At 56.9% G+C, this 57,671-nt stretch carries 37 protein-coding genes, 1 tRNA gene and 1 pseudogene (1 of these 39 running past the window's edge); 27 read left to right on the top strand and 12 right to left on the bottom strand.

Annotated features, from left to right (window positions below; genetic code table 11):
• Positions 1-427, bottom strand: the 5' portion of a protein-coding gene (locus tag BISA_RS08295) for a GNAT family N-acetyltransferase (protein ID WP_033891361.1). Its footprint begins 53 nt before the window's first position; the window shows 427 of its 480 coding nt (coding positions 1-427); it begins with the start codon at positions 425-427; its stop codon lies beyond the left edge, outside the window.
• A 21-nt stretch (positions 428-448) separates the two neighbouring features.
• A complete protein-coding gene (locus BISA_RS08290; RefSeq protein ID WP_033891359.1) occupies positions 449-1,501 on the bottom strand; it encodes a Gfo/Idh/MocA family protein in 1,053 nt (350 codons plus the stop codon).
• A gap of 81 nt (positions 1,502-1,582) precedes the next feature.
• Here BISA_RS08290 and BISA_RS08285 point away from each other — a divergent pair, with 81 nt between their 5' ends.
• Together BISA_RS08285 and BISA_RS08280 are read left to right on the top strand one after the other, a co-directional pair.
• Complete coding sequence (locus BISA_RS08285; RefSeq protein WP_033891358.1) at positions 1,583-2,794, top strand: aminotransferase class I/II-fold pyridoxal phosphate-dependent enzyme; 1,212 nt, start codon at positions 1,583-1,585, stop codon at positions 2,792-2,794.
• A gap of 150 nt (positions 2,795-2,944) precedes the next feature.
• Entirely contained in the window at positions 2,945-3,913 is a 969-nt protein-coding gene (locus tag BISA_RS08280; RefSeq protein ID WP_033891357.1) for a Ppx/GppA phosphatase family protein, read from the top strand.
• Here the strand turns inward: BISA_RS08280 and BISA_RS08275 are convergent.
• Positions 3,910-5,022 (bottom strand): endonuclease/exonuclease/phosphatase family protein, encoded by a 1,113-nt coding sequence (locus BISA_RS08275; RefSeq protein ID WP_033891356.1) that lies wholly within the window; start codon positions 5,020-5,022, stop codon positions 3,910-3,912. The two genes, BISA_RS08280 and BISA_RS08275, sit on opposite strands and share 4 nt — an antisense overlap.
• A 159-nt stretch (positions 5,023-5,181) precedes the next feature.
• Here BISA_RS08275 and BISA_RS08270 point away from each other — a divergent pair.
• The 5 genes from BISA_RS08270 to BISA_RS08250 all read left to right on the top strand — a co-directional run bounded on the left by BISA_RS08270 (position 5,182) and on the right by BISA_RS08250 (position 9,243).
• A tRNA-Arg gene (locus BISA_RS08270) sits at positions 5,182-5,254 on the top strand.
• A 65-nt stretch (positions 5,255-5,319) separates the two neighbouring features.
• Positions 5,320-5,724, top strand: coding sequence for a GNAT family N-acetyltransferase (locus BISA_RS08265; protein ID WP_033891355.1), 405 nt, complete (start codon positions 5,320-5,322; stop codon positions 5,722-5,724).
• 122 nt (positions 5,725-5,846) lie between these two features.
• Entirely contained in the window at positions 5,847-6,272 is a 426-nt protein-coding gene (locus BISA_RS08260; RefSeq protein ID WP_033891354.1) for a nucleoside 2-deoxyribosyltransferase, read from the top strand.
• A gap of 266 nt (positions 6,273-6,538) precedes the next feature.
• Positions 6,539-7,282 carry a carboxymuconolactone decarboxylase family protein gene (locus BISA_RS08255; protein ID WP_081890077.1) on the top strand — a complete coding sequence of 248 codons (744 nt, stop codon included), beginning with the start codon at positions 6,539-6,541 and terminating at the stop codon, positions 7,280-7,282.
• Positions 7,283-7,386: 104 nt separating this feature from the next.
• Positions 7,387-9,243 carry an AMP-dependent synthetase/ligase gene (locus BISA_RS08250; RefSeq protein ID WP_033891353.1) on the top strand — a complete coding sequence of 619 codons (1,857 nt, stop codon included), beginning with the start codon at positions 7,387-7,389 and terminating at the stop codon, positions 9,241-9,243.
• 67 nt (positions 9,244-9,310) lie between these two features.
• Here BISA_RS08250 and BISA_RS08245 read toward each other — a convergent pair whose 3' ends face one another.
• Both BISA_RS08245 and xseA read right to left on the bottom strand, forming a co-directional pair.
• Positions 9,311-9,598: an exodeoxyribonuclease VII small subunit gene (locus BISA_RS08245; protein ID WP_033891352.1), complete on the bottom strand. Its 288-nt coding sequence runs from the start codon at positions 9,596-9,598 to the stop codon at positions 9,311-9,313.
• A 43-nt stretch (positions 9,599-9,641) separates the two neighbouring features.
• Positions 9,642-11,015 carry an exodeoxyribonuclease VII large subunit gene (xseA, locus tag BISA_RS08240; protein ID WP_051917425.1) on the bottom strand — a complete coding sequence of 458 codons (1,374 nt, stop codon included), beginning with the start codon at positions 11,013-11,015 and terminating at the stop codon, positions 9,642-9,644.
• 371 nt (positions 11,016-11,386) lie between these two features.
• Here xseA and nrdD point away from each other — a divergent pair, with 371 nt between their 5' ends.
• From nrdD to BISA_RS08225, 3 genes are all read left to right on the top strand, one after another.
• Positions 11,387-13,795 (top strand): anaerobic ribonucleoside-triphosphate reductase, encoded by a 2,409-nt coding sequence (nrdD, locus tag BISA_RS08235; RefSeq protein ID WP_033891351.1) that lies wholly within the window; start codon positions 11,387-11,389, stop codon positions 13,793-13,795.
• A gap of 161 nt (positions 13,796-13,956) precedes the next feature.
• The gene (gene nrdG / locus BISA_RS08230; protein WP_081890075.1) at positions 13,957-14,688 is read left to right on the top strand and encodes an anaerobic ribonucleoside-triphosphate reductase activating protein; all 732 of its coding nucleotides are present in this window, start codon (positions 13,957-13,959) and stop codon (positions 14,686-14,688) included.
• A 237-nt stretch (positions 14,689-14,925) separates the two neighbouring features.
• A complete protein-coding gene (locus BISA_RS08225; RefSeq protein WP_033891350.1) occupies positions 14,926-20,058 on the top strand; it encodes an acyl-CoA dehydratase activase-related protein in 5,133 nt (1,710 codons plus the stop codon).
• Positions 20,059-20,122: 64 nt separating this feature from the next.
• Here the strand turns inward: BISA_RS08225 and lnbY are convergent, their stop codons facing one another.
• Positions 20,123-20,929, bottom strand: coding sequence for a lacto-N-biosidase chaperone LnbY (lnbY, locus tag BISA_RS08220; RefSeq protein WP_051917424.1), 807 nt, complete (start codon positions 20,927-20,929; stop codon positions 20,123-20,125).
• A gap of 143 nt (positions 20,930-21,072) precedes the next feature.
• Positions 21,073-26,073, bottom strand: coding sequence for a lacto-N-biosidase (gene lnbX, locus BISA_RS12285; protein ID WP_081890074.1), 5,001 nt, complete (start codon positions 26,071-26,073; stop codon positions 21,073-21,075).
• Positions 26,074-26,404: 331 nt separating this feature from the next.
• Here lnbX and BISA_RS08210 point away from each other — a divergent pair, with 331 nt between their 5' ends.
• Entirely contained in the window at positions 26,405-27,682 is a 1,278-nt protein-coding gene (locus BISA_RS08210) for a glutamate-cysteine ligase family protein (protein ID WP_033891349.1), read from the top strand.
• 9 nt (positions 27,683-27,691) lie between these two features.
• Here BISA_RS08210 and BISA_RS08205 read toward each other — a convergent pair whose 3' ends face one another.
• Positions 27,692-28,603, bottom strand: a complete 912-nt coding sequence (locus BISA_RS08205; RefSeq protein WP_033891348.1) for a MerR family transcriptional regulator — start codon at positions 28,601-28,603, stop codon at positions 27,692-27,694.
• Between the two features lie 167 nt (positions 28,604-28,770).
• Here BISA_RS08205 and BISA_RS08200 point away from each other — a divergent pair, with 167 nt between their 5' ends.
• The 10 genes from BISA_RS08200 to BISA_RS08155 all read left to right on the top strand — a co-directional run bounded on the left by BISA_RS08200 (position 28,771) and on the right by BISA_RS08155 (position 44,415).
• Entirely contained in the window at positions 28,771-29,625 is an 855-nt protein-coding gene (locus BISA_RS08200) for an SDR family NAD(P)-dependent oxidoreductase (protein WP_033891347.1), read from the top strand.
• 62 nt (positions 29,626-29,687) lie between these two features.
• The gene (locus BISA_RS08195) at positions 29,688-30,995 is read left to right on the top strand and encodes an L-lactate MFS transporter (RefSeq protein ID WP_033891346.1); all 1,308 of its coding nucleotides are present in this window, start codon (positions 29,688-29,690) and stop codon (positions 30,993-30,995) included.
• 21 nt (positions 30,996-31,016) lie between these two features.
• The gene (locus tag BISA_RS08190) at positions 31,017-32,057 is read left to right on the top strand and encodes a Gfo/Idh/MocA family protein (protein ID WP_237746122.1); all 1,041 of its coding nucleotides are present in this window, start codon (positions 31,017-31,019) and stop codon (positions 32,055-32,057) included.
• A 105-nt stretch (positions 32,058-32,162) separates the two neighbouring features.
• Positions 32,163-32,795 (top strand): TetR/AcrR family transcriptional regulator, encoded by a 633-nt coding sequence (locus BISA_RS08185; protein ID WP_033891387.1) that lies wholly within the window; start codon positions 32,163-32,165, stop codon positions 32,793-32,795.
• A 280-nt stretch (positions 32,796-33,075) separates the two neighbouring features.
• Entirely contained in the window at positions 33,076-34,404 is a 1,329-nt protein-coding gene (locus BISA_RS08180; RefSeq protein WP_033891341.1) for an MFS transporter, read from the top strand.
• A gap of 156 nt (positions 34,405-34,560) precedes the next feature.
• Positions 34,561-36,696 (top strand): beta-galactosidase, encoded by a 2,136-nt coding sequence (locus tag BISA_RS08175; protein ID WP_033891339.1) that lies wholly within the window; start codon positions 34,561-34,563, stop codon positions 36,694-36,696.
• A gap of 285 nt (positions 36,697-36,981) precedes the next feature.
• On the top strand, positions 36,982-38,328 hold the full coding sequence (locus BISA_RS08170; protein ID WP_033891337.1) for a glycoside hydrolase family 30 protein: 1,347 nt from the start codon (positions 36,982-36,984) through the stop codon (positions 38,326-38,328).
• A gap of 206 nt (positions 38,329-38,534) precedes the next feature.
• On the top strand, positions 38,535-41,039 hold the full coding sequence (locus BISA_RS08165; RefSeq protein ID WP_033891336.1) for a glycoside hydrolase family 31 protein: 2,505 nt from the start codon (positions 38,535-38,537) through the stop codon (positions 41,037-41,039).
• 106 nt (positions 41,040-41,145) lie between these two features.
• Positions 41,146-41,784, top strand: a complete 639-nt coding sequence (locus BISA_RS08160) for a TetR/AcrR family transcriptional regulator (RefSeq protein WP_033891335.1) — start codon at positions 41,146-41,148, stop codon at positions 41,782-41,784.
• 276 nt (positions 41,785-42,060) lie between these two features.
• Positions 42,061-44,415 (top strand): glycoside hydrolase family 3 N-terminal domain-containing protein, encoded by a 2,355-nt coding sequence (locus BISA_RS08155; protein WP_033891386.1) that lies wholly within the window; start codon positions 42,061-42,063, stop codon positions 44,413-44,415.
• A gap of 93 nt (positions 44,416-44,508) precedes the next feature.
• Here BISA_RS08155 and BISA_RS08150 read toward each other — a convergent pair whose 3' ends face one another.
• The 3 genes from BISA_RS08150 to BISA_RS08140 all read right to left on the bottom strand — a co-directional run bounded on the left by BISA_RS08150 (position 44,509) and on the right by BISA_RS08140 (position 47,761).
• Complete coding sequence (locus BISA_RS08150; RefSeq protein WP_033891332.1) at positions 44,509-45,495, bottom strand: TDT family transporter; 987 nt, start codon at positions 45,493-45,495, stop codon at positions 44,509-44,511.
• The gene (locus BISA_RS08145; RefSeq protein ID WP_051917423.1) at positions 45,492-46,421 is read right to left on the bottom strand and encodes an alpha/beta hydrolase; all 930 of its coding nucleotides are present in this window, start codon (positions 46,419-46,421) and stop codon (positions 45,492-45,494) included. Before BISA_RS08145 ends, BISA_RS08150 begins: the two co-directional genes overlap by 4 nt.
• A 68-nt stretch (positions 46,422-46,489) precedes the next feature.
• On the bottom strand, positions 46,490-47,761 hold the full coding sequence (locus BISA_RS08140; RefSeq protein ID WP_051917422.1) for an MFS transporter: 1,272 nt from the start codon (positions 47,759-47,761) through the stop codon (positions 46,490-46,492).
• Positions 47,762-47,958: 197 nt separating this feature from the next.
• Here BISA_RS08140 and BISA_RS08135 point away from each other — a divergent pair, with 197 nt between their 5' ends.
• The gene (locus tag BISA_RS08135) at positions 47,959-48,609 is read left to right on the top strand and encodes a TetR/AcrR family transcriptional regulator (RefSeq protein WP_051917421.1); all 651 of its coding nucleotides are present in this window, start codon (positions 47,959-47,961) and stop codon (positions 48,607-48,609) included.
• A gap of 11 nt (positions 48,610-48,620) precedes the next feature.
• Here BISA_RS08135 and BISA_RS08130 read toward each other — a convergent pair whose 3' ends face one another.
• Entirely contained in the window at positions 48,621-49,214 is a 594-nt protein-coding gene (locus BISA_RS08130) for a TetR/AcrR family transcriptional regulator (RefSeq protein WP_033891330.1), read from the bottom strand.
• Between the two features lie 214 nt (positions 49,215-49,428).
• Here BISA_RS08130 and BISA_RS08125 point away from each other — a divergent pair, with 214 nt between their 5' ends.
• The 5 genes and pseudogenes from BISA_RS08125 (at position 49,429) to BISA_RS08105 (ending at position 57,481) form a co-directional block, all read left to right on the top strand.
• Positions 49,429-51,681 carry an exo-alpha-(1->6)-L-arabinopyranosidase gene (locus BISA_RS08125; protein ID WP_033891329.1) on the top strand — a complete coding sequence of 751 codons (2,253 nt, stop codon included), beginning with the start codon at positions 49,429-49,431 and terminating at the stop codon, positions 51,679-51,681.
• A gap of 210 nt (positions 51,682-51,891) precedes the next feature.
• A pseudogene (locus tag BISA_RS08120) lies at positions 51,892-52,359 on the top strand (MarR family winged helix-turn-helix transcriptional regulator); the annotation flags it as partial.
• 152 nt (positions 52,360-52,511) lie between these two features.
• Entirely contained in the window at positions 52,512-54,311 is a 1,800-nt protein-coding gene (locus BISA_RS08115; RefSeq protein ID WP_237746123.1) for an ABC transporter ATP-binding protein, read from the top strand.
• Positions 54,308-56,323, top strand: a complete 2,016-nt coding sequence (locus tag BISA_RS08110; RefSeq protein ID WP_033891327.1) for an ABC transporter ATP-binding protein — start codon at positions 54,308-54,310, stop codon at positions 56,321-56,323. Before BISA_RS08115 ends, BISA_RS08110 begins: the two co-directional genes overlap by 4 nt.
• Positions 56,324-56,536: 213 nt before the next feature.
• The gene (locus tag BISA_RS08105; RefSeq protein ID WP_033891326.1) at positions 56,537-57,481 is read left to right on the top strand and encodes a nucleoside hydrolase; all 945 of its coding nucleotides are present in this window, start codon (positions 56,537-56,539) and stop codon (positions 57,479-57,481) included.
• Positions 57,482-57,671 lie beyond the last annotated feature (190 nt).

Raw genomic sequence — 57,671 nt, 5'->3', positions numbered from 1 at the left:
AGAATCGCTTGGCACTGGGGTTGCATGACCACACGTTGAGCGTCACGTTATAGCAGCCTGATTCGCGGGCGAAATCCAGCACATAACGGTAGAGCGTGGAACCCACATGCTCGCCGCGTGCCTGCTCATCCACGCACAGGTCATCGATATATAAGGTTTTCACATCCGTTAGCACATGATTGTTTGGATGCTGCTGGAATACGCAGAACGCATAGCCCAGCACCGTGCCTTCGGCGTTGGCGGCCACGAACACCGGAGTAGTGTCGTCGGCAAGGATGGCGGCAAGTTCCTCGTCCGTGTACTTCTTAGCGTTGCCTTTGAACAGGTCAGGGCGGCCTCGATGATGCACCTCAGCCACCTGGAACAACAGGTCGTTGATGCGTGGCATATCGGCCGCCGTGGCCCTGCGAATCGTAAGATTTCCCATAATTGGTCAGTCTACTCAAACTTACTCAAACGGGAACTTCAGACCCCATTCGCCGCGAATCTGATCCATCAATTCCATGATGCGAATCGTATCCGCATGAGGCATTGCCTCACACTCGATCTTGCCGTCCAGTAGTGCGTTCGCCGCATCAGCCACCTCATATTCGTAGCCGGTCAACTGCGGCGGTACCGCAATGCTGCGCACGGGCTTATGGTCGTTGTCATAGATATCAATGGCTTCAGGATTATTGATATTGGTAACTTCCAGATAGCCTTCAGTGCCCCACACATAGCCGCCGCGGTCCGAGGAAACCAGCATCGAGCTGCTTGCCACGCCCATAGCACCATCGTTGTAATACAACGTGGCGGAATTCTGAGCATCCACACCGGTCTCATACGGCACCATCGACGTGGCTATACGCTCAACCGTACGGCCATGATCAGCGCCGATAGCCATATCAAGGAAGTTCAACGGGTATACGCCAACATCCAGCAGAGCGCCGCCAGCACATGCGGGATCGGTCATACGCGGCACCTTCCACACGGGGTAGCAGAGGTTCGCGCTCGCGGACTTCACCTCACCGATCTCACCGGACTCAATGACCTCGTTGATCAACGCGCGGCTGGGCATATAGCGCGTCCAAATAGCCTCCGTGCACAGCATGCCGGTTTCCTTGGCCACATCAAGAGTCTGACGAGCCTGCTCGGTGTTCGCGGTGAACGACTTTTCCACCAGCACATTCTTGCCGGCCTTCATACACAGAATCGCATGCTCGGCGTGCAGACTGTGCGGGGTGGCGATATACACCAAGTCCACATTCGGATCCTCGGCAAGCTCCTCGTAGGAGCCGTACGCCTTATCCAGATGCCATTGATCTGCAAATGCCTGGGCACGGTCCAAGCTGCGGGCGGCCACAGCATACGGGTGAATCCATGAGGAATACATCGGGGTTTCAGCCATTTGCGTCAGCGTATCGGCCATAGTATGCGCAATATTGCCGGCACCGAGAATAGCCACATTGATTTTCGCTCCGCTCGCCTCAAACTCGGCGCGCTTGCCATTCCATTGGCTCATTATTCCTCCTTGAATATGGGGTTAGCTCAAGCACATTATAGAAGAGGGTGGCTTGTCCCAACAGGCGGATAGAACCTAAATATGGTTAATGAAGCAGTGCAGCAGTCCATCACGCCGGTTATGTCTCGTCGCGCGCGTGAAGCGAATCCATTCCGAGCTATGGTGTTCGGTGAAAAAGCCGACAAGATGATCGCCTCCGGTATCAGCGTCATCAAGCTCAGCCTTGGAGAGCCGGATTTTGGTGCACCGCCTGCCGTGCGTGATGCCATGCGCGAACAATACGATGGTCGCGCACTCCCGTACACCGCTGCAATGGGCTTGCCGGAACTGCGTCAAGCCATTGCCGATTTCTATCGCGAACGCCATAATCTTGAAATCGACCCCAAGCGTATTTGCGTGACGGCTGGAGGCTCGGCGGCATTGTTGCTGGCCACGGCGCTCACCGTGGACCCCGGTGACGATGTGATGGTCGCTGACCCTTCATACCCGTGCAACCGCGAGCTCGTGCGCTCGTTCGAAGGCAATGTGATTGACGTGCCGACTTCGGCCGCAACCCGGTTCCATTTGAACGCCGAACTGTGCGCTCAATACTGGACTGAGCGCACCAAGGCAGTAATGATTACCTCGCCGTCCAACCCCACAGGCACCACCATTGACTTCAACGTGTTGAACGATGTATGCCAGCTGGCGGCTGCGCGTGGCGCGTGGCGCATTGTGGATGAAACTTACCTTGACTTGGCCGACCGCGAGCCGGATGACACTGAAGTAAAGTCCGTGCTGGCTTGCGATCCTGGTGCTATCGTGTGCAACAGTTTCTCCAAGTTCTTCGGCATGACCGGATGGCGTTTGGGCTGGGCCATTCTGCCGGACGACCCCACTGTGTTGGAAGCCGTGGATGATTTGGCCACCAACTATTACCTGTGTGCGCACACTCCCACCCAGCATGCGGCGCTCGCGTGCTTCACGCCGGAAAGCCTTGCCGAATGCGAGGCCCGCCGCCAAGAATTGTTGGCCCGTCGCCGCATTGTGATCGATGGCCTGCAACGCATCGGCTTGCCGGTGGAAGTGGAGCCGAATGGTGCATTCTATGCCTACTTCAATATTTCCCGTACCGGTTTGGACGCGTGGACGTTCTGCGAGCGTGCATTGGATGAGGCTCATGTGGCATTGACGCCGGGGCGTGATTTCGGTGCAGCCACCGCTGATACGCATGTGAGGCTGAGTTATGCCGCTTCGCGCGAAGCGCTGAGCGAGGGTCTTGAGCGTTTGGGCAAGTTCGTGGAATCACTGTGATACGCCGAATTGGTGTACAGTAATCACGTTTGCGCTGCCGGCGTATTCGGTATGCGGTGAAGGAACCGAATACGCGCGGCAGCGGAGAGGTTTGCTGCGATGGCCGGCTCATGATGCCGGCATGTCACAGTGTGAGTGAGAGCAGGAATCATGGTTAATCTTCGTGCACATACCACCCGACTTGGTGTGCTTGATATCGGTTCGAACACCATCCACATGCTGATTGTGGATGCGGCGCCTGGCGCTCGCCCTGAGCCTGAGGCCAGCACCAAGTCCACCGTGCGCCTGATGAAATACCTCAAGGAAGATGGTTCGATTAAGAAGTCCGGTATTGAGGCGATTCTCGAGGCTGTTTCCGAGTGCATGAAACTTGCCGAAGAGTATGACATTACGCAGCTGCTGGTTATGGCCACGTCCGCGCTGCGTGAAGCACCCAATGGCAACAAGGTGATTCACAAGATTGAGGAAATGATCGGCCAGGGCGTCACCGTGCTGTCTGGCACGGACGAAGCTCGACTTACCTTCCTCGCCGCACGCCGTTGGTATGGCTGGGATGCAGGACGACTGCTGGTGCTGGATATCGGCGGCGGCTCATTGGAAGTGGCTATGGGCTCCGACGAGGAGCCGACTGTGGCACTGTCCGTTCCTGCAGGTGCAGGCCGCGTGACCACGGAATTTCTCCCCTCCGGCATGGCCACTCCTGAAGAGTTGGAGGACGTGCGCAAGAACGTGCGTAAGATTCTGGAGCCGATGGTCAAGGTGTTCCCGCAGTCCAAGCATCCGAATCATGCAGTGGGCACCTCGAAGACCTTCCGTTCGTTGGCTCGCTTGTGTGGTGCTGTGGTTCGCCAGCCCGGCCGCGAGGATACGTCGATTATGACGCGCGAGCAGTTGGAGGATTGGATTCCTCGTTTGGCTGCGATCGCCCCGGAGCAACGTGTGGCCTTGCCGGGTATTACGCCGGAGCGCACGATGCAGATCGTGGGCGGTGCCGTGGTGGCCGATGAGATTATGAAGGCACTCAACATTCAAGAAGTTGAGATTTGCCCCTGGGCATTGCGCGAAGGTGCCATTCTGCGCTGGCTCGACCAGTTCGGCCGCACCCGCTTGGGCTTCTAACGCATCACATCCACGGTGACCAGCAGCGCCGCATGATCTGAGCCTGCAATTTTTACCACCTTGCACTGGCCTGCCGTCATACCCTGATCGAGCACTACATGGTCGATGCCGGCGAACATCGGTAGTCCCGGTCGGTTCGTCGGCCAGGAGAACGTGAAGCCATGCCCGGAGATTCGTGCGGCATCGCTGAATCGGTTGCCGAGAAATTCACGGAATGATGTGTGATCATAGGTGGCATTGAAGTCACCCATGAAAATGTAGCGATTATCCGTATGCGATCGCATAAGGCCGAGCTCATCCAGTGAACGTTTCCATTGCCGCCAATAACCGGGCACTGGGGCAGTGGTGTGCACGGAAACGAATCGAATCGAATTGCCGCCCATATCTACCGTGCCGGCCGGCATGAACGAGGCGCTGGAGTTCACTTCATCATCAACCGGTTGAGCAAGTGGCGTTGCAGACCATAGGCCATTGCCGTAAATGCCATCGGAAGATGAAATATTCGAATACGGCAGATAGTGTTCGATTCCGGCGTCCTTGAGCTTTTTGACGAATTCGTCGGTGGTTTCCTGCAAGGCCAGCACTTCGACGCGTTGATCACGCACCGTATCCACAATGGATTGTGCGTCGGCCTGGCCCTTGTAGACGTTGAACGTCATCACGCGGGCGAAAGCATCCGAAGTATTTGCTTCGCTGTATGCCACCGCATTATGCGCGGCTTGGGGGAGAGGATTCGTTGAATAAAAGAATGGATATTGCCAGTAAATATTGAGCGCTACTGCGGCAACGGCAATCAGCGCGGCCAATATTTTGCGCGACATGATGGCAAGCAGCAGTGCAAGCAATCCCAACAGCATGAACCAAGGTGTGGCTGAAATGACAATGGGTATGTACGGAAGTTCCTGCAAATCGGCTGGCAAAGCTCGGGTCGCTGTGGCGAGCAGCGTCAATATGGCGAATACGCCGGAAAGAAATCCAAGGAAGCGATGCTTCTTATGCGGTTTGAGCTGTTCTTTCGTATAAGGTTTTGCCGATGAACGCGATAGGGCGTTAGCCGCTGTACGTTTGCGTGCAGTGCTGCGTTTGCCGGTGGACGCACCTCGTGCCATTGTGCCCTCCTCAAAGTCATGTTTGCGAGTTGCCACTGTAGCGGGTGATGCTGTGCTGTTTGGTGAATTTGGAGAATACTGGCTCTGGTTCGCACCAAACCGGCACGATTTGTACGAATTGCCGACTGGGCTTGAGTCCGTGTACAATGAAACGTCGTTGCCCGAGTAGCTCAGTGGATAGAGCACCGCTCTCCTAAAGCGGGTGTCGTCGGTTCGAATCCGATCTCGGGCACTTCGTTTGCCAATATGCGAAATCATGGCTGGATGGCTGGAATGTGAAGGCTAACATAAGCGGCCATGACTATCGAATACACGGAAGAGAAGCGTTTTACTCAAGATCAGGTGCAGGCGCTGTTCCGCTCGGTTGGTTGGGAGTCGGCGAATTATCCTGAGCGCCTGTTCAAGGCATTGCAGCATTCCGATACGGTGATTAGCGCATGGGATGGCGATCATCTGGCGGGCTTGGTTCGTGTGCTGGATGATACCGAGATGGTGGCATACATGCATTGGGTGCTGGTTGATCCTGCTTATCACGGTCACGGTATTGGCGGTCATCTGGTTGAGCTGGTCAAGGCAAAATATCACGATTATCTGTTCCTTGAGGTGATGCCTGAGGAAAGCAAAAACGCGCCGTTCTACCAGAAGCATGGGTTCCATCTGATGGAAGACGGTCGCGCCATGCAGATCGTGAACCGTGGTTGAATAGGAGTGCATTATGCGAGTGCGTTGGACGAAACGCCCATGTGCGTTCGCATAATGAAATTATGTCCATACATTGAGCTATCGATATGGAAGTCTGTGCGCCTGCGCTATGACTGTGAACCATGAGCGAAAAGGAATATGACTTTTACGTGGCGGGCCCGTTCTTTGACCCTGAGCAGACCGCAAGCATGGAGCGTCTGGAAAAGGTGCTGGAGGACCACGGCAAGAAGCTGTTCAAGCCACGATTCGTCAGTCAGATTGAAGAAGTTGGCCCAGAAGGTTGCTTCAACGACGATATTCATGGCATCAACTCCGCCAAAGCGGTTGTCGCCAACCTCATGGACGAGGATGCGGGGACCATGTTCGAAATCGGTTACGCGCATGCATTGGGTATTCCGGTGTATGGCTATTTCGAAGGGCTGACCCCGATGGATCGAGTGAATCTGATGGTGGCGCAGGCGGTGAACATGGTCTTTGCCGGTCCGGAAGATGTGGCCAAGTATTTGGAAACTGGTGAGCATACGGAAGTCGACTACATTCAATTCTGATTGATATGCTGCCGTGCTTTGGGCGGCGGTGTAGCTGCGTATACTGCCTCGATTCGGCTTGAGCTCCGAATCGAGGCAGTTTGCGTTGTAGTCATGCACGTTGCGCATGGAGCGTTACAGGTAAAAGGTATTTGATTGCTGTGCTATTGCGCGGTTCTATGGAAGGGATTTCATGGAAAGGACTTCCGATGACTGTGCAAACAACCGAAACAGACAACGCTTATGAGCCACGATTGAGCGATGCCGCTCGCGAATATTTGACTCGCATGTTCCCTAATAATGATGCCCCCTCTCTGCCGCAAACCGATCCTGAATTCACCGAACGATTTGATAACTTCGCGTTCGATGAGGTGATTAACGGCGGTGCACCTGAAGGTGAGGAGCCGCTAGACGATCGCACACGGTTCATTGCAATTCTCGCCACTTTGTTGGGATGCCAAGGTGTTGATCAATTTCGTGTGATGCTGGGCGCTGCTCTGGATATGGGCGTGACACCTACCGAGGCTAAGGAAATCGTGTATCAGTCGGTTGCTTATCTTGGTATCGGCCGCGTATTCCCGTTCTTCAGCGTGGCCAATGAGGTGTTGGTGCAGCGCGGTGTTGCATTGCCGCTCAAACCCCAGGCGACCACTGAGCCGGACTTTGCGAACCGTGTTGCTGCCGGTGAGCAGGCTCAGGTTGATATCTTCGGTGAAGGCATGAAGGGTTTTGCTGTTTCCGGTAATCCGGAATATCCGCAAACCAACCGTTGGCTGGCCGCCAATTGTTTCGGTGATTACTACACGCGTGGTGGGCTCGATTTACGTGAACGCGAAATGATTACCTACTGCTATCTGGCGGCACAGGGTGGTGTTGAGCCGCAGCTCATCGCTCATGCGAAGGCCAACATGCGTATCGGCAACAGCAAGGCATTCCTGCTGAAAGTCGCTTCGGCTGTGATGCCGTTCATCGGCTACCCGCGCACGTTGAATGCGATTCGTTGCATTGAAACGGCCGCATCCGATAAGTGATTCGTGCTTTTCTGCAATACTGCTGCAATGGCCACACGCTGTCGGTGACTGAAAATGTCGAGGGGTGTGGCCATTTGTAACAGCCGTGGAGTTACATAGTAGGTATGACTGAAAATATCGCTGATGTGGCGCACAATGACACCACGATCGTCAAGCAGTTCACCAACCCGGTCAAAGAGCCGATTGACAGCGACATCAATCTGTTCGATCTGCTCGATCGTCGTGCTGAACGTGACCCTGAAGGGTCGATGATTGAATACAAGGGCGAGGATGGCGCTTGGCATCCGTATAGTGCCGAAGTGTTCCGCCGTATGGTCATTGATTTGGCCAAAGGCCTGATTGGCCTCGGCGTTCATAAGGGAGATTCAGTGTCTATCGTCTCCCACACTCGCTGGGAGTGGACTGCTCTGGATTTGGCAATCATGTCTATCGGTGCGCTCACCGTGCCCGTGTATGAGACGAATTCCGCCAGCCAGGTCAGCTGGATTTTCAATGATTCTCAAGTGACCATCGCCATCGCCGAGGATGATGGCCAGCGTGACAAGATCGAATCCGTGCGTGACGAAGTACCCACGTTGCGCAATGTGTTCGTGATTGAGGCCGGTGGCTTGGATGCCATCAAGGCATACGGCGAATCGGTGACCGATACCGAGTTCTGGGAGTACAAGAACGCTGCCCACGGTGATGATTTGGCTACTATCGTGTACACCTCCGGTTCCACTGGCACTCCGAAGGGTGTGGAGCTTACGCACCGTAACTTCGCTTTCCTGGTGCTTTCCGCCTTGCAGTATATGCCACGTGCCGGTGCTTGGCCGGATCGTCGACTGCTGTTGTTCCTGCCGTTGAGCCATGTGTTCGCCCGTTTCATGGAGTTCTTCAGCTTCGGTGGCACTATTACGCTGGCGTTGAGCTCCAATATGAAGACTATGGTCAAGGATTTTGAAACCTTTGGGCCGACGCTGCTGCTTGCTGTGCCGCGCGTGTATGAGAAGGTGTACAACGCCGCTTCCCAGCGCGCTGGCACCGGTTTTGCCGGCAAGATGTTTGCTCGTGCCGCTGAGAATGCGCGCGCATGGTCACGTGCCGAGCAGCAAGGCGAGAAGTTGCCGTTGTTCGGCCGTATTGCCCACGCCTTCTATGAGCAGGTGGTGTATAAGAAGATTCGCACTATCTTTGGTCCGAATGCTGACTTCGCCATCACTGGTGGCGCTCCAATGGATTCCGAGCTCTCCCACTTCTTCAACGGTATCGGTATGCCGGTGTTGGAAGGCTATGGCATGACCGAAACCTGCGGCCCGGTGTGCGTGAGCTTGCCGGAAGATAACCGTATCGGCACTATTGGTATGCCGATGTGCGGTATTACTGCAGGCATTGCCGAGGATGGCGAACTGGTGGTCAAGGGGCCGCTGGTATGCAAGGGATATCACAACAATCCTGAGGTCACATCCCAGCAGATCACTGATGGTTGGCTGCACACTGGTGATCTGGGCGATATCAATGAAGACGGTTTCATTTCCATCACTGGCCGTAAGAAGGATCTGATTATTACCGCTGGTGGCAAGAACGTGTCTCCGGGCTTGTTGGAGGCTTCGGTGATGACCTCGCCGGTGGTGAATCAGTGTCTGGTGATTGGCGATAAGAAGCCGTTCGTGGCTGCTTTGGTTACGTTGGACTTTGCGGATGCCAATGCATGGCTTGAAGCTCAAGGTGCCAAGCCTGAGCCGGATTTGGCATCGCTGGCTAAGAACGCCATTGTGCATGCCGAAGTGGAGCGCGCGGTGAACGCCGCCAACGAGGGTGTGTCTCGTGCGGAATCGATTCGCAAGTTCGAGATCTTGCCGGACGAGTTCACTGAGGCCAACGGCATGCTGACGCCGAGCTTGAAGACCCGACGCGCTCAGATTGTGAAGCACTACCGTGAGCTTATCGACAACGTGATTTACGTGCCGTTGAAGAAGTAGCGGCGTGCTTGACGCTTTCCTTAGGGTTCCTTCGTGATACGCGAAGGAACCCTATTTGTTGTGTTGATTAGTCGAGGTTGGATTGTGTGCCCGCAGTGGCTTCGTTGGCGGCTTGGTTGGCTTGCGCCTGATCGAGTTTGGCGCGTACATCGTTGAGCAGGCCTTGTGCACGCTGGGCCAGCGCTTCGCCGATTTCCCATTGACGCATCGACTGGTCGAGGTTCAATCCGCCAGTTTCCAGTGCTTGAACGGCCTGAATGAGCTTGTCGCGAGCCTCCTCGTAGGGCATTTGCGCAATGAGTTTGCGCTCTTCATCGGTCAAGGATGAAGCCGGGGCGGTGTTCTTATCGGTCATGATGTTCTCCTTTATATATAAGTATTCAATAATGTTCTGGCGATTATTCAGTTGCTGATGTAGCGGTTGCGGTGATGATGCCCTTCTTCAACGTCACGGTGATGTTGTCTCCAACGTTGACCTTGTTGGCATCGTCTACCACATGGCCGTCCGCGGACTGCACTACGGCATAGCCGCGGTTCAGCGTGGATTGTGGGCTTAACGCGGTCAGGGAGGCGTGAGCCTTCTCAATAGTGAGCTGAGCGTCATCTACGATACGGCGAAGCCCAATATCAAGACGTTGCAATGAGTCATCAATCAGCCGCTGATGCGGTTCCAGCATGGTATGCGGCTGAGTGAGGCTTGGACGGTTGGCATAACCCTCCACCAAACGAATCTCGTTTTCCACGCGGGAACGCACACGAAGGCGCATACGGTCAATAGAGTTTTCAATGAGTTGTGACTGCTCAAACACATCCGGAACTACACGTTTGGCGGCATCGGTAGGAGTGGATGCACGAAGATCTGCCACCAAATCGAGCAACGTCCAATCATCTTCATGGCCGATGGAGGAGACGAGGGGAGTGTTGCAAGCATAAGCGGCACGCACTACGCGTTCATCCGAGAAGCCCATCAGGTCTTCGAACGAGCCGCCGCCTCGTGCCACGATGATAACGTCCACTTGAGGGTCGGCGTCGAGCTGTTGGATGGCTTGCACTACATCTGCCGGGCATTGTTCGCCCTGTACATGCACATGCACTATTTTGAATGAGACGGCTGGCCATCGGAGGTTCACATTGGTAACCACATCGCCTTCGGCGCGTGCCTGAGGCGCGCAGATGAGGCCAATGGTTTTCGGGAATTCCGGCAGCGGAAGCTTATGGTCCGCGTCGAACAGACCTTCTCCTTTGAGTCGCTTGCGCAACTCGTCAATCATGGCTTTGAGACTACCTCCTGCGCCGACTCGCAGGATGGTGTCGCCGCGCAAAGACAAGGAAGTGCGCTTCATCCACAGATTTGGCTTGCCGTGAATGACCACGCGGTCACCTTGTACAAACTGGCTTGCTGCCTGGGCAAAACGACCGAAGCCATTGACTTCCATTGCGATATCTTCAAAATCGTCGCGCAAGGTAAGGTATGCGGAACCGGCTCGACGTGTATTGATCTGCGTAATCTGCCCAGTGACCCAAGCTGAAGGCCATCGATCCACAGCACCGTAGAACTTCTGGCTGAGAACACTCACCGGCCACGGATTCTGGGCGGTGGTTTCAGCGGCTCGTGCCGGCAGCTGATCCATCGGACGCGGCCCCTCGGGCAGACTTATGGTATCGCCTGTTTGATCTGTATTGGCAGCCTGTCCCGGTCCAAAACCGGCAGCAGCCAATGATGCGGCGGTAGGTGCCGTGCCCGTGTGAGAGTAACCCATTGCAGTAGTCATGCTTTCCACTATAAATGCGTAATTCGAAGAGGGGAAAAATTTACCCTGCTCGAAAAGTCGTGGGACACTGAATGGACGGTGATGACGAATCTTTCGATCAGAAGAATGGAGGCGGTGGATAAGTCTGTGGATGACACGCGCGTAAGAAATCGTTACTTTAATCACACACTTGTGGTTTCGGCGGAAAATAGCCGAAAACCACTATAAATAGTTCAACACGCCTCTATGGGGTACTAGATATAGGGGTGGGGTTGCCGTATTGTTCTAGAGGTTCAAGAAAACGACATCCATGTAATTCTGCTTGGCTGGCGTAAGCGCGGCCAAAAATAAGTGGTTGTTGAAAAGATTGTTAGAGACGAAAGGGGTGCCCGATGGGCGCACAGGTGATGGAGGAGACCGCCACCAAGCATGAGGCGAGAGGCGCTGTTCGTGGTGGCGTGGTGCTCGTGGAAAAGCGTGATGGTCGCGTGGTCGATTTCGATCCGATCAACATCATCTCTGCGGTCAAGTCCGCCTTCAAGGATTTGGATAAGGAAGTCGGCCCGGAAGAAGAGGCCATGATTCGCGGCTTTGCCAATCAGGTTGAAGGCGAAATCAAAGAGCGTTATGCCGGCCCTGCCAAGATTGAAGACATCCAGAACCTCGTTGAGCACGCGCTCATCAGCGCTCACCTGTACGACGTGGCTCGTGCTTACACGAACTACCGTCTGGATAAGGATATTCAGCGTGCCAAGGCCACCGACGTGAATGAGGCTGTGGCTCGCTTCATGAACCATGATCCTTCGCTGATTCATGAGAATGCCAACAAGGACTCCAACGTCTACGCTACCCAGCGTGATTTGCTGGCCGGTGCTGTGTCCAAGGCTGCCGCATTCAATATGCTGCCGCCTGCCGTTTCCAACGCGCATATGAAGGGCGACATCCACTTCCACGATGCCGATTACTCCCCGTTCACCGCGCAGTCCAACTGCTCTCTGCCGAACTTCTGGGATATGTTGGCCAATGGTTTCACCTTGGGTAACGCTCCGATGGCTTCCCCGAAGTCCATTGCCATTGCGGCCACCCAGATCACCCAGATCATGAAGGATGTGGCTTCCAGCCAATATGGTGGCCAGACCGCTAACCGTGCGGACGAGCACCTGGCCCAGTATGCGCGCAAGGACTATGAGAAGTTCCTCGAGGAAGCTCGCGAAACCATTCCGGACGGTATGCCGGTCGAGTTCGCTCGCCGCCAGGTGGAGAACGCCAAGAAGAACGAGCCTTCCAAGCTGCACTTCGGTAACCGAGCACCGCTGCCGATGGATGTTCCGTTCCACACGGACGTTGACGAACTTGAGCAGGAGCGTGAAATCCTCGCCAAGATTCGTACTCGCAAGGCCATTTACGACGCTATGCAGACTATGGAGTACCAAATCAACTCCAACCGAGTCTCCAACGGCCAGACCCCGTTCGTCACCGTGGGCTTCGGTCTCGGTACCGATTGGTTCTCCCGTGAGATTCAGCGTGCCATCCTGCTGAACCGTATTCGCGGACTCGGCAAGGAACACCACACCGCCATCTTCCCGAAGCTGGTGTTCACCATCAAGCGTGGTGTGAACTGCGACCCGAGCGACCCGAACTACGACTTGAAGCAGCTCGCTCTCGAATCCGCTACCAAGCGCATGTACCCGGACGTGGTGTTCTATGAGAACATCATTAAGATCACCGGCTCCTTCAAGGCCCCGATGGGCTGCCGTTCCTTCCTGCAGGGTTGGATTAACCCGGAAACCGGCAAGGATGAGGAAGACGGCCGTATGAACCTCGGTGTGGTCACCGTGAACGTGCCGCGCATCGCCATCGAATCTCACGGCGACAAGGAACGCTTCTGGAAGCTGTTCAACGAGCGTATGGAAGTGGCTCACCAGGCTCTGCAGTTCCGCATCATGCGTTGCAAGGAAGCCACCCCGGTCAACGCTCCGACACTGTTCCGCTTCGGTGCATTCGGTCGTCTTGGTGCCAACGACAACGTGGACCAGCTGTTCAAGAACGAGCGCGCCACCGTGTCTCTTGGCTACATCGGTTTGGCTGAAACCACTGCCGTCTTCTACGGCAAGAACTGGATTCGCGACCACGGCTGGGATCCGGAAGGCAAGGAATTCGCGCTCTCCATCGTCAAGCGTATGAACGAGCTGTGCAAGCAGTGGAGCAAGGCCGAGGGCTACCACTACTCCGTGTACTCCACCCCGGCTGAGTCTTTGACCGATCGCTTCAACCGCATGGACCGCGAGAAGTTTGGCCGCATCGAAGGCGTGACCGATCACGACTTCTACACCAACTCCTTCCACTATCCGGTGTGGCTGCAGCCGACCCCGATGGAGAAGCTCAACTACGAGAAGGACTTCCCGTACTACGCTTCCGGTGGCTTCATCAACTACTGCGAGTACCCGTGCCTGCAGGACAATCCGAAGGCTCTCGAAGCCGTGTGGGATTACGCCTACAACATCGGTATTGGCTACCTCGGCACCAACACTCCGATTGACCACTGCTTCGTGTGTGGCTTCCAGGGTGATTTCGAGCCCACTGAGGAAGGTTTCAAGTGCCCGGAGTGCGGCAACTCCGATCCGGACAAGTGCAACGTGACCAAGCGCACCTGTGGCTACCTCGGCAGCCCGGTTCAGCGCCCGATGGTGCACGGACGCCACGAGGAAATCGCCCACCGCGTCAAGCACATGAGCGGTGAAACCGGTCATGTGACCCTGAACGACGGCACCACCCGCGAATGGTTCGAAGAGGCCAAGTAAAGTCTGTACGTTAGTCGGCTCCCCTCCCTGAGGGGAGCTGTCGCCATAGGCGACTGAGGGGAGTAGCAGTTACACTCCGCGAAGCTCCCCTCAGCCAGCTTCGCTGACAGCTCCCCTCAGGGAGGGGAGCCTGCGTGTTTTCGGCAAATATGGAGGTGGACATGTCGGAGTTTCAGCAGATCGCGGCGCGTGAGCCCAAGCGTCATGATTTTGCGGCGGGAGAGACCGGGCGTGGGCCTTCCGTTCCCTCCAACGGACTGGCCAACGATCCCAAGGCCGGCCAATGGGATGGACGGCGTATGTCCAAGCGCATGATCGCCGACTATAAGACCTTTATCGTTACCGATGGTGAAGGCGTGCGCAACTCCCTGTATGTCTCCGGTTGCCCATTCCACTGCGTTGACTGCTTCAACTCCTCTATCTGGGACTTCCAAGCCGGACACGAATACACGCAGAAACTCGAAGACAAAATCATCGAAGATCTCAAAGCCCCTTGGGTGCAAGGCATCACATTCCTCGGTGGCGAACCATTCCTGAATACCCCCGTGCTCGTGCCACTTGCGCAGCGCATCCGCACGGAATTCGGCCGCACCAAAGACATCTGGTCTTGGACCGGATACACCTGGGAGGAACTGATGCGCCCGGGGGAGACCGAAGACAAGATGGAGCTCCTGAAACTCATCGACATTCTGGTCGATGGCCGCTACCTCAAAGACCAAAAAGATTCCTTACTGCAATTCCGAGGCTCAAAGAACCAGCGTATTCTCGATGTGCCGAAGTCCTTCGAAGCCGGCAAACCCGTCATTTGGGCCAAGCTTCACGATCAGGAACGCGACATCCCCGAAATCTACCTGAAGGACCGCGAAGCTGGTGAAGGCTCGCAGGCCTCCTAGGACTTATGAATATTGTGTGTATGACACCGGCAATATCTTGAAAAGTGTTGGGAAACATGCTTTCCGTGAGCGAAATCACGATGAGGAGTGTCATGTTGGGCAGGTGGTCAGACTAAGCTAACCCAAAGAAGTAGCCGGGCGAAGCCGTCCGCAGGGTGCCTGCCAGCCGTCCGAGACGGTTTCATGGTGCCTGAGGGGGCAAAGCACCATCCCGGAGGCCGAAGCTAAGAGGAATACATGGTTGATACCGCATCGAACGTGACTGAGGGCACCACGGACACCGCAAACGCCAGCGCGGCGGCTCCGAAGACCGTCAAGCCGTTGCGCGTGGGACTGGATATTGGATCCACCACGGTCAAGGCCGTAGTGCTTGACCAGTCTGATTCCCTCAAATCCACCCTGTTCTCCGACTATCGCCGCCACCACGCCAATGTGCGTGCCACCGTGGCTGGCCTGCTCGTAGACATTCACAAGAAGCTTGAAGAGCTCGGTCGCGGTGATGAGCCGATTCGTCTGGCCATCACCGGCTCCGGCGGTCTGGCGCTGGCCGACAACATGCATGTGCCGTTCATCCAAGAGGTCATCGCCGAAACCGAAGCCATCGATAAGGAATACCCGCAGGCGGACGTTATCATCGAACTCGGCGGCGAAGACGCCAAGATCACCTATTTGAAGCCCACCCCCGAGCAGCGCATGAATGGTTCCTGCGCTGGCGGCACCGGTGCATTCATCGATCAGATGTCCACGCTGCTGGACACTGATGCGGCCGGCCTCAACGAGATGGCCAAGAGCTACGAGAACCTGTATCCGATCGCATCACGCTGTGGCGTGTTCGCCAAAACCGATTTGCAGCCGCTGATTAACGATGGTGCTGCCAAGCCGGACCTTGCAGCATCCATTTTCACCGCAGTTGCTACGCAAACCATCGCCGGCCTCGCATCCGGCCGCCCGATTCACGGCACTGTGATATTCCTCGGTGGTCCGCTGTTCTTCATGTCCGAACTACGCGCCGCATTCCAGCGCGCACTTGAAGGCAAGGTGGACGAATTCATCGTGCCCATCAACGCACACCTGTATGTAGCCTATGGTGCCGCATTGCAGGCGGATATCGATGCTGACGATGAAGGCCATCATTTCGAGGCGCACACCTGTGCGGAAATCCTGAAGCGTTTGGAAGAGTTGGAAAACCTGCCTTCCAATACGCCCACCATGCCGCCACTGTTCCCCACCGAAGCCGACCGCGAAGCGTTCAACAAGCGCCACCATAAGGAACACATCCACATCGGTACGCTTGAAGGCGCTCATGGTCCGCACTTCCTGGGCATTGATGCAGGTTCCACCACCATCAAGGCAACGCTTGTCAACGACGATCGCGAAATCGTTTGGTCCAGCTATGCCAACAATGAAGGCAGCCCGCTGACCGCGGCCATCAGTATCGTCAAGAAGATTCAATCTGAACTGCCTGAAGGCGCGTGGATTGCGCGCTCCTGCGCCACCGGCTACGGTGAAGGCTTGATCACCACCGGCCTGCACTTGGATGAGGGTGTGGTGGAAACTATGGCCCACTATCGCGGTGCCGAAATGGTGAGCCCCGGTGTCACCGCCGTCATTGATATCGGTGGCCAGGATATGAAGTATCTTGCCATCACTGATGGTGTGATTGATTCCATCGCCGTCAACGAAGCTTGCTCTTCCGGTTGCGGCTCGTTCCTGCAAACCTTTGCCATGTCAATGGGCTTGACGATTCAGGAATTCACGCAGAAGGCGCTCGCATCCACGCATCCGGTGGATCTGGGCTCCCGTTGCACCGTGTTCATGAACTCCTCAGTCAAGCAGGCGCAGAAGGAAGGCGCCTCGATTGAAGATATCGCGGCTGGCCTGTGTTATTCCGTGGTGCGCAACGCACTGTATAAGGTCATTAAGCTGCGTGATTCCGGCGAGCTTGGTGACACTGTGGTGGTGCAGGGTGGCACGTTCCTGAACGATGCCGTGCTGCGAGCATTCGAACTCTTGACTGAGCGTGAGGTCACCCGTCCTAATATTGCTGGCTTGATGGGTGCATTCGGCGCTGCTCTGACCGCCCGTATGCACTATCAGGATGAGGATGACCATCTGGATGCAGTGGTCAAGGCTGACGGCAGCGAAGAAGAAACTCAGCCGACCAACGACACTCAGGCTGAAGGTTTCAAGAAAACCGCTGCTGCAGCCGAGTCGGAAACCCATACCGTGATTGTGGACGGTGTGGCACACACCGCCAGCTCCATTCTGACCGGCGAAGCGCTCGACAACATGTCGATGACCACCGAGCGTGACGTGTGCAAGCTATGCCAGAACCACTGCAAGCTCACCATCACCACGTTCTCCGATGGTTCCCGTTTCGTGACCGGCAACCGCTGCGAACGCGGCGGCGACGCCAAGAAGAAGCGTTCCGACCGCCCGAACCTCTACGACTACAAGTACAAGCGCTGCTTCGCCTACCGCCGCCTGACCGACAAAAAGGCCACCCGCGGCGAAATCGGTATTCCGCGTGCGCTCAACATGTACGAGAACTACCCGTTCTGGTTCACACTCCTCACCTCACTCGGCTTCAAGGTCATGATTTCCGGCCGCAGCTCGCACGAGCTGTTCGAGACGGGCATCGAATCGATCGCCTCTGAGAACATTTGCTATCCAGCGAAACTGGTGCACGGCCACATCAAGTGGCTGCTCAACAAGGGTGTAAAGACCATCTTCTACCCGTGCGTAAGCTACGAGGACAATCTGGTCCCCAACACCGACAATCACTACAACTGCCCGGTGGTGGCCAACTATCCGTTGGTTGTTGGTGCGAACATGCCTGAGTTGCGCGACCCGGACGTGCGCTACATGCACCCGTACTTCAACCTTGCCAACCATGAACTCATGGTGGACCGCATCGTTGAGGAATTCGCGTGGGCCAACGTGACCCGCGAGGAAGCTGAAACCGCAGTCAAGGCCGCCTATGCCGAAGATAAGGTTTTCAAGCATGACGTGCAGCAGGAAGGCCTCGCCGCGCTTGCCTATATGAAGGAACACGGCTGCCGAGGCATCGTGCTCGCAGGTCGTCCATACCACATCGATCCCGAAATCAACCACGGCATCCCGGAAACCATCTGCTCGCTCGGCATGGTGGTGCTTTCCGAGGATTCCATCTGTGAACTACAGCCGGGGGAGAAGCTCAACCTCACTGCATTCCTTTCGGAAGGCGAATCCGATCCGCGCGCCAAGAACGCGGCAGGATTCCGTCACGTTGGCGATCGCACGGTCACCAAGATGCCGTTGCGCGTCACTAATCAGTGGGCATACCACTCCCGCCTGTACGCGGCGGCACACTTCGTAGCTTCCTATCTGGGGCTCGAGCTCGTGCAGCTCAACTCGTTCGGCTGCGGCCTCGACGCCATCACCACCGATCAGGTGGCTGAAATCCTCGCCGACAAGGCCGACGTGTACACGCTGCTCAAGATTGACGAAGTCTCCAACCTTGGTGCCGCCAAGATTCGACTGCGTTCGCTCAAAGCCGCAGTCGAGGAGCGTGAGGCGAACAAGGCCCGCGAAGCTGCCGCAGTGCAGACTGCGAGCAGGCAGACGGCACTCGCCGACGCCGCAGCTCAAGCGGAAGATGAAGCCGCCGCCAAGGCTCGCGAAGCCGCCAAGGAGAAGGCCGAAGCTGATTTGGCCGCAGCCAAGGCTGCGCTCGCCGAAGCACAGGCCGCAGTCGAAGCCGCCGAAGCCAAGGTCAAGGCCGAGCAGGCTGAAACCCAGCCGGCCGCTGGTCCCAAGCCGATGGGCTTCCGCAAAACCGGCTCCAAGGCACCAACTCCAGGCCGTCAGGTGCTGCTTGACACCACAATGGCAGCCAACCCGAAGCTCACCAAAGCCATGCGTGAGGCTTCCAAGAAGGCCGCACAGCGTGATCTCACAGAGGCAGTGAACGCCAAGAACGTGCTCGCCGGCTCGAATGGCACCGTCGACCAGCAGGGCAAGGCCAAGAAGAACGCGCATAACAATGCCACGATGAGCCGCTACGCCCATCGCCAGAAGTTCCTGAAGAACATGAAGCACGACTACACCATCGTGGCCCCGCAGATGAGCCCGATTCATTTCTCGCTCGTGGAATCCGTGATCCGTTCCGGTGGCTATAAGTTCGATATTTTGAAGCACGCTTCCCGCGACGACGTGGAAACCGGCTTGAAATACGTGAACAATGATGCCTGCTACCCGGCCATCATGGTGATCGGTCAGCTGATCGACGCCATTCAGCAGGGCAAATACGATCCGGATAAAGTGTGCCTCGCCATCACCCAAACTGGTGGCATGTGCCGTGCAACCAACTACTTCGGTCTGATTCGCAAGGCTTTGATTGATGCCGGGTACCCGCAGATTCCGGTCATCGCCATCTCGACTCAGGGTTTGGAAGACAATCCAGGCTTCAAGGCCACGGTGCCGTTGCTGCATCGCGCCATCAAGGCACTGATTCTCGGCGATCTGCTGATGAAATGCCTGTACCGCGTGCGTCCGTATGAAGCCGAGCAGGGCTCTGCCAACAAGCTCTACGAGCAGTGGGACACCATTGTGCGCGAAACCATCGAGCATCACGGCTTCTCCAAGACCGCGGCCAAGACCCCGTGGCTCAAGAAGGGCTACCTGCCGTACGGCACGCTCGCCAAGGAGATCGTGAAGAGCTTCGATGCGTTGCCGCTTAAGAATATCCCGCGCAAGGTGCGCGTCGGAGTGGTGGGCGAGATCTTGGTCAAGTACCAGCCTGATGCGAACAATCATGTGGTGGACGTCATCGAATCGCAGGATTGCGAGGCCGTGGTGCCCGGCATCATGGAATTCATGACCACCCGCCCCTATATCACCGACTGGAACGAGAAGAACCTCGGCATGGGCGGCAACCAGCAGCTGTACGCACTGATGCGCTGGGGCCTTGACATGTACAATGCGCCGATCAAGAAGGCCATTGCGCTGGCTCATGGCAAGTTCAAGCAGGATGATCCAATGCCTGAACTCGTTCAGAAGGCCGGCGAAGTCACCTCCATCGGCGTACAGGCCGGCGAAGGCTGGCTGCTTACGGCTGAGATTCTGGAACTTATCGAACAGGGCTGCCCGAATGTGATTTGCGCGCAGCCGTTCGCCTGCCTGCCGAACCATGTGACCGGCCGCGGCATGTTCGGTAAGATTCGCCGACTGCATCCGGAAGCCAACATTGTCTCCATCGACTATGATCCGGGTGCCTCCGAGGCGAACCAGCTCAACCGCATCAAGCTGATGATTGCAGCCGCGAAGAAAGCCCATCTGGCGAAGTTCTCAGAAGCGGGAGAGCCGCAGGGATTCACCTCCGCTGACTGATAGCACTATGCATACACTATGTGTTGGGCCCCGCCACTGTTCAGTGGCGGGGCCCAACACATAATCAGGCAACTTTCTGAAGCGTGAAATTGTATAGCTTTTTCCACGCTATGGTGACAGCGATTGCATCAGCCTTGGATTGCACTAAGGCGTCATATCGTTCGGAACGCATTTGGGCTTTGACGTTGCCGCGTATCTCATCGAGCGGGGCTTTGCCCTCCACTCCTTCGAGTGTCCAATCATGGGCGTCGTAATAGGCTTGCACGTCTTCGTCGCTTAACGACATATCCGGGTTGGAATCGTTGCTGGTGTAGCTGTTCTTTAATGCACTGACCTCGTAACTGATATATGAGTCAATATCAAACGTTGTTCGACCATATACGATGTTCCCGTTGGCCTTGGCGGAGGCGTTGCCCTGGTTGACGTTCTTCATGCGCTGCACGATGGCGGCATATGAATCATCATCCACAAGTCCTTGTTCCACTCCGATGAGATAAGCGGCGTGGCGCCTTTTCAGCGTTTCAATGGTTTGTTTGGCGAGCCACTGATAAGGGATTTCGCCGTCGTAGTCGCCGGTCCAGCCGGCAGAACTGAGGCTCACATCGTATTGTTGCTTGAAATGGTTCAGCGCGGCTGCGCGCTGCGTTTTCATTGCTTTAACGTATTCCTGTTGTTCGATAACGGTTTTGCCAAATGTGATGGTGGGAAAACCGCTGGCTGAGGTCGATGCATCATTGATATCCGCATGATTGCCGGCATTGGTGCCGGAGCGCGCAACATAGGCAATGGCCAATCCTGCCGCTAGTGCTATAACGAGCAGGGCTGCGATAATGCCGATGATGACATGGTGCTGATGGTTCATGCGATTCATGCTAACTGTATTCCTTGGAAGTAAGTGATATAAGAAACGGGGCTTTCGTGGAATGATCCGCGAAAGCCCCGTGGCGGACAGGTTTGCCGGTCATGCAGGTGACCGCCGTCGATTATGCGATATTGGCCACCTGCATGATGCGATTACTTGCGGCGACGGGCAACCGTTGCAAGGCTGAGACCGGCAAGCGTGGTCAGTACAACCGCGATGGCTGCCGCGGCGACATTGGAGCCGGTATCGCTGATAGTCGGCTTCTTGGTGTCGGTCGGCTTGGTCGTGGGCTTGTCAGTCGGCTGCGTTGGCTTATTGTCCGGGTCCGGAGTTGGGGTAGGATCCGGGTCTGGCGTCGGGTCAGGATCCGGGTCCGGCGTCACTGCCTTGTCTGCCACCTTGAACACCACCGTAGCGGTGTCCGTGGTGCCATCACTGTAGGTAACAGTGACTTGCGCCGTACGGGACTGACCGTAGTCGGCTTCGCTCGGAGTGAAGGTCACCGTACCGTTCTTAGCCACGGTGAAACCATCACCAGCCACGGCATACGCGGTGCCCTGGGGAGCCTCGGCTGCTTCACCATCCTTGACGAACGACACCTCGGCAGTGGCTTCCTTACCAACCGTTGCTTCCACAGTGGTCGGGTAGGAAGGCTCATACTGTTCGTTGAGCTTCGGCTCCGGCTCGGGCTCCGGCTGCTTTTCCTCCTCGAGGGATTCAATGGCTGCCTTGAGTGTCTTCAGCGCGGTGTTGACATCCTCCTGAGAAGCATCGGCGTTATCGAGCGTCACCTTGGCGGCATCACGGGCTGCCTTGAAATCAGCCCAGGAATCCGCCGTGTATTTCGACTCATCAAACTGCAGAGCCTTCTCATACTCAGTCTGAAGCTCATCCTTATTGACTTCCGGCTTCGGAGTTTCTCCAGCCACATAGTCAATAACCGGGCTGATGTGCGCGGACGGCCTGCTCATGCCACTCGCAGCTTCAGCAGTGATACGAATCCAATCGCCTTCGCTGATGGTGATGGTGCCATGTTCGGCAACGCACTGTGCGAAGTCAGTGGACTGCTGCTTGGAAACGGTGAGATCAGCCGAGCAGATTTCCTCATCATTGTGCATCAGCTTCAACGTGAGAGCTTTGCCGTTGTTGTTATCCTGACGCAGGTACGGTTCGTCATCCTTGATGGACACCTTCACCGTGCCGGACTTCGGCGCCTTCCAAGCCATCGCGGCACCACCTGCGGAAGCAGGGGAGTCGCTGATCAGACCGTGGATGGCGCTGCGGTCGGCAGGCAGATCATGGTTGGCATAATCGACGCCTGGGCCATAGTAGGTTTCGTACATCCAGTTCGGATACGTGCCGTCAAAGCCGGAGATGTTAGTCCATTCGCCGTCTTTGGCAGTCTGACGCTGGCCGTACCAGATGGGGCCCTGTTCGTTGATCTTGAAATCATTGACCCAGTTCCAGCTGGTCTTCGCAGTCACCACATACTCGTCAGCCACGGTGGAACCAGCAATGGAGATGCGCAGCACATCGCCGGCCGCGAGGTTGGCAGTGCCATCAAGAGCCTCACCGTTGCGGTAGACGGCCTTATCGGCGTTAGCCGGATCGGTCTTCACCTTGGCAAGCAGCTGGGCAACGCTCATCGGACTGTCGGCGGCAATCGGCACATACATGACCTTGACGCCATTGGCAGTACCGGTTTCCAGCTCGGACGAGCTGAGAGCGGCCGGCTGCTTGACGGTAAACGTCACGCTGGTGCTCGTAGCACCCTGCGTACCCGGATAGGTCACGGTGACCGGTACCGACACAGTTCCGGAAACAGCGCCGGCTGTGAACGTCACTGCACCGGTTTCAGTGTCGATGCTTGCTCCCTCAACGCTGCCGTCAAGAGCGAAAACAGTGCCTTCCGGCTTAGCGGCCGCAGCGCCATCAGACTTGACGAAGAAGCGAGGTGCGCGAGTGGATGCGGTGGAGCCCGCGTTCATCGCAACATTCGTGTAGCGCACGTCATAACGCTGTGCGTACGACTGAGCCACAGTGAACGTGACGGTAGTGGTGGTGGAAGAACCATCCGCATACGTAACGGTCACCGTTCGGGTGACGGTTGCGCCGTACTGGTCGGCGGAAGGAGTCAACGTAGCCACACCACTGTTCTCGTCAATGGTCACACCATCGCTCTCGCCGGCAATGGCATACGTGACGCCAGCCGGAGCGTTGACCGTCTTGCCGTCTTTGGTGAACGCGGCCACTGCCTTGGCCTCGGCACCCACGGTTGCCGCTACGGAATCGTAGGAAACCGTGTACTGCTTGGCTTCAGCTTCAGCAGGTGGCTCAACATCTTCATAGGAGATGACAGGGCTGATATGCGCGGACGACTTTGTCATGCCGGTTTCGGCATCGGCGGTGATGCGAATCCAATCGCCCTCATTGACGGTGATGGTGCCATGCTGTGCGACGCACTGTGCGAAGTCAGTGGACTGCTGCTTGGAGACGGTCAGGTCGGCCGAGCAGATTTCCTTGTCGTTATGCATGAGCTTCAACGTCATGGCCTTGCCATTGTTGCCGGTTTGGCGCAGATACGGTTCGTCATCCTTGATGGACACCTTCACCGTGCCGGATTCCGGAGCCTTCCAAGCCATTGCAGCACCGCCTGCAGTGGCTGGATCCTCGGCAATAAGACCGTGGATGGAGCCACGCTGATCGGAAGCCGGCAGCTTATGACCATTGGTGTTGAAGGCGTCGTAATCCAAGCCCACGCCATACCACTGGTTGTAGCTGGTCTGCGGCCAGTCACTGTCGTACGTGGTGATGGTCTGCCAAGCGCCGCCTGCACTGGTCTGACGTTGTGCCTTCCAATCATGGTCGGCAGTGCCCTGCTCGTAATCGGCGACCCAATCCCAGTTGATGCGCTGCACAATCGTGTAGTCATCGGTTGCCGTCGAACCATCGACAGAGAAGCGCAGAATATCGCCCTCCTGAATGGCTTCATTATTGTCGAGCTTGGTCAATGCCGCATCCGAACCAGCCAGCAGAGAGAACAGTTGCTTGAGCACTCCGGTGGACTTGCGGTAGACGGCCTTGTCCGCACCGGTATCAGCGGAAACGTTGGACAGCAGCTTCTTGACGGTCACCGGATTTTTGTCGGTGAAGGTCACGTACATGACCTTCGTGCCGTCAACGGTTGTTGTCTCGTACTTCGAAGAGGTCATTGAGGCCGAGGCCACGCCGCTTTCTACGGCACCCAGATCAGGCTTGCCCTTGATGGTGTTGCCGAAGAAATCATGCTCTACTGCGTAATCATTGAGATCGGAGACAACCTTGCCTGCGTTGATCGCAGGGGAGTTGGTGGTCGGCTTGTAGCCATCGAACACGGTAGTGCTGCCCTTGCGGGAGTATTCGGCACCGGAAGCCTGTGCGGCAGTCGGCGCGGAACCAGCGTCTTCGAGCACGTCGGCCACATCATCGGCAACAATGGCATTGGCGTCGGAAGCCGGCGTATTCGCATAGTTGACGTACAGGTTGTTGTCGTACACCTGACCACCGTAGTAGCCGCCGATGTTCCACTCTTCGGTCTTCTTCTCGTCGGTCGCGTTGATGAAGATGTTGTTCTCGAACTGTGCCTGCGAATTGGAGCGGGTGGTCAGCACGCGGCTATCGGCATCTACGTAAACAGTATTGTTGTAGATGTGGTTGCCCGGGCCGTTGGAGGGCAGATCGAACACGCCACGCTTATCGTTTTGCGAGATGTTGTAGCGGAACGTCGTGTTGACGGCCTTCCAGTTGCAGATCATCAGCGAAGCGAAGCTGTTGCCGTACGAATAGTTGTACTGGTACAGAGTGCCGTCGCCATAGTCGGCATCCCATGCCTGGCCGTCTCCATTGCCGTGGTCGGCGTTGAGATTCGAGTACACTTCGTTGTACTGGAACACAGGATCCTTGCAACGCCACGGCCAGATGCCGGCAGCGACTCGACCATAGCCAACGCCCGCGTTACCAGTGTTGTTGAGCACGTTCGCCGTGTAATCAACCGAATTGATGTGCTTGGAGACGCGATCGCCGACGTTGTGCTGAATGACCGGACGGTCGCAGTACATGGTGGTGATGGCGTCGCCGCCAGCGCCGATGATCGTGTTGTTTTCAATCAGCACGTTCGTTGCGCCGTATTTGGCGATCAGATCATCATCGATGGTGCCGTCGCCGTAATCGAAGTCGTTCTGCCACCTGGACGACTTATCGATGTAGTTGAGGTACGCGGTGTATCCCACGGCGATGCCCCAACGGTCAACATCCTTGACGGTGCTGTTGCGAATGGTGATGTGATCGAAGCGAGAGACATGTTCCTTGAGCCATGCATCGTCGGCGGCCGAAGTGCGCTCTTTGGGCAGGTGGGCCATGAAGTAGATGCCACCGTTGGCCATGTGCTTGTTGTACAGGTTGCCGTCCACGTCGTGGATGTTGAGGTTGTCGAGTGTGACGTGGCTCATCGTGCTGCCGTTTTCGGCGATGCCGGCCACACCGGTGCGATCCATACGATCGGCGCTGCGGTCAAGGCTCGTGCCGTCTGCGTCGGCGGTGTCGGTCCACTGCCAGGTATCGATGGGATCGTAAACGCTCTCATCATCGTTGGTGATCTCCAGATTCGAGACCGTAATATATGAGACGTCCTTGAGCAGCAACGTTGTGGATACGGTGCCTCGGGTCTTATGGTTGCCTACGTTCGCACGGTAATCCTGGTACCATTGGCTGCCTTCCACGCCATTGGAGGCGATAAGCGGCTTGCCTTCAGCTTCATCGCCATAGGCGGAAATGGTGATCGGAGCATCCGGGGTGCCGGCTGTATCGTGGATATGCAGCCATTGATCATTGAACTCGGAACCGTACTCCAGCAGAACGCTGTCGCCAGGTTCAAGATCGGAAGCGATTTCGTTAACTTTGTTGAGTGTCTTCCACGGGCTCTTCTGGCTGGTGCCGGCATTGTCGTCGCTACCGTGTTCGGATGACACGTAGTAGGTGGTGCCCTTGGAGGAATCCTTGGTGGAGGTGGTTTGCTGCGCAAATGCCGCCGTTGGTGTGGCGAAGGCGAGCGCAGTTCCCAAAGCGACTACTGCCGCAATGGTTTTAGGGCCATGCCCAGAAGTGGGCAGTGACATGTCTTCTTCCTTTCGTGTGGGCGTCCTCTGCGTGTAGATCGAATGCAACATTGCTGTGGCCCGCGTGATAGGAGCTTCCTTACTGTGTGAGATGCGGGTAATCGAGATGGACAAAGAGGTGATGCAGGGACGTCGTAATCAGCTACGTTGCCGATATATGTAAATAAACTTTACAAAGTAGTAAGTATAGCGGAAAATCTATTGAGATATTTTCGGGGGTGTTGTGGGTTCAACGCCGCCGAATTGCATAGTGCTCGCTATCGGTTTTTCATATAGCCGATTGGCGGGCATTCGGGCGCGGCCAGAGCCTGTCTCGCTTACCATACCGATTATGGTTACTCCGAGGATTAGTTATGCGCATTTGCTTGCCAAGCCGAACCCCAAGCATGTCGAAAGCCTGCTGAAGTTCTTCGAAAGCGGCCGCGCCCAGCGAGGCACGGGTGGATTCGGTGTGGAAATCGAGCATCTGCCGGTGCATAACGGCAGCGATACCGCCGTCAGCTATTACGAGCCGAATGGTATTGAGACGCTGCTCAAACGACTCGCTCCTTACTATGACGAAGAGAAGGAGTATTGGGAGAACGGTCATCTGGTAGGTCTGGGGCGCCCGGGGGTCTCGGTTTCTTTGGAGCCTGGTGGCCAGGTGGAAACCTCCATCGGCATCCTGAAAAAGCCGAGTGATCTGATTACCCTGTATACCAAGTTCCGCCGCGAAGTAGATCCGATTCTGGAGGATCTCGACTTCCGCTTGGTCAACTATGGCTACCAGCCCAAGTCAAGCTTCGCCGATGTGCCGGTGAATCCCAAGGACCGTTACGATGCAATGACCGACTATCTAGGCCGCGTTGGCCAGTTCGGCCCATGCATGATGCGTTGCTCTGCCTCCACGCAGGTCAGCATCGACTTTGTGGATGAGCATGATGCCATCGAGAAGATGCGTTTGGGCACGGTGATCGGCCCGATTTTGGCATACTTCTTCCGCAATACCCCATACTTTGAAGGCGAACCGAACCCGTGGCCGCTGCTGCGCCAGCGCATGTGGGACTACCTTGACTTCCAGCGCACCAATGTGATTCCGGGGCTCTTTGACCCGCGATTTGGCTGGGAGGATTACGCGATTGATGTGCTCTCCACGCCATTGATGTTCGCCGATTTGACGCATACACCCGAAGCTGTGGCTTCCGGAGCCAGCCCGAAAGAGCTGCATCGTCCGGCCTTCCGTGAGAACGCCGGCGACGTGTACCCGGATCGTGAGCTCAACCCATACGAGATCAACCACATCATTTCCACGCACTTCAATGATGTGCGCTTGAAGAACTTCGTGGAACTGCGCCACTGGGACTCGCTGCCGATCGAGCGTGCGGAACGTCTGACGGAAATCGTCTCCTCGCTGTTCTACGTGCCGGAGAACCGTGAACGACTCGAAAGCTACTTCGACGGCATCACCGAAGAAGAAGTGTACGAGGCCAAGGCCAATATTCAAGCTCACGGTCGTCAGGCTTCGCCGTATGGCCAGCCGCTTGAATTCTGGAAGGAATTCCTGGGGCTCGAAGGTCTGCTCGCGGACATCCCCGGCGATCCGAATCACCCGGACGTCTTCCAGGAGTAATACGGATTCCTACATGCGCCCGGCATCGCAATGGTGCCGGGTGTAGCGTACTCGCATTGAGCCTTCCGGCGTATGACTGCCCCAGATCTCGCAGATGGTGACATGCCGCCATTCATTGGAATCAAGTTTCGTGGCCATTGTGAGCGCTTCATCGAAGCATGCGGTTAAGGATTCCCGTTCGATGACCTGACCTTCTGCCGGCCCTCCCGTGGGATGGAAAACGGTCAATGAAGAGTCGAATTCGAAATCAACGGCATTATCCGAACCGCACGATTCGGTGGCGGAGACGCTGTGGCCATCATGCGATGAGTTTGATGATGCGGATGCATCTGGAGCGTCAGCTTCGAACTGCTGATAGGCGTATGCCTTATGCTCCAAAAGGTCCACCAGAATGCCTCGTCGCAAAAGCCTCGGCAATCCAGCCTCATGCACGGCCGCACGCAGCGCGGTCATCGCCCTCAAATACGGTTTCAACTGGAATGAACCGCCAAAAAACGGCCAAGGCTTGCCTAGCATCCATGTGGGTGGCAGATCTGAGCATACGATGCCATCGGCAGGTGTGCGAGCTTTACGCGTCACTTCGCCCAAATAATCATTGAGGCTCGTCTCCAAGGTGCGCAAGCGTGTGATTTCCCGTGCCACCCGTTCACGCCCGGTTTCCATCAGCGCACGCCAATCAAGCATGCCGTCCTTCGCGCGGAAGGATTCAATAGACTCCAACGGCATGCCAGCGTCCAGACACAGTCGAATCACATCCATTTCCAGCATCTGATCGGGCGTGTAATACCGGTAGCCAGTACGCGAGTCGGTTGCAAAAGGCGTCAAAATGCCGTGTGCATCGTAATAGCGCAACGCTTTGGCGCTGGTGCCATCAAGCTTGGAGACTTCGCCGATGGTCAGCAGCTCATCATCATCGCGCATTGATGACACTCCTTTGTCACCCTTGTGAATTTGACCTTACCCTCGGGGCAAAGTTTAGCATCGCAGCTACCAAGCCCGGCAGTATCAATGAGGATGCGGCCGAGCCTGGCACATAAGCGCACGGTGGCGTGCGCTGACAACAGTGATCGAACACAGGAGGTTCGCTCATGGAGGAGCACAAAGACAATAGTTGGCTGGGATTATCCGGTGATGTATGCGTAGTCATCGGAGCGGTAGGCGGCATGGGTACCGCTATTGCAGCCGAGCTGGCTCACGCCGGAGCCCGATTGACATTGGTTGATATCAGCGAAGAACATACTGCCGCATATGCAGCGCAACTTGCCGACGAATATGGTGTTGAAGCGCGAGGCTACGGTTGCGACGTTTCCGATGCCGATGATGTGGAGATTCTTAAAAATAAGGTCGTTGAGGATTTCGGCACTGTAGATGTGCTCGTCAATACGGTTGGTATTCTGCGTTTCGCTCCGTTGGAAGATCTGCCGCTTTCCGATTGGAAGGATGTCATCAATGTGAATCTGACTGGTGCATTCATTCTTTCGCAAGCCTTCGGCAAAGTGATGCTGGAGCATAAGACCGGACGCATTGTGCACATCTCTACCGTGGCCTCGCATTCGCCGGAAACCTTCTCCGGTGCCTATTCATGCGCCAAAGCCGGCCTTGGCATGCTCTCAAAAATGATCGCCGCGGAATGGGGACCGTTTGGCATTCGTTCCAACTGCGTATGCCCATGCTTCGTTAAAACGCCGATGAGCGCATCCTTCTACGCCGACCCCAAGGTGACCGAAGAGCGCGAACGATTGATTGCATCCCGCCGTATCGGCGAAGTTCAGGATATCGCCAATGCAGTGGCGTTCCTCGCATCCAAGCGCTCCGACTTCGTCAACGGCGATGAAATCAGCGTAGACGGCGGATTCCATCTCATGATGGGAGATCTCACACCCAAGCCGGGCGGCCGCCGTCAGTTCGCCATCAATTCCCTGAAGCAGCGCGGACTGCTGTAATCCACCCCACCAAAGTCAACGCTTGGATCGCAATTCCACCACAGCGCAGAAAGGATTGTTTAATGACTTCCCTTACAGCAGTTTCCGGCTCCAATGCGGCTGCCAAACATGAGCCCAACCGTTACGGCGTCTTGTCTGCCGCATTCGTGGTCATGTTCTTCGTGGCCTCCATTGCACTGTTCAGTGTCTTCCTGAACCCGCTTTCCGAACAACACGGGTGGACGCCCGCCGAAGTCAGCCTCTCATACTCTATTTTCCAGACGGTTATGGCCGTCACCGGCATCTTCTCCGGGCGCATCTCCGATAAATTCGGCCCGCGTACAGTCATGCTCGTCGGCGGTTTCGTCTTCGGTCTCGGTTGGTTCCTGACCGGCATTGCCGACAGTCTGCCAATGCTGTATATCTGCCACGGTTTGATTGCAGCTGTGGGCAACGGTTTGGTGTACAACCCGGCGCTCACCACCGCACAGCGCTGGTTCCCGGATATTCGAGGCAAAGCATCCGGCATCCTCTTGGCCGCAGCTGCCATCGGACCGGCTACGCTTGCTCCGGTGGCCAACGCCCTGTCCAGTGCATTCGGCGTATCCAATGCGCTGAAGATTCTCGGCGTCACCTTCTGGGTGACCATCACCTTGGGCTCGCTGTTCGTGCATCCAGCTCCGGCAGACTACCGCCCCAAGGGTTGGGAGCCGCCAGTCGCCGACAAGCCGGCAGCTGCTGCTTCGACCAAGGCCGGCGATGATGGAAGCTTTGATTTCAAAGCCATGCTCGCCTCGCCGCGCTTCTACATTCTGCTCGCCGTCTATGCTATGGCGGCATCCTCTGGCACCATGCTCGTGGGTGCCGTCTCCTCCATCTCACAGGAGCATGTTGGAGCTGTGGGTACCATGACCGCGGCCGCATTCGGCGCAATGGCTGTATCCATCTCCACCATCTCCAATTTCCTAGGCCGCCTGACGTTCGGTGCACTGTATGACAAGTTCGGCGCATTCAAATGCCTATCGCTCATGCTGGTAGTCACCGCGCTCGCCATGATTGCCATGTCGTTCGCCTATAACGCTGTGTTCTTCATGATCTGCGTGATTGTGCTCGGCTTCGCATTCGGCGCACTGCTGGTGATCTATCCGCCGTTGACCGGTGAAACTTTCGGTACCAAGCATCTTGGTGTCAATTACGGCATCATGTTCCTCGGCTATGCGCTCGGCGCATGGATTGGTCCCCGCTTAGCCACCGGCCTGCACTCCGAAGCTTACGGATACCGCATCGCGTTCTATGCGGCTGCCGGCATCACCGTACTTGGCTTGGTGATTGTGCTGCTGCTTGCCGCCCACGTTAAGAAAGCCGGCACGATGATGCCGGTGAGGAAGTAAAGAAGTGTCAATTAAGGAGCAATGATGACAGAACAACTTCGACTGGCCGTTATTGGCGCAGGCGCTATGGGACGCGACCATATCCGTTACATTCAGGACGATGCCGACGCGCGATTGGTGGCTATCGCCGATCCGGTACCCGCCACCGAGCAAGTGGCCAAGGATGCCGGAGTGCCGTGGTTCGCTGATTATAAGGAAATGCTGGAATGCACCGCACTGGATGGTGTGGTCATCGCATCCCCGAACCATCTGCATGTGCCGATGGCCCGCGAAACCGTAAAGCGTGGCATTCCGACCTTGGTGGAGAAGCCGATCAGCGATGATTTGGATGACGCCCGCGCGTTTGCCGACGAAGCACGTGCCTCCGGCGTACCGGTGCTGGTGGGCCAGCATCGCCGCCATAATCCCAAGGTTCGCCGTGCCAAGGAAATCATCGAATCTGGTGCACTCGGCACAATCGTGACCGTTGCAATCCTGTACAACCTGTACAAGCCGGATACCTACTATGACATTCCGTGGCGCAGGCAAAAAGGCGCGGGACCGATTCTGGTGAACATGGTGCACGATGTGGATCTCATGCGCTATCTCATCGGCGAGCCGGTGGAAATCCAAGGCATGTCCGCAAATTCGGCGCGTGGCTTCGAAGTGGAGGATTCCGCTGTGGCCACCGTGCGATTCGCCAACGGCACATTGGGTACCATTACCTTGTCTGATTCGGCGGCCAGCCCGTGGAATTGGGAATCCACCGCGCGCGAGAATCCATTCTTTGCCCCATATGACACCGACGCCTACTACATCATGGGCACCAAGGCCTCGCTTTCCCTGCCGCGCTTGCACCTGTTCTCTCATGCCGGTGGCGTGAGCGATTGGACCAAGCCGTTCGTATGCGAGGTGCAGGGCGTGCGCGAAGGACTGCCGCACCGTTTGCAACTGAAGCATTTCGAGCGTGTGATTCGTGCAGAGGAGGAGCCGCTGGTCACTCCTGAGGATGCGATTAAAACATTGGAAGTGCTGAACGCCGTCAAACAGGCGGCGGACGGTGGCGAGCTTGTTCGTCTGTAGTTGACGATTGAAAGCTGACTTTGTGGCTCTCCTCGGTCTAAGGAGAGCCACATCTTTTTGTAGAGAATGACGCTTATCGAATAAACATTCGATATAATGGCTCGCATGGTAGCAGCGAAGCAGAAGAGGGTGCGTAAAAGTCCCGAGGAAAGGCGCAGCGAGATTGCGCAAGCCGCAGTACGTCTGGTGGGGGAGAAGGGCTATTATGGCACATCCCTAAAAGACGTGGCTGATGCGGTAGGCATGAGCCAGCCGGGCCTGTTGCATTATATCGGCAATAAAGAAGGCCTGCTGTCGATGCTTATCACCGACAATTACGATACATATGGCACGCCTGACGACTTTATGCAATCAGGATTGCCGGGCAGTGACCCCAATCGTCTGCTATTCCCCTCATATCTGAGGTATTTGGTTCGGTATAACGCGCAGCGGCGCGAATTGGTGCGCTTGTACATGAGCCTTGAATCCGAGGCGTTCAGCCCCGAGCATCCGTTGTTCGAGTACTTCGAGAATCGTCCGGAAGCGGTTTGGGATCATTATTGCCGTTATCCGTGGGTGATTCCTTCTCAACTGGGCTCGTGGGAGGATTCCATGAAGCCGATAGTTCGTCTGTGCATTGAGGCTATGGATGGAACTCAGCTGCGTTGGATGCGTCAGCCTCCCGTGGATTTGTATGATGAATGGCTGAAATTTGAAGCGCTGATTTTCCCTTCACCCCTCTGGGATAACTATCGTTGACGCTGTGATGAGTGGAATGCCGTCAACAATGGTGTTGGCGGCGCCGCTCATGCTGCTGTTCTACTGAAGAGTCTTTACTAGATAAAATCATTTCCGCGTGTCGCAAAAGGCGCTTACTGGTTGATAATCGTTGGAATTGCAATGTTTATTAGCTATCTAATACCTGCTATATAACAATTTGACAAAGAATGTTTTCAGGTTTATGCTAATGGCATATCTAATGCATGTTAGATACATGTCAAAGCAGACACTGAAGAAATAAGGAACACGAGGTTCAAGGATGAGTGCTTCAACCGCAATCCCCGCAGACGAGCGTCTGGCGGCCTTCAATGCGAATATCGAAGCGGCGGACAAGGATCCGTCGCTGTCTCCCGAAACCGGCAAGCAGATGGACAAGGTCACGCTGATTCGTTTCGGCGCCGGCTTCCTGGTCTTTGGCCTGCTGTGGATGAGCGGTCTGGCCATCGTTTCCGCCGTGCTGCTCACCAAGCACCTGCAGTCCATCTTCGGCCCGGATGTTGAAGGCCTGACCGGTGTAATCAACGCCTGTACTGCAGTCGCCTCCCTGGTTTCCAACCTGCTGTTCGGCACCCTGTCCGATCGTTCTCGCTCCAAGTGGGGCCGCCGTACTCCGTTCATCGTGCTCGGCGCCATTCTCGGCGGTGTGACCCTGTTCCTGACCGGCATGGTCACCAATGCTGTGGCCATCACCATCATTTACTGCCTGTGCATGTTTGGTCTGAACGCCATGATTGCCCCGCTGGTCGCCATGATCTCCGACCGTATCCCGATGAACGTGCGTGGCACCATGTCCGCTTTCTTCGGCGCCGGCCAGACCTGCGGTGCTCCGATTGGTACCCTTATCGGTTCTGCTTTTATCCTGAAGCCGTTCCCAGGCTTCATTCTCGCCGGCATCCTGATGTTCCTCGGAGGCATCGTTGCCGTGATCATCGTGCCGAAGGAATCCTCCGCAGACTTCCTGCCCAAGGATGAGGGCAAGGCCTCCGATGTGCTCCGCAGCTTCATTCCGCCAAAGTTCTCCACCGCTCACGACTTCTACAAGGCATTCGCCGGCCGTATTTGCATGCTGCTGAGCTACCAGATGATCACCGTCTATCAGCTGCTCATCTTCCAGAAGTACATCGGCCTTGATGACACTGCTGCCGGTGCTGCAATGGCCACCATGTCCGTGATCACTATGGTCGTTTCCCTTGGCGGTTCCGTGGTCGCCGGCCCGATCTCCGACCTCATCGGCCGCCGTAAGATTCCGGTCGTTGCCGCTTCCGTGCTGTTCGCCATCGGTATGGCTATGCCGTGGATCATGCCGACCACGCTGGGCATGTTCCTCTATGCCGGCATCGCTGGCCTCGGCTACGGTGTCTACTCCTCCGTGGATCAGGCCCTGAACGTCGACGTGCTGCCGAACAAGGAAGAGGCAGGCAAGGACCTCGGTGTGCTGAACCTCGCCACCACCTTGGGTCAGATGCTCGGCCCGGTGCTCATGTCCGTGATCACCATGACCCTCGGCTACGCCGCCGCCTTCCCGATCTCCATCGTGTTCGCGCTGCTCGGCTGCGTGTTCATCATGATGATCAAGGGCGTCAAGTAAGCCTCGCGTAGAACGCGAAACCATGCAATAACCCTCTCGGCTGCGGCCGGTCCGCTTGAATCAATCCAGTGGACCGGCCGTTTCCATACATTCCAGTCAGCATTACATACAACCAAATCAAATCAAATCCAACCACAGCAGGGGAGTGACCTTACGATGAGCAAGACCAGCGTTGACCGCATCCTGTTCGGCGCAGCCTACTATGACGAATACATGCCCGCAGGGCAGGACCGTATCGAAACCGATATGCGCATGATGGATGCGGCCGGCATCAACGTGATTCGTATCGCCGAATCAACCTGGAGCACCTGCGAGCCACAGCCGGGCGTATTCGATTTCAGCCATGTCGACCGTGCGCTGGAAGCCGCACATCGCCACGGCATCAGCGTGATCGTCGGCACACCCACGTACGCGGTGCCCGCATGGTTGGTCAAGATGCACCCGGATGTACTGGCCGAGACTCCGGCAGGCCCCGGCAAGTACGGCCCGCGCCAGATCATGGATATCGTCAACCCTGCCTACCGGTACTATGGCGAACGCGTGATTCGCCGCCTGATTGAGCATGTAGCCAACCATCCGGCGGTCATCGGCTATCAGGTGGATAACGAAACCAAGTATTACGATTCCGTAAGCCCTGATATGCAGGCGTTGTTCATCAAGTACCTGCGCGGCAAGTTCCATGATGATTTGGATGCGTTAAACGCCCACTTTGGGCTCGACTATTGGTCCAACCGTGTGGACGCTTGGGAGGACTTCCCGGATGTGACCAATACGATCAACCAATCGTTGCGCGGCGAATTCGACCGTTTCCGCCGTGCGCAGGTGGCTGAATTCCTCGCATGGCAGGCGGATATCGTGCGCGAATACGCCCGCGAGGACCAGTTCGTCACCCAGAACTTCGACTTCGAATGGCGCGGCTACTCCTACGGCATCCAACCGGCCGTCGATCATTTCAAGGCTTCCAAGGCCGTGGACATCACCGGCGTGGACATCTACCATCCAACCGAGGATGAGCTTACCGGCACCGAAATCGCCTTCGGTGGCGATGTGACCCGTTCCACCAAGAATGGTGCCAATTATCTGGTCTTGGAAACCGAGGCTCAGGGGCAGCATGGCTGGGTGCCGTTCCCCGGTCAGCTGCGCTTGCAGGCTTACTCGCACTTGGCATCCGGCGCGGACATGGTGGAATACTGGCACTGGCATTCCATCCATAACTCCTTCGAAACCTATTGGAAGGGGCTCTTAAGCCACGACATGGAATCGAACCCGACCTACGAAGAGGCCGGCGTATTCGGCCGCGAGGTTGCGGACATTGCCGTAGGCGGGCGTCTGGTGCATCTCGCCAAGCGTAACAAGGTGGCCATCATGGTCTCCAACGAGGCGCTTTCCGCATTGGAATGGTTCCGTGTGGAAACCGGTTTCCCGGATGGAGTGGGCGTCAACTACAACGACATTGTGCGCCGCGTCTACGATGCCTTCTTCCAGCTCAACGTGGAGTGCGACTTCCTGCCAGTGGATGCCCCCGCCGAGCGTCTTGCGCAGTACGCCATGATCGTGACCCCGGCCCTCTACTGCACGCCGGAGGGGACTATTGCGCGCCTGCGCGACTTCGTGGCGAACGGTGGCCATCTGCTTTCCACGATGCGCTCGTTCATCACCGATGATGAGGTCACGGTCTGGGATGATCGCGCACCGCACAACCTGACGGACGTGTTCGGCCTGACCTACAACCAGTTCATCCGCCCGAAGAATCGTGTTGCCGTTGAGTTTGCGGATGATGCAACACTGGCCGGCACCGCGGCAACTCAGGCCGAAGCATTGATTGAACTGCTGAAGGTAGATACCGCCGCCAATACCGAAGTGCTTGCCCGCTATGGCCACTATGCATGGGAATCCTATGCGGCAGTGACCCGTCATCAATTCGGTCAGGGCAGCGCCGAATGGATTGGCACCTTGCTGGATGCCGATACGATGCGTACCGTGGTTCGCGAGGCTGTGGAGCATGCCGGTCTCAAGCCGGTTGGTCTGCCGCTCGCCGGTACCGTCACCGTGCGTCAAGGCGTGAACCAGGCCAGCGAAACCGTGACCTACCTGCTCAACTATTCTGCCGATTCGGTAACTTTCCCGAGCCCGGTGACCGGTTCGGTGGTCGTGGCGCCTCAAGTTATTGGTCCGGATGGCACTGTTGACGAAGCGGCCTCCGCTGCGCTCGCCGTTCGTCCGAGCAAGAGCGTTCAGGCTGGTGAGGAACTGACAATCCCGCGCTGGAACCTGGCTGTCATCATTGATTGATGATTGATTGGTCCCTGTGATTTTGGCTCTCCTTCGATTGAAGGAGAGCCTTTTTGCTGTGTGCGGCAACGTATGTGGTATCCAATAACTACTAAAAGGTAGATAAATAAAACATAGGATATTCACAACAATTGAGACATGCCGGTGTTTCCTAGTCATATCTTGCGCTATATATATCTAGTAGCTGTTAGATAAAGAAGTCACCTGACGGCGAAGAAGCATAACTCAACGAAGAGCAGCGCGGCTGGAGCAACCGCGTAACCATCCAAAGAAAGGAAATCCATCATGACCACATGGATCGCCACCACCCCGGACGCCAAGCTTGTGGATCGTTCGGCCGAAGTTGCAGCCACCGGTGCGACCGTTGCTGCCGATCTGCAGCTCGACGGCAACGAATACCAGTCGCTGCGCGGTTTCGGCGGCTGCTTCAACGAACTCGGCTGGCTGCCGTTGCAGACCGTAACCGAAGCCGAACGCGACCAAATCATCAAGGAGCTCTTCGACCCCGAAGAAATGAACTTCACGTTCAACCGCGCACCTGTGGCCGCCAACGACTTCGCTGACCACTGGTACAGCTACGACGAGGTCGAAGGTGACTATGACATGGAGCACTTCTCCGTCGAGCGCGACGAGGAAACCCTGATTCCGTACATCCACCGTGCTCAGGAATGGCAGCCGGATATGCGTCTGTTCTCCAGCCCGTGGTCCCCGCCGACCTGGATGAAGCGCCCGAAGGCCTACAACTATGGCCGTCTTATCCAGACCCCGGAAAATCTCAAGGCCTACGCCAAGTACCTGGTCAAGTACATTCAGGCCTACGCCGAGCATGGCATCACCGTGAACCAGCTGCATGTGCAGAACGAGGTGTTTGCCGACCAGAAGTTCCCGAGCGCCCTGTGGGATGCTGAAGCCCTGAAGGTCTTCATTCGCGACTACCTTGGCCCCGCCTTCGACGAAGCCAGCCTCGACACCGACATCTGGCTGGGTACCCTGAACGGTCCGGAAGACATGAAGTGGACCGGCGGCGGCTACGGCATGGCCCTCAACAACTACAACCGTTTCGTGGACAACATTCTCTTCGACGACGGCGCCCGCCATTATATCAAGGGCATCGCCTACCAGTGGGCTGGCCAGAACTGCATCGCCCGCACCCACGAATCCTGGCCGGAGATCGAGCTCATCCAGTCCGAATCCGAATGCGGCGACGGTCAGAACACTTGGGAATACGCGGAATACGTGTTCCATCTGATCAACCACTACTTCCGCAATGGCGCCACCGCATACACCTACTGGAACATGATTCTGGACGATCAGGATTCCACTTGGGGCTGGTGGCAGAACTCCCTGTTCACCATCACCGCCGACACCCACGAAGTGCGTCGCAACCCTGAATACTACGTGATGCGTCACTTCTCCAAGTATGTGCGTCCGGGCGCCAAGCTGCTCGGTACCACCGGCCACTTCAACTCGATGGCCATCGCCTTCCGCAACCCGGACGGCACGGTGGTCGTGGTGGCACAAAACGCGCTGGAGAACGAGATGCCGTTCGAGTTCGCCGACCCGGCCAACGCATCCCGCGGCATCAAGGTCACGCTCGCTCCGCGCTCCTTCAACACCTTCGTGCTTGACTGATTGATTTCGGTTTGAGCCATCGGCAACTCCTCCCGTCGCATGCGACGAGAGGAGTTTTGCATTGTCGGTCATACGTCGCATTGCAGTCATTGGGCATGATGCGATGTGTCGCACTGCGCTGAGGGATTCATGTCGGCTTCTGAATTGGCGACTATTGATGATATCGTTGTCATGAATTCAGGCGTCACTATGCAAAGGAGCTCGGCATGACCTTCCCGAAACTCGCGACCAATCCCGGCATGAGCCAGGCTGCGGTGATTCAAGGTGACCGCTGGCGTATTGGCATCCTTACGGAATCGCTTATCCGCCTCGAATGGCAAGACGATGGCCACTTCGAGAATCATGCCACGCAGATGGTCGTCGACCGTAACTTTGCCGGTGAAACCCCACGCTTCACTCAAGTCGTTCGCGATGGCCTGCTTATTGTTGATACGCCGTCTTTGCGCTTGACCTATGATATGCGGCCTTTCAGCAAGGAAGGCTTGAGCATTGTGGTCAAAGGCGTGGCCAACTCCCAGATGAACACTTGGCATTACGGGGATACGCAGCGCGGCAACCTCAGGGGAACGGCTCGTACGCTCGATGAGGTGAACGGCGAGACGGAGCTTGGCCTCGGCGTGATCTCGCATGATGGCTGGGCGGTTATCGACGACTCAGCTTCCAACATAATCGTTGATGGCGATGAAGCTGCCGAAGTCAAAGGCGAGGCCAATCCATTCGGCACTTGGGTGGTTCCGCGTGACAACGATGGCATCGACCTGTACTTCTTTGGTTATGGTCACCGTTTCATTGAAGCTGTGCAGGATTTCTATCGCCTGACCGGTCCGACTCCGCTGTTGCCGCGTTTCGCTCTTGGCAACTGGTGGAGCCGCTACCATCGCTACACTGAGGCCGAATATCTGGAGTTGGTGGACCGCTTTGAGCAGGAGGGCTTGCCGTTCACCACTGCCGTTATCGACATGGATTGGCATCTCGTGGATGACGTGGACCCCAAATATGGTTCCGGTTGGACCGGATACACCTGGAATCGCAAGTTCTTCCCCGATCCAGAACAATTCCAGCGCACTCTGCATGAGCGCGGCCTCAAAACCACGCTGAACGTTCATCCTCGCGATGGCATTCGTGCCTTCGAGGAGGGCTATGCCGAAGTGGCTGAGCATATGGGAATCGATCCTAAGAGCGAAGAGCCGGTGGAATTCGATTTGACCAGCCCGCGATTCATGGATGCGTACTTCCAGCTGCATCATAAGCTTGAAAACGTGGGCACCGATTTCTGGTGGCTGGACTGGCAGCAGGGCGGTGTGACCCGTCAAAAGGGTTTGGATCCATTGTGGATGCTCAATCACATGCATTATCTCGATTCGGGGCGTGAGGGCCATTGGCCGCTCACCTTCTCCCGCTACGCAGGTCCAGGCTCGCATCGTTATCCGGTCGGCTTCTCCGGCGATACGGTAGTCACCTGGGAATCGCTGAAATTCCAGCCGTACTTCACCTCCACCGCATCCAATATCGGCTATGGCTGGTGGAGTCACGACATCGGCGGCCACATGTTCGGCTACCGCGATGAGGAACTTGAGGCCCGCTGGTATCAGCTCGGCACATTCAGCCCGATTAACCGACTTCACTCCACTGATTCGCCATTCAACGGCAAGGAACCCTGGAACTTCCATGCCGAGGTGGAAGCGGCGATGGATATGGCGCTGCGACTGCGTCATATGCTCCTGCCGTACTTGTACACGATGAATTGGCGCGCTGCGGTTGAAGGCCGCCCTCTGGTTGAACCGATGTATTGGCAATCGCCGGAGAATGCGAACGCCTACGGTGTGGAACAGGAATTCCGCTTCGGTACAGAACTGGTTGTAGCTCCGATTGTCACGCCCGCCGACCGCGATGTGCAGTTGGCCAAAGCAGACGTTTGGTTGCCGCAGGGCACTTGGTTCGACTTCTTTACCGGGCGCCGCTATGAATCCCGTTCAACCAACGGTCGTAAATTCGAGGTGTGGCGCGGGCTTGATGGCATGCCGGTGTTTGCCAAGGCGGGCGGCATCGTGCCGTTGCAGCAGTTGGATGAGCTGAACGGTCGCGAGAACTCCGTCGATAATCCGGTGCATCTCGAGGTATTGGTGTTCCCTGGTGCTTCTGGCGCGTTTACGCTCAAGGAAGACGATGGCTCCAATCAGGCTCGTCCAGACGAATCGGCATTGGCCTCCACTGCCATGAGCTTTGCTTGGCATGAGGCTGCTGGTCGCTCTAGATTCGTCATCGAGCCGGCAGCTGGCAATACTGCAGCCGTTCCCGAATATCGCACTTGGAGCATCACCTTCCAAGGTGTGGCGCAAACCGATCTTGCGGTTACCGTAGATGGTGAGCCCGCAGAAGCTCAGGTCTCATATGATGTGGACACATTCGGTCTGACGGTCACCGTTGCCAATGTTCCGACTGCTGCGCAGGTTGTGGTTTCAGGTGCATTGAGTATCGCAGAGGATCCGGCCATCGAAGATGCATTCCGCGTGCTGTACGATGCGCAAATCGATTACCTTACCAAGGAGCGTGCGTACTCGCTTATCCGCGAGAACGGTGCCGGAGCATTAGGGGCATTGCATACGCTGGAAAGCAAGGCCAGCAGCCATCCTCGCCACGATTTCGATGACTCGCATATGCCGATTTCGGTGATTCAAGCCGTGGCTGAGCCATTGTTGCGCACCGCGTGATTGGCTCCGCGGCAATCTCATTGATCGTTAAGTGGGCTCCCATTGCATTTCGCAGTGGGAGCCCTTCATTACCGCTTGGTAATGAAGTGGGATACACTAGGCAGCTATGGCTGCAGAAACCACTTCCAATCACAAACGAGTTCGTAAATCGCCGCTTGAGCGCAAACGTGAGATTCTTGATGCCGCAGTGCGCCTGATTTCCGAACGTGGGTACAACGGTATTTCGGTGCAGGATGTGGCGGATGCGGTAGGTGTCACCAAGCAGGGCGTGTTGCGATACATTGGCAGCAAAGACAATATGCTTTCGATGGTGTACCTCGAAAACTATAACGAGGGTGGCAACATCAGCGAATTCAAGTCTTCTGGGCTTCCGGGGTCCACTGTTGATGATCTTCGTCTGCCGGCCTATCTGCGCTATCTGGTGCATTACAACTCCCAGCGTCGCATGCTGGTGCAGCTGTTTTCCGTGCTGCAAGTGGAAACCTTTAACCCCGATCACCCGCTGCATGAGGAGTTTGCCGATCGACAGGACTCGATTTGGGAATATTATTCCGGTTTCAACTGGCGCATTCCTCCATCATTCTCTTCGTTCGATGAAGTGCGCCCCACGGTGCGCAAAGCGCTGGAGGTCATGGATGGCATCCAGTTGCGCTGGCTGCGCGAACCCGCCATTGACCTGAACGAGGAGTGGGCTGAATTCGAGCCGTTGCTGTTCTCGTCGCCCCTGTGGGACGGCTATCGCTGATTACGCGCAGTTACTGTCTGTTTTGTCGAAGAAACAGACAGTAACTGCGCGTGTGAATGAATAGGTTGCGCAGTTACTGCCTGTTTTGCTGTGAAAACCGGCAGTAACTGCGCGGGTGTTGTGTTGGGGTGCGCAGTTACTGCCTCGTTATGCCTCCTGCTATGCCTCCCTTGGGGCAAAACCGTCGCTGTTTTCCGCGTGTTGGATTGCATATCGCAGTAAACTACCAATCGGTAATTAAAGATGTTCGATTTCATCGAAGAAAGCGAAACTGTCATGACCGAAAACACGGCAACCGCCGAAACCTTGCCCTACAAGAACCCCGAACTGCCTGCGTCCGAGCGCATCGCAGACCTGCTCTCCCGCATGACGCTGGAGGAGAAGGTCGGTCAGATGATGCAGCTTGACGCTCGCGGCGGTGATCTGGATGACCTTATCGTCAACAAGCACGTCGGCTCCATCCTGCACACCAGCCCGGAAGACCTGCCGCGCGCGGTCAAAACCGTCAATGAGAAAACCCGCCTCGGCATCCCGCTGGTCATTGGTGATGACTGCATCCACGGCTACTCCTTCTGGCCTGGAGCCACCATTTTTCCTTCTCAGCTCGGCATGGCACTGAGCTGGGATGCCGAAAAGGTGCGCGCCGCGGGCCGTGCCACCGCTGAGGAAGTCTCCTGCACCGGTGTGCACTGGACCTTCTCCCCGGTGCTGTGCATCGCACGCGACACCCGCTGGGGCCGCGTGGATGAAACCTTCGGTGAGGACCCAACGCTGATTGGCGAGCTTGCCTCCGCTATGGTCAAGGGCTATCAGGGTGGCGCCAAGGCTGGCGAGAAGCTGCCGAAGGATGCGATTTTGGCCTGCGCCAAGCATTTTGCCGGCTACTCCGAAACCCAGGGCGGACGAGACGCTTCCGAGGCTGACCTGTCTCACCGCAAGCTCGAATCCTGGTTCCTGCCGCCATTCGAACGCGTAGCCAAGGAAGGTTGTGGCACCTTCATGCTCGGCTACGAATCCATCGACGGCGTTCCGGTCACGTTCAACAAGTGGCTGTTGACCGATAAGCTGCGTGGCGCGTGGAAGTACAACGGCACGCTGATTACCGACTGGGACAACGTTGGCCGCTCCGTATGGGAGCAGAAGGTCAAGCCGGATTATGTGCACGCCGCTGCAGACGCGGTCAAGGCCGGCAACGATCTGGTCATGACCACCCCGCAGTTCTACGAGGGTGCCATCGAGGCTGTAAAGACCGGCCTGCTGGACGAATCCCTGATTGATGAAGCCGTCGCCCGTATTCTTGCCCTGAAGTTCCGTCTCGGTCTGTTCGAAGATCCGCGTTTGCCTGATGCCGAACGCATCAAGACCGTCATCGGCTCCGAGGAGCACCAGCACATCAACCTTGAACTGGCTCGCGAAGCCGTGGCACTGCTGCGTAACGATGGCAACCTGCCGTTCGCTGCAAACAAGGCCAAGCGCATCGCCGTGGTCGGCCCGCTGGCCGATGACGCACAAAACCAGCTGGGCGACTGGACCGGCAACTCCGGCCAGGTCTCCTGGATGCCGGACGGCCAGCCGCGCGAGATGATCACCACCGTGCTCGACGGCATTAAGAAGCTCGCCGGCGACGGCACCGAAGTCGTGTACTCCCGTGGAGCCAACATCGTGGACCTCGTCACCGACCCGGCCGGCGAACTGTACCCGGATGGTCAGCCTCGCCCGAAGATCGGTGTCTCCGCCGCAGTCGATCAGGCAATACTCGACGAAGCCGTGGCCAATGCTCGCCAGTCCGATCTGATCGTGGCCGTAGTGGGCGATACTGTGCAGCTTACCGGCGAAACCTGCTCCACCGCCACCCTCGAACTGCTCGGCGGCCAGAACGCGCTGCTCAACGCGCTCGCAGCTGTGGCCAAGGAAACCGGCAAGCCGATGGTCACCGTGCTGGTGAGCTCCAAGCCGCAGATCTTGCCCGCATCCATCGTGGGGGAGAACGGCGTGTTTGCCAAGCGTGTGAGCGACCCCGAAACCGGCACCGGTTCGATTCTGTGGGCCGCAAACCCGGGCATGAAGGGTGGTCAGGCCATCGCCGAAATCATCTTCGGCATCACCAATCCTTCCGGTCGCCTGCCTGTCACGTTCCCGCGCCACGCCGGCCAGCTGCCCGTCTACTACAACCAGGTGCGCGGCCAGCACGGCGATCGCTACGCTGACCTCACGCAGGATCCGGCATTCGCATTTGGCGAAGGCCTGAGCTACACCACCTTCGAATATGGCGAGCCAACCATCACGGGCGGAGCATCCAACGCAGACGGTACCTTTACCGAAACCGACACCGTGCACGCTGAAATCACCCTGACCAATACGGGCGAAGTGGCTGGCACCGAAGTCGTGCAGGTCTACATCGGCGACATCGTGACCTCCTACAGCTGGACCGACCGCGAGCTGAAGGCCTTCCAGCGTGTGGCGCTCGAACCCGGCGAAACCAAGACCGTTGCCTTCGATATCCCGGTGGCCGACTGCACCATCGTGGATTCCGAAGCCAACCGCATCGTGGAGCCCGGCGAATTCGAACTGCTCATCGGCCATTCGTCCCGTCGTGAAGACCTGAAGCGCACCACCTTCACCGTGGCATAGCAATCGGCTAGTAGTCACTGAGAATCCTCGGATATAAGTGATGCCCTGCTCCTTGATTAAGGAACAGGGCATCACTTATATATATTGAGTCGCTTACGAAAGCACCGCGCGCTTGCCTATGCGCACAAATACCACCGTTGCCAAGATAATCATGATTCCGGCAAGAGTGGTTTCGCCAAACTGCACCCAATGCGCCCACAGTGGTACATGCCAACCAGCCTGCTCGAATACAAGCAGCGCATCCTGCAGAGCGGTGGCGGTAATCACTAAGGGGAAGGTGAATGCCGCATACGCCGGAGATGGGGGAGTGGCGAGCATCCACGGTAGCAGTATCGCTACGAATGCGAATAGTAACTGCGAACAAGTGAGCAGCATCAGCATGAATATAGGATTATGCGTGACGCTTGTGCTGTAATACGAGGCAACCAAAAGACTGATGGGCGCACTGTAAATGGTCATCGTCGGTCTGATGCCGTCTGGCAAACCATGCCAGGCGATACGGCTGGAAATCAATACCAGCATGATGATGTCGATGATGAAACCGATGACATAGATACCATGCCCCGCCCATGCGAGTCCAACGGTTCCGGAAGTCACAGCGGCCACCAGAATGCCAACGAATCCAACCAGCCATGCAGGGCACACAGCCGCCAAATGGAACTCACGCACTATGAACTGCCAAGCAAAATAGACCATTAGCGAAGCGATGCACAGCACCCCGCACCACCAGATGATTTGCGCGCAGCGCAATCCAACAGAACCAAAGCGAGCGAAGTATGTTCCCAAGGTAATAAGCGCCATCGGCATCGTGGTGGTCAATGGCGCAATCATTGGATTGCGATAGTCAGCGGCTAGTGAGGCGCGTACCGCAGTACTGCGGATAGCTATGCAATGTTTGGCCAATACCGGTATCAGCAGCAACAAGCCTAATGCGGCGCTCGCAATATGTATCGGAGTCCACCAGAATTCCGGCAGTAGAGAAGCGGCAAGATTTCCGTATGAAAAAGCGGCTAGCGCCACACCGGCTTGGGGAAGCGGTGTGGCGCTAGCGATTTTCATGCCGCGTGCTGCGGCGCTCACAGGTACCGCCGTGCGAATCGAGCGATATCGTCAATGACTTCCAAAGCCTCGGCGTTGGAAGCATCGCCGGCCTGGGTCACGTTGAAGATGTGTCCCAGAACCTTATCCTGACCGAGCGGCCACATGCGCAGTTCGCAATCGCGGTTGCGGTGCACCATGATGCGGGCCAACTCCAGGGAATTGTCGGCGAGCACATCCTCATCGCTGGTGATGAGGTAGGTAGGAGGCAGGTTGCCGTCCACGATGAGTCGATCGAGATCGTTCTTGTACGGCGCGATGGCAATGATTTCGCTCGGCTTGGTGAAGTAGGCGGCGGTGTAGTAGCTGATCAACGGCTCGTAGACACCACCTTCCAGACGGAACATGCCGGAGGTTGCCACGAAGCCGCGAACGCTCAATCCGCTCGGCTGCATGAACCAGCGCTGACGCACCACCTTGGAATTATTGACGGCCAGCGCATACATGGCCAGTGTGGCACCTGCGGAATCACCAGTGACGAACACCTGATCAGGATTGCCCTGATATTCGGCAACATGCTCCTTAACCCAGGCCATAACCGCCAAGGCGTCGCTGATCTGGTCGAAGAAGCTCACCTGCGGCACAAGGCGATAGTTGGCGTTAACCACCACGAAGCCTTTGCCGGCCAGGATCATATCGCGGCACAGGTTGTTCTCCTTGGTGCCGTAGTAGAGGCCACCACCGTGGAAATCGATGAACACGGGCAGCGGCTCGTCTTCGGCAGCGTCCTCCGGACGGTAGATATCCAGCAGGTGATCGGACAGGCCGTCCTCCAAATAGGGGAGGTCCTTGATGGATTCGATTCCTTCCGGTAGACGCTGGGCGGCAAGATGCGGCGCATCGTTCTTGGCCATCAGTGCGGCACGTTCGGCCAGCAGATCGATGGCTTCCTGACGATCGACAATCATGGTTATTCCTTATATTTCAGTTCGTTGAGTAATACGTTACAGTTCGTGGAGCAAATGCATGCGGCTCATTATTGAGCTTCGGCCAGTTCCTTGTTTTCGCGGAACGGGCGGCCGGTGTATGCGGCGATGACCAGTGCGGCTGCGATGACGTAGATGACGATGCCTCCGGAGATGGAAACCACGTAGCTGCCGGTGGAGTCGAACAGCGTGCCGTGCAGCGTGGTGAATGCCGCGTTGGCGAAGGAACCGAACATCGAGATGATGGACAGGATGGTGCTGTAGTCTTTCGGGCCGAAGGAGTTGCGGATGACCCACGGGATGCCGACCAGCACGAAGCCCTGGCCAATACCAGCGAAGAGGCCTGCGACGATGGACAGCGCCTGCATGTGGGAGATCAGCAGACCGCCCCATCCGAGGATGCCGATGCAGGTGAACAGGGAGACCACGACGGCCGGCTTCAAGTGATCAAGCAGAATGCCGATGAGCATCTTGCCGGTCGCGGCACCGAGCAAGGTGCCGGTCATCACGAGAGCACCCTGGGAGAGAGTGAAGCCATACTGCACTTCGTGGGCGGAGATGTGCTGTAGCAGGGAGTTGGAGAACTGCTGGATGATGATGGCAATGGAAATGAAGATAAAGGCGCGGGTCATGAAGGCCTTCTTGGCATCGAGGCCCTGAGCGGCGGCGTTGGTTACAGTGCCCTTGCCGGCCTGTTCCTCGTAGCCGTACGGCAGTTCACCCTTGGATGGATCCGGGGCGAACTTCAGTGCGAAGATGGAAAACGGCAGAATGCACACGAGCACGGCGATGCCGGTGATGAGGTAGGCGGTGCGCCAGCCCTGAGCGGTGATCAGGTTGGAGACGACCGGGTTGAAGATGGCGCCGCCGATGCCGGAGATGCCCATGCCGATACCCATAACCGTACCGAGCTTCTTGTTGAACCAGTTCGACAACAGCACTGGCGGAGTCAAAGCGATAGGAATCACGTAGGCAACGCCAAGCACGGCGAAGGCCACGTCGAACTGCCAGATGGCGGTGAAGGTGGAGCCGAGGATGAACACGCCGCCGGCGAGTGCGATGCAGACGCTGATCACGATGCGTGAATCGATTTTCTTGAGCAGTGCGCCGGCGAACAGCATGGTGATGGCTGCGGTGATCTGTTCGATGGACAGTGGCAGGGAGACCTGGGAGCGGCCGACGCCGAATTCCGCGGACAGTGCGTTGAAGTACAGGCCCTGGGTGTTGACGATAAGGCCGAAGCCGATGAATGAGAGCACGCAGCAGCCTGCGAATACGAACCACGGCCTCCATGCCTTGGTCTTTGGCGCGTTGGTGGACATTGTGAAACCTCCTTGTATTACTGAGAACCCCGTTGTCTCAAGTAAGTAAGTACTTACTTACAAAAGGAGATGATAGCGAGGGGTGCACTTTTCGGCAATGAGACTGCGGTGGCCGGCGTGTTCCATTGCTATGCAAGGGTTTTCCGACTCCGCTATGATGGCGTGGGAGTGAAATTTCATGCAGGGAAAGGGTGATTATGGCTGCCGCTGCCTCTCCGGATACTGGACGCGCGATTCGTCGACGTAAGAGTGGTGATGAACGACGGCAGGAGATCATTCGCGAGGCAACCAAAGTCATCGCGGAGCGCGGATTCTATGGTGCCTCACTGCAGGAGATCGCCGATGGCATCGGCATCACCCAAGCCGGCATGCTTCGCCATGTGAAGAACAAGAACGAGCTGTTGTTGCTGGTGTTGGGGCAGTTTGAATCCGATAATCCCACTCAGGCATGCTTGGAAGCCATGTTCAGTGATTATCGCGAGACTGGTCGGCCGCAATCTTTCCCCGCCATTTATCGCACCTCGGTTAAGCAGGCGTTGGATAATCCGCGGCTGACGCAACTGTATTTGGTGCTGCGCGCCGAGGCTATGGATCCGAGGCATCCGGCCCACGATTATTTTGCACAGCGTGGCTTAAGGGGCCGCGATAACGTGGCGAACATCAAGTGGAACGTACCAGAGCGATACAGGGATCCCAAGGCTATCGTCGATTTGTATCTCACGATGGGTAGTGCGCTCGACGGCTTGCAGATGCGTTGGCTGGGTGAGAATGATTTTGATTTGGAGCAGCACTGGAAAGTGTGCGAGGACTTCTTCTACCCATTGCCGGAATGGGAAGGTTACCGGTAAGCTGCTGCGGCTTAACGATACCCGTTCCATTGCGGCAGTGGGAATAGCGCCGCCTCGCAATCGGCCCACATGGCATTGAGATCTTGCCCGGGGGAGCGCAGCCAGCGCAACTGAATGCCATCCATCATGGCAAAGCTTGCCTGCAGAATATGCTCCACGTTCACGTTATCCGGCACGAACCAATTGATGTTTTGCGCATTGGCCACGGTCTGCCGCTCGCGATCGGCGAAATAGGCGTGCGCAGGGTGATCGGGGTCCAATGCTTCGGCGCTCAAGGTGGAGAACATATGCACCAGTGAGGGGCGCTTTGCGTTGACTGCCACCACGCGGCGCAGCATATCGGGTATCAGTGGGCGTTCCTCGGTCACCATGCCAGCGGTAAGCGCAACGGTTTCCTTGTCGTAGACTTCACTGAGCACCAGGCTGAGCAGGCCTTCCTTGCTGCCTACATAATGCAGTACGCCGGCTTTGGTGAGTCCCACTTCAGTGGCGATGCGCTGTAGGGAAGTGCCGTAGTAGCCGAGTTTGCCGAATGATTCGACGGTGGCTTCGATGATGGCATTGCGGCGATCGTCGGTCTGCGTAGTGGGGGAGGTGCTGCTCATGAAGGTAACCTTACGGTTGGTTAGTAGTGTTTTCAAATGATTCTGGCGTGTTGTGATTCTGAATTTGATAATCTACCTACCAACCGGTTGGTCGAGAGAAAACGACCTGGAATTCATGGATGAATACCACGGATGATTGAGTACCGCACAATGGCGCCTGATTCCGAGCCGCATGGACTGACTGATATCGCACAACTCAAAGAAAGAGGTTCCCATGAGCGAGCAGACCTACCCTTCTGTCAAGGACCTGACTCTCGAAGAAAAAGCATCCCTCACCTCCGGTGGTGACGCATGGCATCTGCAGGGCGTCGAGTCCAAAGGCATCCCCGGTTACATGATTACCGATGGTCCTCACGGCCTGCGCAAATCCCTGGCTTCCAGCACCGGCGAAACCGATCTGGATGACTCTGTGCCGGCCACCTGCTTCCCTCCGGCTGCAGGTCTGTCCAGCTCGTGGAACCCGGAACTCATTCATCAGGTCGGCGAGGCTATGGCCGAGGAATGCATTCAGGAGAAGGTGGCCGTCATTCTCGGCCCCGGTGTGAACATCAAGCGCAATCCGCTTGGCGGCCGCTGCTTTGAATACTGGTCCGAAGACCCATACCTGGCTGGCCATGAAGCGGTCGGCATCGTTGCCGGAGTGCAATCCAAGGGCGTGGGCACGTCCCTGAAACACTTCGCGGCCAACAATCAGGAGACCGACCGTCTGCGCGTGGACGCTCGCATCAGCCAGCGCGCCCTGCGTGAAATCTACCTGCCGGCCTTCGAGCACATCGTCAAAACCGCTCAGCCGTGGACCATCATGTGCTCCTACAACCGCATCAACGGCGTGCACTCCTCGCAGAACCATTGGCTGCTGACCGACGTGCTGCGCGACGAATGGGGCTTCGAAGGCATCGTCATGTCTGACTGGGGCGCCGACCACGACCGCGTGGCCTCGCTGAACGCCGGTCTGAACCTTGAAATGCCGCCGAGCTACACCGACGATCAGGTGGTGTACGCAGCCCGCGACGGTCGCATCACTCCGGCTCAGCTCGACCGCATGGCTCAGGGCATGATCGATCTGACCAACAAGGCCCGTGCCGCCATGAGCATTGACGGCTACCGTTTCGACGTGGACGCACACGACGAAGTGGCCCATCAGGCAGCCGTGGAATCTATGGTGCTGCTCAAGAATGACGAGGCCATCCTGCCGCTCGACCCGAAGCAGCACGAGAAGATCGCAGTCATCGGCGAATTCGCGCGCACCCCGCGCTACCAAGGCGGTGGCTCCTCACACATCACCCCCACCAAGATGACCAGCTTCCTCGACACGCTTGCCGAGCGCGGCATCGAAGCCAACTTCGCCCCCGGTTTCACCTTGGATCTTGAGCCTGCCGACCCGGCGCTGGAAGCCGCGGCCATTGAAACCGCCAAGACCGCCGACAAGGTACTCATGTTCCTGGGACTTCCGGAAGCCGCCGAATCCGAAGGCTTCGACCGTGAGAACATCGACATGCCGGTCAAGCAGATCGAACTGCTGCGACGCGTTGCCGAAGTGAACCCGAATGTGGCCGTGGTGCTCTCCAACGGTTCCGTGGTCTCCGTGCGCCCGTGGGCCCAGTACGCCAAGGGCATTCTGGAATCCTGGCTGCTCGGCCAGGCCGGTGGCCCGGCGCTTGCCGACGTGATCTTCGGCAAGGTGAGCCCCTCCGGCAAGCTTGCCCAGTCCATTCCGCTGGATATCAACGATGACCCGAGCATGCTCAACTGGCCGGGCGAGGAAGGCCATGTGGACTACGGCGAAGGCGTGTTCGTTGGCTACCGCTACTACGACACCTATAACAAGGCGGTCGATTACCCGTTCGGCTACGGCTTGAGCTATGCCACCTTCGAGATTTCCGATGTGAAGGCCACCAAGACTGGTGCCAACAGCGCTACCGTGACCGCAACCGTGACCAACACCTCCGCAGTGGATGCCGCCGAAACCGTACAGGTGTATGTGGCGCCTGGCAAGGCTGATGTGGCTCGCCCGGTGCACGAGCTCAAGGGCTTCTCCAAGGTGTTCCTGAAGGCCGGCGAATCCACGAGCGTGACCATCGACCTCGACGAACGCGCGTTTGCCTACTGGTCCGAGAAGTTCAACGACTGGCATGTGGAAGCCGGCGAGTACGGCATCGAAGTCGGCGTGAGCTCGCGCGACATCGCCGCGACGGTAAGCGTGGAACTCGATGGCGACGGCAAGACCCAGCCGTTGACCGAATGGTCCACCTTCGGCGAATGGTCCGCCGACCCGGATGGCTCCAAGGTGGTTGAGGCTCTGGCCGCAGCCGGCGAATCCGGCGAGCTGCCGAAGTTGCCGGACAACGCCATGATGCGCATGTTCCTGAACTCCATGCCGATCAACTCGCTGCCTACGCTGATGGGTGAAGCCGGCAAGGACATCACCAAGTTCCTGCTTGATGGCTACGCCGAACTGAAGAAGTAAGGAATGCACGATTTGGCTCCCCTCAACGAGGGGAGCCTTTTGTTCTGTTCTATGTTGTGATGTGATGTGTCGTGCTGCGTTGTGCGACACGCTGATTGTTGCATGTGCAACTGTTGTATGCGGTACACATTACACTGTTTCGTTGCATATACAACAGTTGCACATGCAACGCAAATAACAAACAATAGGGCAATCGAATGGGAGAGCGATATGGATCATCATGCTCTCAGCATCGAAATGCGCTCACTGAGCAAAGCCGTAGATCGATATTTAGGTGAAAGCATGCCGGAATCCGCGCGCATCGCGACCGGCGGCAACGCCCATATCATCATCTTTCTGGCGCGCAATCGCGACCGCGACATCTACCAGCACACCATAGAGCAGAAATTCTGCATCACGCGTTCCACTGCATCCCGCGTGTTGACGCTGATGGAAAAGAAAGGTCTAATCGTGCGCGAGCCGGTGGCCCATGATGCCAGACTCAAACGCATCGTTTTGACCGACAAGGCCGATTCCATCGTGGCCGACCTGAAAGCCAATGGCGAGCGTGTGGAACGTCTGCTGGTCGAAGGCCTGACGGAGAGCGAACAATCCGCACTGCGCGATGGCGTCAGACGCATGCGGGCGAACATCGATGCCGCACAACGAGAATACGAACAGGATATGAAGGAGGAGAGTAAATGAGCGCTAACGCAACCAAGCGTACTGCTTCGGCCGGCAATGTGACCGCAGAAGACAGCGCGGCAGCCACTGAAGCAGCCATCGAACGCTCACGCAAAGCCGTGGAGCCGGCTCGTCCGAAGCACATCATCCGCACACTGTTGGGATCGATGCGTGAATACACCAGGGAAAGCCTGCTGGCCCCGCTGTTCGTGTTCATCGAAGCCATTCTGGAAATCGTGATTCCTACGGTGATGGCCACCCTGATCGATCAGGGCATCACCGGTGGCAGCATGCCAGCCATCATCAAGTTCGGCCTGATTCTGCTGGTCTGTTCCCTGGTCTCTCTGGCCTGCGGCTTCCTGGCTGGAAAGTACGCTGCCATCGCCGCTGCCGGCTTCGCCAAGAACCTGCGACGCGACCAATTTGAACAGGTGCAGCGTTTCAGCTTCACCAACATCGACCGATTCTCCACCGGCTCCATCATCACCCGCCTCACCACTGATGTGACCAATCTGCAGATGGCCTACGGCATGATGGTGCGCATGGGCGTGCGCGCCCCAATCATGGTGGTTGTGGCATGGATCTTCTCGTTCCGCATCAGCCCGTCGATTTCGATGGTGTTCCTTGCCTGCATCCCGATCCTGGCCATCGGCCTGTGCGGACTTGCCGTATTGGTGCACCCGGTGTTCGAACGCGTGTTCCACACCTATGACGCGCTGAACAACGTGGTCGACGAGAACTTGCAGGGCATTCGCGTGGTGAAGTCTTACAATCGTGAATCCTTCGAAATCCATAAGTTCGACCGCATCTCTAAGCGTATTTTCAAGGACTTCACGTTGGCCGAGCGCATCATGAGCTTCAACAGCCCGATTATGATGTTCTGCATCTACGCCTCGATGATTCTGATTTCCTGGATGGGTGCCCAGCAGATCGTGGCCTCCGGCAACAATGCCGCACTGGGACTCACCACCGGTGACCTGACCGCTCTGGTGACCTATGCCATGCAGATTTTGATGGCCATGATGATGCTCTCGATGATTTTCGTCATGTTCATCATCTCCCAGGCGTCCGCCGAACGAATCTGCCAGGTGCTGCAGGAGCAGAGCACTGTGGTCGACCCGCAGAACCCGGTCAAGACTGTGGCAGACGGTTCCATCGAATTCGATGACGTCACCTTCCGCTATTCCGATAGCTCTGAGAAGCCGGTGCTCGATGACATCAATCTGACCATTCCTTCAGGAGCCACGGTGGGTATCGTCGGCGGCACCGGTTCCGCCAAGTCCTCGCTGGTGCAGCTGGTTCCTCGTCTCTATGACGTGTCTACAGGCTCGCTCAAGGTCGGTGGCCGCGATGTGCGCGAATATGATCTTGAGGTCCTGCGCGATCAGGTCGCTATGGTGCTGCAGAAGAACGTGCTGTTCTCCGGCACTATCGCCGAAAACCTGCGTTGGGGTAACCCGGATGCCACCGATGAGGAGATTCGCCACGCATGCCAGCTCGCTCAGGCAGACGGCTTCATCCAGGAATTCCCGGATAAGTACGACACCTACATCGAACAGGGCGGCACCAATGTGTCCGGTGGCCAGCGTCAGCGTCTGTGCATCGCACGCGCACTGCTCAAGAAGCCGAAGATCCTAATCCTGGATGACTCCACGTCCGCAGTCGATACCAAAACCGACAAGCTGATTCGTGAAGCCTTCCACCATGAGATTCCAGACACCACCAAGATCATCATCGCCCAGCGTGTGGCCTCGGTGCAGGAATCCGACATGATTCTGGTCATGGACGAAGGCCGCATCATGGCCCGCGGTACGCATGACGAACTGCTCAAGACCTGCGACGAATACCGATCCATCTACGAATCGCAGACCAAGAACACTGCTGCAGGCCAAGCCGAGCTCGAGCAGGCCGCAGCCAAGGAAGCCGAAAACATCAAGAACGCAGCTGAGGAAGGAGAGGCACGATGAGCGATAAGCAAAGCTTCAAGAACCGCAAGCCCGCTATGGGCAAGCCGGCTCCCGGTACCACCAAGCGCATCTTCGGCTACATCATGCAGTACAAGTGGCGTGTGGTGGCCATCGTGGTATGCATCCTCGTCGGTGCCGCCGCACAGGCCGGCTCCGCACTGTTCCTCCAGTCGCTCATCGACACCTATATTCTGCCGATGGTCGGTGCCAAAAACCCGGATTGGGGCCCGCTCTTGCAAGCCATCACCCTGATGGGCTGCCTGTATGTGGCCGGTATCGTGGCCAGCTGGCTCTGGCAGTGGCTGATCGTCACCGTGGAACAAGGCACGCTGAAGAAGATTCGTGACGACATGTTCGCCCACCAGCAGCATCTGCCAATCCGCTACTTCGACACCAACGAACACGGCGACATCATGAGCCGCTACACCAACGACACGGACACGCTGCGCCAGGCCATCTCCCAGTCCTTCCCGCAGATGTTCGCCTCCGCCATCTCCGCCATCGCGGCAGTGATCTCCATGCTGTGGCTCTCCATTCCAATCACCGTATTCGTGCTGCTGTTCACCGTGGGCCTGTTCTTCGTGGTCAAGGCCATCGTGGGCCGCGCAGGCCGCTTCTTCGTCAAGCAACAGCAGTGGCTGGGCGATGTGAACGCGTTCGTGGAAGAATCCGTGAATGGTCAGAAGGTCATCAAGGTCTTCAACCATGAAGACGACACGCAGAAGACCTTCGACGAGAAGAATCAGGAACTGTTCGAAGCCTCCGCAGAAGCCAACACCTGGGGTAACGTCACCATGCCAGTGGTGGGCAACATGGGCTACATGCTCTACATCCTGCTCGCCATCGTGGGCGGCGCTATGGCGCTCGCCGGCGTGGGCAACGTGGGATTGAACGGCTTCGGCCCGCTGACCCTCGGCACCCTGATCTCCCTGCTGACCTTGTCCCGCTCGTTCATCAACCCGCTCGGCCAAGTCTCCATGCAGCTCAACATGGTGATGATGGCGCTCGCCGGCGCATCCCGCATTTTCGCGCTGATGGATGAGCCGGTGGAATCCGACAACGGTTCCGTGACCTTGGTCAACGTGGAACTGGGCGAAGATGGCCGCACCATGCGTGAGGTCGATCACGAGACCGGCCACTGGGCTTGGAAGCGTGAGGAAGGCGACGACGGTACCCGTTCGTTGAAGGCTGCCGAAAAGCTGCATGGTGCCGCCCGCGAAGTGGCATTGAAGGCCAAAGAGCAGGCCATCACCTCGCCGGATGGTCGCCTGACCCTGCTGCAGGGCGATGTGCGCTTCACCAATGTGACCTTCGGCTACAACCCGGAGAAGCCCGTGCTGCATGACATCACCTGGTTCGCCAAGCCTGGCCAGAAGATGGCGCTTGTCGGTGCCACCGGTGCCGGTAAGACCACGGTGACCAACCTGATCAATCGTTTCTACGATATTCAGGAAGGCCAGATCCTCTACGACGGCATCGATGTGAAGAACATCAAGAAGCCTGATCTGCGCCGTTCGCTTGGTATCGTGCTGCAGGACGTGAACCTGTTCACCGGTACCGTGATGGACAACATCCGTTACGGTCGCCTCAACGCCACCGATGAGGAGTGCATCGAAGCGGCAAAGCTGGTGAACGCGGATGGCTTCATCCGCATGCTGCCGCAGGGCTACCAGACCGTGCTGGAAGGCGACGGCTCTGGCCTGTCCCAAGGCCAGCGCCAGCTGATTTCCATCGCCCGCGCGGCAGTGGCCGATTCCCCGGCCCTGATTCTCGACGAGGCCACCTCCTCGATCGATACTCGTACCGAGGAAGTGGTGCAGGCCGGCATGGACGCATTGATGAAGGGGCGTACGGTCTTCGTGATCGCCCATCGTCTCTCCACTGTGCGCAACTCCGACGTGATCATGGTGCTTGACCACGGCAACATCATCGAACGCGGTTCGCATGATGAGTTGATCGCGCAGAAGGGCGAATACTATCAGTTGTATACCGGTGCTGTAGAACTCGAGTAGCACGGACTGCTTGGTATAAGTCATCATCGGACTCTCCTAGCACAAGGAGAGTCCGATTTTTATTGACAACACTGTTGCACTTGTCAGCATGGTTGTGACGGCATTCCTAGCCACGCCCGGTAATTCGGTGAGCTCGCCTGATGCTCGTTAATATTAACGAGGTAAATCAATAGCCATTCGGTTATTGAGCACAGCACAGGGAAAGGCACTCCCATGACAAAGAAACTGATTCTTGACCTTGATACCGGCGTGGACGATGCCCTCGCCATCTCCTATGCGCTCGGCAGTCCGGAAGTCGAGCTTATTGGCATTACCGGCACGTACGGCAACGTGCTGCTCGAACAGGGCGTGCGCAACTCCCTAGCCATCACCGATTTGCTCGGTCATCCGGAAGTCAAGGTATATAAGGGACTGCCGCACTCCAGCACCACCGATTCCTTCGAAGTGCTCGATATTTCCGCATTCATTCACGGCAAGAACGGCATTGGAGACGTAGACATCCCGGATTCCAACCGTGAGCCGGAAACCGAATCCGCAGTCGATTTCATCATCGATGCTGTGAAAACCTACGGCAAGGATTTGATCTACGTTCCCACCGGTCCGATGACCAACATTGCCGCAGCCTTGAAGAAAGCTCCCGAAATTAAGGATGAAATCGGCAAGATCGTGCTGATGGGCGGAGCCTTGACCGTATGCGGCAACGTGAATGGCTGGGAGGAAGCCAACATCTCCCAAGATCCGGAAGCCGCCGACTACCTGTTCCGCTCCGGAGCCCCGGCCACAATGGTCGGACTCGACGTCACCTTGCAGACCCTGCTCACGTACAAGGAAACCCAGCAGTGGCGCGACCTTGGCACTAAGGCTGGTAACTTCCTCGCAGATATGACCGACTACTACATCAAGGCCTACGAAACCACGTCGCCGCACCTCGGTGGTTGCGGTCTGCATGACCCACTCGCAGTGGGCGTGGCTGTGGACCCGACCCTGATCACCGCGCTGCCCATCAACATGAAGGTGGACGTGGAAGGCCCGACCCGCGGCCGCACCATCGGCGACAACACGCGTATGAACGATCCGGTCAAAACCATGAAGGCCGCTATCGACGTTGACGTGCCTCGCTTCCTAAATGAATGGCCTTTCGCTGTTTGGTGTGGGTGAGTGGGTCGGGGGGGGTGGTGGTGCTGGTCGGGTAGTTTGGGGGTATGGATACCACGTCGTTGTTCACCGCCGCCCTGCAACTGCCTGACCCGTGGAGGGTGTCGGGCGTGGAGTTCCGTGACGAGGAGGACGGCGAGACGGGAACTGCAGTAGTCGCGATCGGGKTTCGCGGCGGGTTCGGCGTTCCCGT

This window comes from Bifidobacterium saguini DSM 23967, assembly GCF_000741715.1.
In the GTDB taxonomy this organism is placed as follows: Bacteria; Actinomycetota; Actinomycetes; order Actinomycetales; family Bifidobacteriaceae; genus Bifidobacterium; species Bifidobacterium saguini.
This window is presented reverse-complemented; position numbering and strand designations above follow the sequence as displayed.

Coding starts and splice junctions, on each gene's coding strand:
- BISA_RS08290 (WP_033891359.1), bottom strand. CDS start 1,501: ATGAGCCAATGGAATGGCAAGCGCGCCGAGTTTGAGGCGAGCGGAGCG.
- BISA_RS08285 (WP_033891358.1), top strand. CDS start 1,583: ATGGTTAATGAAGCAGTGCAGCAGTCCATCACGCCGGTTATGTCTCGT.
- BISA_RS08280 (WP_033891357.1), top strand. CDS start 2,945: ATGGTTAATCTTCGTGCACATACCACCCGACTTGGTGTGCTTGATATC.
- BISA_RS08275 (WP_033891356.1), bottom strand. CDS start 5,022: ATGGCACGAGGTGCGTCCACCGGCAAACGCAGCACTGCACGCAAACGT.
- BISA_RS08265 (WP_033891355.1), top strand. CDS start 5,320: ATGACTATCGAATACACGGAAGAGAAGCGTTTTACTCAAGATCAGGTG.
- BISA_RS08260 (WP_033891354.1), top strand. CDS start 5,847: ATGAGCGAAAAGGAATATGACTTTTACGTGGCGGGCCCGTTCTTTGAC.
- BISA_RS08255 (WP_081890077.1), top strand. CDS start 6,539: ATGTTCCCTAATAATGATGCCCCCTCTCTGCCGCAAACCGATCCTGAA.
- BISA_RS08250 (WP_033891353.1), top strand. CDS start 7,387: ATGACTGAAAATATCGCTGATGTGGCGCACAATGACACCACGATCGTC.
- BISA_RS08245 (WP_033891352.1), bottom strand. CDS start 9,598: ATGACCGATAAGAACACCGCCCCGGCTTCATCCTTGACCGATGAAGAG.
- xseA (WP_051917425.1), bottom strand. CDS start 11,015: ATGACTACTGCAATGGGTTACTCTCACACGGGCACGGCACCTACCGCC.
- nrdD (WP_033891351.1), top strand. CDS start 11,387: ATGGGCGCACAGGTGATGGAGGAGACCGCCACCAAGCATGAGGCGAGA.
- nrdG (WP_081890075.1), top strand. CDS start 13,957: ATGTCGGAGTTTCAGCAGATCGCGGCGCGTGAGCCCAAGCGTCATGAT.
- BISA_RS08225 (WP_033891350.1), top strand. CDS start 14,926: ATGGTTGATACCGCATCGAACGTGACTGAGGGCACCACGGACACCGCA.
- lnbY (WP_051917424.1), bottom strand. CDS start 20,929: ATGAATCGCATGAACCATCAGCACCATGTCATCATCGGCATTATCGCA.
- lnbX (WP_081890074.1), bottom strand. CDS start 26,073: ATGTCACTGCCCACTTCTGGGCATGGCCCTAAAACCATTGCGGCAGTA.
- BISA_RS08210 (WP_033891349.1), top strand. CDS start 26,405: ATGGTTACTCCGAGGATTAGTTATGCGCATTTGCTTGCCAAGCCGAAC.
- BISA_RS08205 (WP_033891348.1), bottom strand. CDS start 28,603: ATGCGCGATGATGATGAGCTGCTGACCATCGGCGAAGTCTCCAAGCTT.
- BISA_RS08200 (WP_033891347.1), top strand. CDS start 28,771: ATGGAGGAGCACAAAGACAATAGTTGGCTGGGATTATCCGGTGATGTA.
- BISA_RS08195 (WP_033891346.1), top strand. CDS start 29,688: ATGACTTCCCTTACAGCAGTTTCCGGCTCCAATGCGGCTGCCAAACAT.
- BISA_RS08190 (WP_237746122.1), top strand. CDS start 31,017: ATGATGACAGAACAACTTCGACTGGCCGTTATTGGCGCAGGCGCTATG.
- BISA_RS08185 (WP_033891387.1), top strand. CDS start 32,163: ATGGTAGCAGCGAAGCAGAAGAGGGTGCGTAAAAGTCCCGAGGAAAGG.
- BISA_RS08180 (WP_033891341.1), top strand. CDS start 33,076: ATGAGTGCTTCAACCGCAATCCCCGCAGACGAGCGTCTGGCGGCCTTC.
- BISA_RS08175 (WP_033891339.1), top strand. CDS start 34,561: ATGAGCAAGACCAGCGTTGACCGCATCCTGTTCGGCGCAGCCTACTAT.
- BISA_RS08170 (WP_033891337.1), top strand. CDS start 36,982: ATGACCACATGGATCGCCACCACCCCGGACGCCAAGCTTGTGGATCGT.
- BISA_RS08165 (WP_033891336.1), top strand. CDS start 38,535: ATGACCTTCCCGAAACTCGCGACCAATCCCGGCATGAGCCAGGCTGCG.
- BISA_RS08160 (WP_033891335.1), top strand. CDS start 41,146: ATGGCTGCAGAAACCACTTCCAATCACAAACGAGTTCGTAAATCGCCG.
- BISA_RS08155 (WP_033891386.1), top strand. CDS start 42,061: ATGACCGAAAACACGGCAACCGCCGAAACCTTGCCCTACAAGAACCCC.
- BISA_RS08145 (WP_051917423.1), bottom strand. CDS start 46,421: ATGATTGTCGATCGTCAGGAAGCCATCGATCTGCTGGCCGAACGTGCC.
- BISA_RS08140 (WP_051917422.1), bottom strand. CDS start 47,761: ATGTCCACCAACGCGCCAAAGACCAAGGCATGGAGGCCGTGGTTCGTA.
- BISA_RS08135 (WP_051917421.1), top strand. CDS start 47,959: ATGGCTGCCGCTGCCTCTCCGGATACTGGACGCGCGATTCGTCGACGT.
- BISA_RS08130 (WP_033891330.1), bottom strand. CDS start 49,214: ATGAGCAGCACCTCCCCCACTACGCAGACCGACGATCGCCGCAATGCC.
- BISA_RS08125 (WP_033891329.1), top strand. CDS start 49,429: ATGAGCGAGCAGACCTACCCTTCTGTCAAGGACCTGACTCTCGAAGAA.
- BISA_RS08115 (WP_237746123.1), top strand. CDS start 52,512: ATGCGTGAATACACCAGGGAAAGCCTGCTGGCCCCGCTGTTCGTGTTC.
- BISA_RS08110 (WP_033891327.1), top strand. CDS start 54,308: ATGAGCGATAAGCAAAGCTTCAAGAACCGCAAGCCCGCTATGGGCAAG.
- BISA_RS08105 (WP_033891326.1), top strand. CDS start 56,537: ATGACAAAGAAACTGATTCTTGACCTTGATACCGGCGTGGACGATGCC.